This window comes from Streptomyces toxytricini (assembly GCF_014649915.1).
Lineage (GTDB): Bacteria > Actinomycetota > Actinomycetes > Streptomycetales > Streptomycetaceae > Streptomyces > Streptomyces toxytricini.
Map to the genome: position 1 here is coordinate 1 of NZ_BMTY01000010.1, position 53,299 is coordinate 53,299.

Annotated in this window: 57 protein-coding genes and 1 pseudogene (1 of these 58 cut by a window edge); 27 read left to right on the plus strand and 31 right to left on the minus strand. The window is 75.9% G+C overall.

Annotation, left to right across the window (positions count from 1 at the left end):
* Window positions 1–910 (minus strand): cytochrome c oxidase subunit I (locus tag IE170_RS14110; protein WP_444545709.1); only part of this gene is annotated, 910 nt, incomplete at its 3' end.
* A gap of 273 nt (window positions 911–1,183) precedes the next feature.
* On the opposite strand from IE170_RS14110, the gene IE170_RS14115 reads away from it, so the two are divergent.
* Both IE170_RS14115 and IE170_RS14120 read left to right on the plus strand, forming a co-directional pair.
* Entirely contained in the window at window positions 1,184–1,453 is a 270-nt protein-coding gene (locus tag IE170_RS14115) for a hypothetical protein (protein ID WP_189809709.1), read from the plus strand.
* Between the two features lie 26 nt (window positions 1,454–1,479).
* Window positions 1,480–1,896, plus strand: coding sequence for a hypothetical protein (locus IE170_RS14120; protein WP_189809710.1), 417 nt, complete (start codon window positions 1,480–1,482; stop codon window positions 1,894–1,896).
* Between the two features lie 66 nt (window positions 1,897–1,962).
* Here the strand turns inward: IE170_RS14120 and IE170_RS14125 are convergent, their stop codons facing one another.
* The gene (locus IE170_RS14125; protein WP_189809711.1) at window positions 1,963–2,229 is read right to left on the minus strand and encodes a protealysin inhibitor emfourin; all 267 of its coding nucleotides are present in this window, start codon (window positions 2,227–2,229) and stop codon (window positions 1,963–1,965) included.
* 176 nt (window positions 2,230–2,405) lie between these two features.
* Complete coding sequence (locus IE170_RS14130) at window positions 2,406–2,840, minus strand: ATP-binding protein (protein ID WP_189809712.1); 435 nt, start codon at window positions 2,838–2,840, stop codon at window positions 2,406–2,408.
* A gap of 249 nt (window positions 2,841–3,089) precedes the next feature.
* Here IE170_RS14130 and IE170_RS14135 point away from each other — a divergent pair, with 249 nt between their 5' ends.
* A complete protein-coding gene (locus IE170_RS14135; RefSeq protein ID WP_189809713.1) occupies window positions 3,090–4,700 on the plus strand; it encodes an ABC-F family ATP-binding cassette domain-containing protein in 1,611 nt (536 codons plus the stop codon).
* 101 nt (window positions 4,701–4,801) lie between these two features.
* On the opposite strand, the gene IE170_RS14140 is transcribed toward IE170_RS14135, so the two are convergent.
* Complete coding sequence (locus IE170_RS14140) at window positions 4,802–5,080, minus strand: GlsB/YeaQ/YmgE family stress response membrane protein (RefSeq protein ID WP_189809714.1); 279 nt, start codon at window positions 5,078–5,080, stop codon at window positions 4,802–4,804.
* A 179-nt stretch (window positions 5,081–5,259) separates the two neighbouring features.
* On the opposite strand from IE170_RS14140, the gene IE170_RS14145 reads away from it, so the two are divergent.
* A complete protein-coding gene (locus tag IE170_RS14145; RefSeq protein WP_189809715.1) occupies window positions 5,260–5,877 on the plus strand; it encodes a DJ-1/PfpI family protein in 618 nt (205 codons plus the stop codon).
* A 31-nt stretch (window positions 5,878–5,908) separates the two neighbouring features.
* Here IE170_RS14145 and IE170_RS14150 read toward each other — a convergent pair whose 3' ends face one another.
* From IE170_RS14150 to IE170_RS14160, 3 genes are all read right to left on the minus strand, one after another.
* Window positions 5,909–7,147 (minus strand): hypothetical protein, encoded by a 1,239-nt coding sequence (locus tag IE170_RS14150; protein ID WP_189809716.1) that lies wholly within the window; start codon window positions 7,145–7,147, stop codon window positions 5,909–5,911.
* A gap of 188 nt (window positions 7,148–7,335) precedes the next feature.
* Window positions 7,336–7,731 (minus strand): DUF2267 domain-containing protein, encoded by a 396-nt coding sequence (locus tag IE170_RS14155; protein ID WP_189809717.1) that lies wholly within the window; start codon window positions 7,729–7,731, stop codon window positions 7,336–7,338.
* A gap of 51 nt (window positions 7,732–7,782) precedes the next feature.
* Window positions 7,783–8,211: an Hsp20/alpha crystallin family protein gene (locus tag IE170_RS14160; RefSeq protein WP_189809718.1), complete on the minus strand. Its 429-nt coding sequence runs from the start codon at window positions 8,209–8,211 to the stop codon at window positions 7,783–7,785.
* Window positions 8,212–8,388: 177 nt separating this feature from the next.
* Between IE170_RS14160 and IE170_RS14165 the strand changes: the two genes are divergently transcribed.
* The 3 genes from IE170_RS14165 (at window position 8,389) to IE170_RS14175 (ending at window position 10,659) form a co-directional block, all read left to right on the plus strand.
* On the plus strand, window positions 8,389–9,057 hold the full coding sequence (locus IE170_RS14165; RefSeq protein WP_189809719.1) for a type III effector protein: 669 nt from the start codon (window positions 8,389–8,391) through the stop codon (window positions 9,055–9,057).
* Window positions 9,058–9,116: 59 nt separating this feature from the next.
* A complete protein-coding gene (locus tag IE170_RS14170; RefSeq protein ID WP_189809720.1) occupies window positions 9,117–9,485 on the plus strand; it encodes a hypothetical protein in 369 nt (122 codons plus the stop codon).
* 112 nt (window positions 9,486–9,597) lie between these two features.
* A complete protein-coding gene (locus tag IE170_RS14175) occupies window positions 9,598–10,659 on the plus strand; it encodes an RNA ligase family protein (RefSeq protein WP_189809721.1) in 1,062 nt (353 codons plus the stop codon).
* A gap of 207 nt (window positions 10,660–10,866) precedes the next feature.
* Here the strand turns inward: IE170_RS14175 and IE170_RS14180 are convergent, their stop codons facing one another.
* A complete protein-coding gene (locus IE170_RS14180) occupies window positions 10,867–11,361 on the minus strand; it encodes a lamin tail domain-containing protein (RefSeq protein ID WP_189809722.1) in 495 nt (164 codons plus the stop codon).
* Window positions 11,362–11,709: 348 nt separating this feature from the next.
* On the minus strand, window positions 11,710–12,792 hold the full coding sequence (locus IE170_RS14185; protein ID WP_189809723.1) for a lactonase family protein: 1,083 nt from the start codon (window positions 12,790–12,792) through the stop codon (window positions 11,710–11,712).
* A 179-nt stretch (window positions 12,793–12,971) separates the two neighbouring features.
* On the opposite strand from IE170_RS14185, the gene IE170_RS14190 reads away from it, so the two are divergent.
* The gene (locus tag IE170_RS14190; RefSeq protein WP_189809724.1) at window positions 12,972–13,847 is read left to right on the plus strand and encodes a helix-turn-helix domain-containing protein; all 876 of its coding nucleotides are present in this window, start codon (window positions 12,972–12,974) and stop codon (window positions 13,845–13,847) included.
* 99 nt (window positions 13,848–13,946) lie between these two features.
* A complete protein-coding gene (locus tag IE170_RS33175; RefSeq protein ID WP_263407003.1) occupies window positions 13,947–14,069 on the plus strand; it encodes a hypothetical protein in 123 nt (40 codons plus the stop codon).
* A 76-nt stretch (window positions 14,070–14,145) separates the two neighbouring features.
* On the opposite strand, the gene IE170_RS14195 is transcribed toward IE170_RS33175, so the two are convergent.
* The 3 genes from IE170_RS14195 to IE170_RS14205 form a co-directional block, all read right to left on the minus strand.
* Complete coding sequence (locus IE170_RS14195; RefSeq protein WP_223856424.1) at window positions 14,146–14,640, minus strand: phosphate-starvation-inducible PsiE family protein; 495 nt, start codon at window positions 14,638–14,640, stop codon at window positions 14,146–14,148.
* A gap of 54 nt (window positions 14,641–14,694) precedes the next feature.
* A complete protein-coding gene (locus tag IE170_RS14200) occupies window positions 14,695–15,147 on the minus strand; it encodes an iron chaperone (protein ID WP_189809725.1) in 453 nt (150 codons plus the stop codon).
* A gap of 79 nt (window positions 15,148–15,226) precedes the next feature.
* Complete coding sequence (locus tag IE170_RS14205; protein ID WP_189809726.1) at window positions 15,227–15,586, minus strand: VOC family protein; 360 nt, start codon at window positions 15,584–15,586, stop codon at window positions 15,227–15,229.
* A gap of 187 nt (window positions 15,587–15,773) precedes the next feature.
* Between IE170_RS14205 and IE170_RS14210 the strand changes: the two genes are divergently transcribed.
* The 3 genes from IE170_RS14210 to IE170_RS14220 all read left to right on the plus strand — a co-directional run bounded on the left by IE170_RS14210 (window position 15,774) and on the right by IE170_RS14220 (window position 20,532).
* The gene (locus IE170_RS14210; protein ID WP_189809727.1) at window positions 15,774–18,650 is read left to right on the plus strand and encodes an ATP-binding protein; all 2,877 of its coding nucleotides are present in this window, start codon (window positions 15,774–15,776) and stop codon (window positions 18,648–18,650) included.
* 71 nt (window positions 18,651–18,721) lie between these two features.
* Window positions 18,722–19,453, plus strand: coding sequence for a sporulation protein (locus IE170_RS14215; RefSeq protein WP_189809728.1), 732 nt, complete (start codon window positions 18,722–18,724; stop codon window positions 19,451–19,453).
* 131 nt (window positions 19,454–19,584) lie between these two features.
* On the plus strand, window positions 19,585–20,532 hold the full coding sequence (locus IE170_RS14220) for an NmrA/HSCARG family protein (protein WP_189809729.1): 948 nt from the start codon (window positions 19,585–19,587) through the stop codon (window positions 20,530–20,532).
* A 20-nt stretch (window positions 20,533–20,552) separates the two neighbouring features.
* On the opposite strand, the gene IE170_RS14225 is transcribed toward IE170_RS14220, so the two are convergent.
* The gene (locus IE170_RS14225) at window positions 20,553–20,927 is read right to left on the minus strand and encodes a lipocalin-like domain-containing protein (RefSeq protein WP_189809730.1); all 375 of its coding nucleotides are present in this window, start codon (window positions 20,925–20,927) and stop codon (window positions 20,553–20,555) included.
* 200 nt (window positions 20,928–21,127) lie between these two features.
* On the opposite strand from IE170_RS14225, the gene IE170_RS14230 reads away from it, so the two are divergent.
* From IE170_RS14230 to IE170_RS14245, 4 genes are all read left to right on the plus strand, one after another.
* The gene (locus IE170_RS14230) at window positions 21,128–21,976 is read left to right on the plus strand and encodes a heavy metal-binding domain-containing protein (RefSeq protein WP_189809731.1); all 849 of its coding nucleotides are present in this window, start codon (window positions 21,128–21,130) and stop codon (window positions 21,974–21,976) included.
* A complete protein-coding gene (locus IE170_RS14235; protein ID WP_189809732.1) occupies window positions 21,973–22,836 on the plus strand; it encodes a heavy metal-binding domain-containing protein in 864 nt (287 codons plus the stop codon). The genes IE170_RS14230 and IE170_RS14235 overlap by 4 nt, the downstream gene beginning before the upstream one ends.
* Window positions 22,829–23,221, plus strand: coding sequence for a hypothetical protein (locus tag IE170_RS14240; RefSeq protein WP_189809733.1), 393 nt, complete (start codon window positions 22,829–22,831; stop codon window positions 23,219–23,221). Before IE170_RS14235 ends, IE170_RS14240 begins: the two co-directional genes overlap by 8 nt.
* 142 nt (window positions 23,222–23,363) lie before the next feature.
* Window positions 23,364–24,581: an FAD-dependent oxidoreductase gene (locus IE170_RS14245; protein ID WP_189809734.1), complete on the plus strand. Its 1,218-nt coding sequence runs from the start codon at window positions 23,364–23,366 to the stop codon at window positions 24,579–24,581.
* A 16-nt stretch (window positions 24,582–24,597) separates the two neighbouring features.
* Here IE170_RS14245 and IE170_RS14250 read toward each other — a convergent pair whose 3' ends face one another.
* Window positions 24,598–24,966, minus strand: a complete 369-nt coding sequence (locus IE170_RS14250; protein WP_189809735.1) for a DUF6233 domain-containing protein — start codon at window positions 24,964–24,966, stop codon at window positions 24,598–24,600.
* A 221-nt stretch (window positions 24,967–25,187) separates the two neighbouring features.
* Here IE170_RS14250 and IE170_RS14255 point away from each other — a divergent pair, with 221 nt between their 5' ends.
* A complete protein-coding gene (locus IE170_RS14255; RefSeq protein ID WP_189809736.1) occupies window positions 25,188–25,832 on the plus strand; it encodes a dihydrofolate reductase family protein in 645 nt (214 codons plus the stop codon).
* Between the two features lie 45 nt (window positions 25,833–25,877).
* On the opposite strand, the gene IE170_RS14260 is transcribed toward IE170_RS14255, so the two are convergent.
* From IE170_RS14260 to IE170_RS14275, 4 genes are all read right to left on the minus strand, one after another.
* Window positions 25,878–26,609: a hypothetical protein gene (locus IE170_RS14260; RefSeq protein WP_189809737.1), complete on the minus strand. Its 732-nt coding sequence runs from the start codon at window positions 26,607–26,609 to the stop codon at window positions 25,878–25,880.
* 123 nt (window positions 26,610–26,732) lie between these two features.
* Window positions 26,733–28,334: a mucoidy inhibitor MuiA family protein gene (locus IE170_RS14265; RefSeq protein ID WP_189809738.1), complete on the minus strand. Its 1,602-nt coding sequence runs from the start codon at window positions 28,332–28,334 to the stop codon at window positions 26,733–26,735.
* Window positions 28,335–28,342: 8 nt separating this feature from the next.
* Window positions 28,343–30,418 carry a DUF4139 domain-containing protein gene (locus tag IE170_RS14270; protein ID WP_189809739.1) on the minus strand — a complete coding sequence of 692 codons (2,076 nt, stop codon included), beginning with the start codon at window positions 30,416–30,418 and terminating at the stop codon, window positions 28,343–28,345.
* 77 nt (window positions 30,419–30,495) lie between these two features.
* The gene (locus IE170_RS14275) at window positions 30,496–30,852 is read right to left on the minus strand and encodes a hypothetical protein (RefSeq protein ID WP_189809740.1); all 357 of its coding nucleotides are present in this window, start codon (window positions 30,850–30,852) and stop codon (window positions 30,496–30,498) included.
* Window positions 30,853–31,194: 342 nt separating this feature from the next.
* Here IE170_RS14275 and IE170_RS14280 point away from each other — a divergent pair, with 342 nt between their 5' ends.
* Both IE170_RS14280 and IE170_RS14285 read left to right on the plus strand, forming a co-directional pair.
* Window positions 31,195–31,752 carry an RNA polymerase sigma factor gene (locus IE170_RS14280; RefSeq protein WP_189809741.1) on the plus strand — a complete coding sequence of 186 codons (558 nt, stop codon included), beginning with the start codon at window positions 31,195–31,197 and terminating at the stop codon, window positions 31,750–31,752.
* Entirely contained in the window at window positions 31,749–32,036 is a 288-nt protein-coding gene (locus IE170_RS14285) for a hypothetical protein (RefSeq protein ID WP_189809742.1), read from the plus strand. Before IE170_RS14280 ends, IE170_RS14285 begins: the two co-directional genes overlap by 4 nt.
* Before the next feature lie 56 nt (window positions 32,037–32,092).
* On the opposite strand, the gene IE170_RS14290 is transcribed toward IE170_RS14285, so the two are convergent.
* A complete protein-coding gene (locus IE170_RS14290; RefSeq protein WP_308428390.1) occupies window positions 32,093–32,473 on the minus strand; it encodes a cupin domain-containing protein in 381 nt (126 codons plus the stop codon).
* A gap of 128 nt (window positions 32,474–32,601) precedes the next feature.
* On the opposite strand from IE170_RS14290, the gene IE170_RS14295 reads away from it, so the two are divergent.
* Window positions 32,602–33,450, plus strand: coding sequence for a class I SAM-dependent methyltransferase (locus tag IE170_RS14295; RefSeq protein WP_229884725.1), 849 nt, complete (start codon window positions 32,602–32,604; stop codon window positions 33,448–33,450).
* Window positions 33,451–33,621: 171 nt separating this feature from the next.
* Here the strand turns inward: IE170_RS14295 and IE170_RS14300 are convergent, their stop codons facing one another.
* Window positions 33,622–33,972 carry an STAS domain-containing protein gene (locus IE170_RS14300; protein WP_189809743.1) on the minus strand — a complete coding sequence of 117 codons (351 nt, stop codon included), beginning with the start codon at window positions 33,970–33,972 and terminating at the stop codon, window positions 33,622–33,624.
* Between the two features lie 121 nt (window positions 33,973–34,093).
* Window positions 34,094–34,792: a YoaK family protein gene (locus IE170_RS14305; protein WP_229884727.1), complete on the minus strand. Its 699-nt coding sequence runs from the start codon at window positions 34,790–34,792 to the stop codon at window positions 34,094–34,096.
* A gap of 308 nt (window positions 34,793–35,100) precedes the next feature.
* On the opposite strand from IE170_RS14305, the gene IE170_RS14310 reads away from it, so the two are divergent.
* Entirely contained in the window at window positions 35,101–36,390 is a 1,290-nt protein-coding gene (locus IE170_RS14310) for a ClC family H(+)/Cl(-) exchange transporter (RefSeq protein ID WP_189809744.1), read from the plus strand.
* A gap of 80 nt (window positions 36,391–36,470) precedes the next feature.
* A complete protein-coding gene (locus IE170_RS14315) occupies window positions 36,471–37,028 on the plus strand; it encodes a DinB family protein (protein WP_189809745.1) in 558 nt (185 codons plus the stop codon).
* Window positions 37,029–37,070: 42 nt separating this feature from the next.
* On the opposite strand, the gene IE170_RS14320 is transcribed toward IE170_RS14315, so the two are convergent.
* Both IE170_RS14320 and IE170_RS14325 read right to left on the minus strand, forming a co-directional pair.
* Window positions 37,071–38,720, minus strand: a complete 1,650-nt coding sequence (locus tag IE170_RS14320) for a fibronectin type III domain-containing protein (protein ID WP_189809746.1) — start codon at window positions 38,718–38,720, stop codon at window positions 37,071–37,073.
* 192 nt (window positions 38,721–38,912) lie between these two features.
* Window positions 38,913–39,530 (minus strand): TetR/AcrR family transcriptional regulator, encoded by a 618-nt coding sequence (locus IE170_RS14325; protein ID WP_189809747.1) that lies wholly within the window; start codon window positions 39,528–39,530, stop codon window positions 38,913–38,915.
* Between the two features lie 136 nt (window positions 39,531–39,666).
* Here IE170_RS14325 and IE170_RS14330 point away from each other — a divergent pair, with 136 nt between their 5' ends.
* Both IE170_RS14330 and IE170_RS14335 read left to right on the plus strand, forming a co-directional pair.
* Window positions 39,667–40,458 (plus strand): SDR family NAD(P)-dependent oxidoreductase, encoded by a 792-nt coding sequence (locus tag IE170_RS14330; RefSeq protein ID WP_189809748.1) that lies wholly within the window; start codon window positions 39,667–39,669, stop codon window positions 40,456–40,458.
* A 67-nt stretch (window positions 40,459–40,525) separates the two neighbouring features.
* A complete protein-coding gene (locus IE170_RS14335; protein ID WP_189809749.1) occupies window positions 40,526–43,000 on the plus strand; it encodes a CehA/McbA family metallohydrolase in 2,475 nt (824 codons plus the stop codon).
* A 38-nt stretch (window positions 43,001–43,038) separates the two neighbouring features.
* On the opposite strand, the pseudogene IE170_RS14340 reads toward IE170_RS14335, so the two are convergent.
* The 4 genes and pseudogenes from IE170_RS14340 to IE170_RS14355 form a co-directional block, all read right to left on the minus strand.
* Window positions 43,039–43,517, minus strand: a pseudogene (locus IE170_RS14340) (TetR family transcriptional regulator); the annotation flags it as partial.
* A 175-nt stretch (window positions 43,518–43,692) separates the two neighbouring features.
* Window positions 43,693–43,908: a hypothetical protein gene (locus IE170_RS14345; RefSeq protein ID WP_125547364.1), complete on the minus strand. Its 216-nt coding sequence runs from the start codon at window positions 43,906–43,908 to the stop codon at window positions 43,693–43,695.
* A gap of 137 nt (window positions 43,909–44,045) precedes the next feature.
* A complete protein-coding gene (locus IE170_RS14350) occupies window positions 44,046–44,624 on the minus strand; it encodes an NUDIX domain-containing protein (protein WP_223856422.1) in 579 nt (192 codons plus the stop codon).
* Window positions 44,625–44,679: 55 nt separating this feature from the next.
* Window positions 44,680–45,519, minus strand: a complete 840-nt coding sequence (locus IE170_RS14355; RefSeq protein WP_189809750.1) for an SMI1/KNR4 family protein — start codon at window positions 45,517–45,519, stop codon at window positions 44,680–44,682.
* 137 nt (window positions 45,520–45,656) lie between these two features.
* Here IE170_RS14355 and IE170_RS14360 point away from each other — a divergent pair, with 137 nt between their 5' ends.
* Window positions 45,657–46,709: an aldo/keto reductase gene (locus IE170_RS14360; protein ID WP_189809751.1), complete on the plus strand. Its 1,053-nt coding sequence runs from the start codon at window positions 45,657–45,659 to the stop codon at window positions 46,707–46,709.
* 31 nt (window positions 46,710–46,740) lie between these two features.
* Here the strand turns inward: IE170_RS14360 and IE170_RS14365 are convergent, their stop codons facing one another.
* Entirely contained in the window at window positions 46,741–47,664 is a 924-nt protein-coding gene (locus IE170_RS14365) for an SDR family oxidoreductase (protein WP_189809752.1), read from the minus strand.
* Window positions 47,665–47,831: 167 nt separating this feature from the next.
* On the opposite strand from IE170_RS14365, the gene IE170_RS14370 reads away from it, so the two are divergent.
* Both IE170_RS14370 and IE170_RS14375 read left to right on the plus strand, forming a co-directional pair.
* On the plus strand, window positions 47,832–48,632 hold the full coding sequence (locus IE170_RS14370) for a hypothetical protein (protein ID WP_189809753.1): 801 nt from the start codon (window positions 47,832–47,834) through the stop codon (window positions 48,630–48,632).
* Window positions 48,633–48,670: 38 nt separating this feature from the next.
* A complete protein-coding gene (locus tag IE170_RS14375; RefSeq protein WP_189809754.1) occupies window positions 48,671–49,330 on the plus strand; it encodes an SMI1/KNR4 family protein in 660 nt (219 codons plus the stop codon).
* On the opposite strand, the gene IE170_RS14380 is transcribed toward IE170_RS14375, so the two are convergent.
* The 3 genes from IE170_RS14380 to IE170_RS14390 form a co-directional block, all read right to left on the minus strand.
* Entirely contained in the window at window positions 49,317–50,627 is a 1,311-nt protein-coding gene (locus IE170_RS14380; RefSeq protein WP_189809755.1) for a vWA domain-containing protein, read from the minus strand. The two genes, IE170_RS14375 and IE170_RS14380, sit on opposite strands and share 14 nt — an antisense overlap.
* Entirely contained in the window at window positions 50,624–51,874 is a 1,251-nt protein-coding gene (locus IE170_RS14385) for an AAA family ATPase (protein WP_189809756.1), read from the minus strand. The genes IE170_RS14380 and IE170_RS14385 overlap by 4 nt, the downstream gene beginning before the upstream one ends.
* Window positions 51,875–51,984: 110 nt before the next feature.
* Window positions 51,985–53,299: the 3' portion of a hypothetical protein gene (locus IE170_RS14390; protein WP_223856421.1), read on the minus strand. It continues 86 nt past the right edge of the window; the window shows 1,315 of its 1,401 coding nt (coding positions 87–1,401); its start codon lies beyond the right edge, outside the window — the gene reads right to left on this strand; its stop codon occupies window positions 51,985–51,987.

Consider the following 53,299-nt stretch of genomic DNA (forward strand, 5'->3'; position numbering starts at 1 on the left):
TCGACAGCCCGGCGATCGCGATCGTGGCCCCGATCAGCCCGATGTAGCCGAACACCGGCTTGCGCGAGAAGACCGGCAGGATCTCGGTGATGATCCCGAAGAACGGCAGCGCGATGATGTAGACCTCGGGGTGCCCGAAGAACCAGAACAGGTGCTGCCACAGCAGCGGCCCGCCGTTGGCCGGGTCGTAGACGTGGCTGCCGAACTTGCGGTCCGACTCCAGCACCAGCAGCGCCGCCGCCAGCACCGGGAACGCGAACAGCACCAGCACCGACGTCAGCAGGATGTTCCAGGTGAAGATCGGCATCCGGAACATCGTCATCCCCGGCCCGCGCAGGCAGATGATCGTGGTGACGAAGTTGACGGCACCGAGGATCGTCCCGAACCCCGACAGCACCAGCCCCATGATCCACATGTCGCCGCCGATGTACGGGCTCCGCTCGGCCCCGCTCAGCGGCGTGTACGCCGTCCAGCCGAAGTCCGCCGTCCCCTGCGGGGTGAACAGGCTCGCGACGACGATGATCCCGCCGAACAGGAAGAACCAGAACGACAGCATGTTCAGCCGCGGGAACGCCACGTCCGGAGCACCGATCTGCAGCGGCATGATCGCGTTGGCGAAACCGGCGAACGTCGGCGTCGCGAAGAACAGCAGCATCACCGTCCCGTGCAGTGTGAACGCCTGGTTGTACTGCTCCGCGGAGACGATCTGCAGGCCCGGCCGGGCCAGCTCCGCCCGCATCAGCAGGGCCAGCACACCGCCCACCAGGAAGAAGAGGAACGAGGCGATCAGGTACAGGTGCCCGATCTTCTTGTGGTCGGTGGTGGACAGCCACTCCACCATCACCTGCCCCCGCGACCGGCCCGGTACCGGTACGGGCGCGACGGGCTCGGTGGCAGCCGATGCAGACAACCCGGTGCTCCTCACTTTGGCGGACGGTCCTTGCGCCCGGCGGCGGCGCGCGGCCCGGCCGGGCGTCCTCCACCGTCGCAGGACGGGCCCCCTGCGGGCGGCCACCACGCGGGGCTGCGGCCGGTACGCGCCGCGTTTGGGGGATGCCGCCCGCCGCCGGGCCGCCGGGCGATACCGTGGCGGCGGCAAGCCGTCGGTGTCCCCTGGAGCCTGAGTGATGAGCGACATGCCGGTCCGCGCCGACCGCACCCCCCGGCCCCGGGCCGGCGCCTGATGGCCGCGCCGCGCGGACGCCGCGCCCGCATCGCCTTCTCGGACGCCGCGGCCAAGCAGCTGGAGGACATCACCAGCGAGGCCGAGCTCCACGCCCTGGACCGCGCGTTGGTCGTCATCTCCGTCGACCCCGACATCGGCGAGCCGCTCCCCGGCAGCGGCCCCGGCCCCCGCCTGCTCCGGTACACCGACGACGTCGAACCCGTCCGCGTCCTGTACTTCGTCACCGCCCTGCGCACCGTGGTGGTCGTCGCGTACATCGAGGTGTGACACCGCGCGGGACGGCGGGTGACAGAATGCCCGTCACGGCCCACGAAAGCCCCGCGCCCGGCCCGGCAGTACCCGCCCGGCGCCTCCAGGCCGCCGCCGGCGCCCCGTGGCGCCCCACGGGGTCAGGCGTCTTCCCGCACGCGGCGCTGGTCGACGGGACCTGGTGGGTCCTGCGGCTCAACGATTTTCCCGACCACCCGCTCCACACCCTCTTCGCCGACGGCCGGCGCATCGCCGACCTGGACGACGACCTCCCGCTGCCGGGAGGGCGGCAAGCCGGGGGCGACACGGCCCCCGCCCTCACCGCCGCCGAACGAGCCACGGTCCTCGACCTCATGGCCGGACTCGGCCCGTACGGTGCCGAGCACGGCACCCCCTGCACCGACGACTGGTGCACCTGCGAGATCCTCACCGACGCCTACGTGCGCCGCGAGGCCGGCTGAACGGCCCCCGGCCCTGGAGCGGCCTGAGCCGGAGACGGCCGGGGCCGGCCAGGACCGCGGCGCTCGTCAGGCGCCCTCGCCCAGGACGGTGCCGATGAGCTGCCGCTGGTCCTCCGTCAGGTACGGATCGCGCAGCTCCACTGCCCGCCCGCCGGCCTCCAGCACGTACGCGAAACCGTCGGGCACGGCCGGCCCGTCCGGAGGGCAGCCGCCGCGCAGCGCCCTCGCGGCCAGCGCCTCCAGAGCGGAGCCGTCGGTGCGGCACTCGGTGTCCAGGGAGCCGCTGCGCTCCCTGCCGGTGAAGCCGCCCGTACGCGTCACCGTGATCAGCATGGGTTCCTCCTCTTCGGCGCCGCCCTCGCCGCCGGGCCGGCAGGCTCCGGCAGGGGCGGCGCACCATTGTCCGGCCGGAGCAGGGACACCGTCCCGCATGCCCCCGAATTCGGCCCGCCGACGCCCCGCCGGGCCGGCACGCCGAAGACGGCCGAAAACCGCCTGCGCCGGAGCCCTCAGGAGCCGCCGCCGTGCGGCCCCGGCCTGCCGCGCGAGCCGAAGCACGCGGTCACGGCCTTGCCGCCGTGGACGGCGTGCACGTCGCAGGAGTCGGCCACCGCGCTCACGATCCCGAGCCCGCGCCCCGAGGTGGCCCCGAGGTCGGCGTCGGCGGGGCGCATCCGCGGCATGCGCGGGTCGTCGTCCGCGACACTGACGTGCAGGCAGCTGCCGTCCCAGGTCAGCACCAGCCGCGCCGAACCACCGGCGTAGCGGTGGGAGTTGGTCACCAGCTCGGACACCGTCAGCAGCACCGAGTACGTCGCCTCCCGCCTCGTGTCCTCGTCCCACGGCACCGACTCCAGATGCTCCGCCGTCCATTCCCGGGCCGCCCGTACCCCGCGCGACACCGGGAAGGAGCGGGCCCAACCCACGGCCCTGACCGTCACCATCCCCACCTCCGCTTCATCTCCGCAACGCGCCGTGCGGCGCGCCGTCCTGTCGGTGTGTCACTGCGCGGGTACCCAGCCGCGGCGCGCGCACCCGCCCGGGGGCCGAACACCCCGGTTCGCGAGACGAAGCGTCTTGCGTCGGCGCCCCGCGTCTCGTAAGGTCGTACACGTCACCGAGACGAGACGGTTCGTCTTGCTCCTGACGCGCAGTGCCGTGCCCCCCTGCCGCCCACCCCGGGAGTCCCGCCCTTGTTCCGTGTCCAACTCTCCGACGTCACCAAGCGCTACGACGACCGGATCGTCCTCGACCGCGTCTCCCTCTCCGTCCGCCCCGGCGAGCGCATCGGCGTCGTCGGCGACAACGGCTCCGGGAAGTCCACCCTCCTGAAGCTGCTCGCCGGTCTCGAAGCCCCCGACAACGGCAGCGTCACCGTCGAGTCCCCCGGCGGTGCTGGCCACCTCGCCCAAACCCTCGACCTGCCGGGCACCGCGACCGTCGGCGCGGCGATCGACCTCGCCCTGGCCGACGTGCGCCGGCTGGAGGAGGCCATCCGCGCGGCCGAGGCCGCCCTGCACCGCACCGGCGATCTGGAGGGCTACGCGGCCCTGCTCGCCGCCTATGAGGCGCGGGGCGGCGCCCACGCCGACCGCCGCGTCGACAGCGTGCTGCGGCGGCTCGGCGAGCGCGAGCCCCTCGACCGCGCCCGGCCCCTCGGCACCCTCTCCGGAGGCCGGCGCTCCCGCCTCGCCCTCGCCGCCACCCTTGCCGCCGACCCCGAGCTGCTCCTCCTCGACGAGCCCACCAACGACCTCGACGACGAGGCCGTCGGCTGGCTGGAGGAACGGCTCCTCGCCCACCGGGGAACGGTCGTCGCCGTCACCCACGACCGCGCCTTCCTCGACCGGGTCACCACCGCCGTCGTCGAGGTCGCCCAGGAGACCCGGACCGTGCGCCGGTACGGCAACGGCTACGGCGGCTACCTGGCGGGCCGGGCCGCCGACCGGGCACGCCGGGAGCGGGAGTACGGGGAGTGGCGGGCCGAGACCGCCCGCCGCGCGGCCCTCGCCGACAGCGGCATCGACCGGCTCGCCGCGATCCCGCGCAAGGCGCCGGCCGCCTTCAGCGGGGCGGGGGCCTTCCGGGCCCGGTCCCGCGCGCACGGTGCGATGGGCCGCATCCGGGCCGCCCGCGAACAGCTGCGGCGGCTCGCCGAACACCCGGTCCCGAAGCCGCCGGAGCCGCTGCGGTTCGCCGCCCGGATCGAAGGTCGCGCGGCGGCCGTCGAGCTGGCCGGCGTACGGGTCGAGGGGCGCCTCCGGCTGGACGCCCTGCGCCTGAAGCCCGGCGAGCGGCTCCTGGTCACCGGGCCGAACGGCGCCGGCAAGACCACCTTGCTGCGGCTCCTCGCCGGCGGGCTCACCCCGGACGCAGGAGCGGTGCGCGCCCCAGCGCGGGTCGGCATGCTCGCCCAGGACACCGTACTGCCCGACGATCCGCGCACCCTTGCCGCCGCCTTCGGCACGGGCCGGGAGGAGGAGCTCCTGGCACTGGGCCTGTTCGCCGAGGCCGACCTGCGCACCCCGGTCCGGTGCCTGTCGACCGGGCAGCGCCGCAAGCTGGAGCTCGCCCGCCTGGTGACCGCGCCGGCGGACCTGCTCCTGCTCGACGAGCCGACCAACCACCTGGCACCAGGCCTGGTGGAGGAGATCGAGGCCGCGCTCGCGCAGTACGAGGGCACCCTCGTCGTCGTCAGCCACGACCGCCGGCTGCGGGCGGGCTTCGCCGGCCGGCGCCTGGAGCTCGACCCGTGGCCCGGCGCCGCCGCCCCTGCGGCCGCCCGCGCCGCCGCGGCCCGGTGACCCGCAGGCGGACGGCGAACGGCCCCTTGCCCCCGGACGGGGAAGGAGCCGTTCGCCGATGTGCTGCGCCGGTCCGCCATGACGGGGCGGATCAGGTCAGGTCACGTGTGCCGGTGGGCGCGTCGACCTCCGGTGGCCAGCCGGTAGAGGGCCAGCAGGATGACGGAGCCGATGACGGCGGCGATCCAGGTGGAGAGGTCGAAGAACCCGTCGATCGAGTCGACCCCGAAGATGACCTTGCCGAGCCACCCGCCGAGCAGGCCGCCGGCGATGCCGATGAGTGTGGTGATGATGAGGCCGCCGGGGTCCTTGCCCGGCATGAGCGCCTTGGCGATGAGGCCCGCGAGCAGGCCGATCAGTATCCACGCGATGATGCCCATGACGCGTCTCCTACCTCCTGGTGTAAGGCTTGTGTGACTCCCGTTTTGACGCTCTGGGACTTTTCAAACGTGTCCTTCTGCGACTTCCTTGCCGACAGGCCACTCGCCGTCCATTGGCCCTCCCGCGGGTCCGGCGCGCCGGGAACACTCGGAGATCCACTCGACACGGAGGAGTCGCCATGCAGGTGGCCGTGGTCACGTTCGACGGGTTCAACGAGCTGGACAGCTTCATCGCGTCCGCGCTGCTGAACCGGTGCCGCAAGGACGGCCTGGAGGCCTTCATCACCACGCCGGCACCCGTGGTCACCTCGATGAACGGCGTGCCGGTGACCGGGCAGCGCCCCCTGGAGTTCGCGGCGGAGGCCGACGTCGTGCTCGTCGGAAGCGGGATCAGGACGCGCGACGTCGTCGCCGACGACCGGCTCGTGTCCCTGCTGACGCTCGACCCCTCCCGGCAGCTGGTCGGGGCGCAGTGCTCGGGCGCCCTGGTGCTGGCCCGGCTCGGCCTGCTGGACGGCGTGCCGGCGTGCACGGACCGGACGAGCCGCCCGTTCGTGGAGGACTTCGGGGTCACCGTGCTGGACGAGCCCTTCCACGCCGAGGGGAACGTCGCCACGGCGGGAGGCTGCCTCTCCTCCCAGTACCTCGCCACATGGGTGATCACCCGGACGCTCGGCGAGGACGCCGCCCGCGCCGTCCTCGACTACGTCGCCCCGGTCGGGGAGAACCGCGAGACGGTCGAACGCGCCCTCCGGGCGGTCCGGACGGGTGAGCGGGCGGCCGCCGCACGGCCCTGACCCGGACCCGGGCCGGCCGTGCAACCTGCCGTCACACGAGGACACCCGCGAAGAACATGGCCCCCAGCAGCGCGTACTGGGCGGCGCACGCCGCCAGCAGCAGGGCCTGGGCCCAGCGGGGAAGGTGCCTGACGAGGAGGAGCCCGACGAACATCTGGGCGTGGTTGCGGTACCACGACATCTCCGCACCGGCGAAGAAGGGCGTCCAGAAGACGGCGAGCGTCAGGACCAGGGCGGCCCATTCGGCGGTGTCCAGCCGCCGGTGCCGCACGAGCCGTACGGCGGCTGCCGCGAGCACGAGCAGGACGAACGCCGCGTTCAGCCACAGCTGGCCCCGGTGGGCGGAGAGCCCGTGTTCCACGAGCCAGGGGAGGGGCCCGTCCGGGCGGTACCAGTCGGCGAACGGGAAGTCGTAGGCGTTCCGGATCTCCTCGAAGGGCAGGCGCAGGCCGCCCTGACCGTAGCTGGACGCCTGGAGGGCCTCGTACGCGTCCCAGCGGCCCGTCCCCTGCCACATCAGCCACTTGGCCCACAGCACTCCGCAGGCGGCGAGGGCCGCTGAGCCGGCGGCCTTGGCGCACCGCACCGGACGGCTGTCCCCTGGCCAGGCGAAGAAGGCGCTGAGCAGCAGCATCCCGACGGCGGCCGCGCCGACGAGGTGGCAGGCCGCCGCGGCGAAGCCGCCCGCGGCGGCCGCGGGCCAGGAGCCGCGCTTGACCCCGGCGACGCAGACGAGCAGCGCCAGCGTGCCGGCGGCGAGCGGGAAGAGGGCGTGGAAGTAGATCCCGCCGGGGAAGACCGCCCCGATGGCGAGGGTCAGCCCGCCGGCCGGGCCGGGCCGGTCTCCGAGGAGCCGCCACAGCATGACGAACATGCCGAGCAGGCACGCCTCGGTGAGGACGGCGGCGGCGGCCTCGTACGGGAGCCCCGTGGCGGACACGGCCCTCACGGCCATGGGGTAGCCGGGGAACCAGGCGACGTTGCCGCACAGGACGTCGGGGAAATCCGGATACCGCTCCCGGCACGGGAACAACTCGTAGCCGGCCCGCGCGATGGAGAGGTAGTGATCGGCGTCCCAGCGGCGCCGGGCTGCCGTGGACCAATAGGAGATCCGGGAGCCGTCGTTGGCCGAGGACAGGGCGGCGACCAGCCAGGCGGCCAGGTTCGCGGCGATCCACGCGGCGACCGGCGGCAGCAGCCGGCGGACCCGGCCCGGGAGTGAGGCGTGCGGCCGCCCCGCGGAGTCGGCAGCGGCGGAGGAGGCGGCCACGCCGGTCACCGGCGGGACGCCGGCAGGGCGCGGCGGGCTGCACTGGCCGTCGGCGGGGGAGCGGCGGACACGGCCATGTGCCCAGCATGCCCGCCGCCGCTGCCGCCCGCGGCCAGGAGCGGCAGGGCGAACGGGTGACGCGCCTGCCCGGCGGCGGGCGGCTGAGGCGGGCGGGGGCCCGGCCCGGGTCAGGCTTCCTGCGGACGGCCGAACAGCAGGTCGTAGCCCGGCGGCAGTTGCAGCAGGACCCGCCGCAGCACCTCGTCGTCGAGGGTGTCGGCGACGACGCTGAGGACCGCGCTGACGTCCCAGCGGGCCGTCGCCTCCGTCGCCCCCTCGATCCAGGCCGCGGTGGCCCGTACGAACCGCTGAGGGTCGAGGGGTTCGGCGGCCCGCAGCGGGTTGAGCAGGATCAGGGCGTAGGCCTCGGGCAGGCCGGCGGCGACCCGGGCCCGGTCCTCGCCCACCAGGTGCGCGCCGAGCAGCGCGAGGACCACCCGCGCCGCCCGGTCGGCCTCGTCGCGGCTGCCGTACTCGCCGCGCTCACGGACGTGTTCGATGAAGGCGTCCCATCGCAGGGTCATCGCCGGCTCCTCCCGGCCCGGGGGTGTGGGCGGCCCGCAGGCCGCCCGCCGTCAGCTGCTGATCTGCTTGCGGGAGCCGTCGCCGATGGCGATCCGGCGCGGCTTGGCGCGCTCGGCGATCGGGATGCGGAGCGTCAGCACGCCCGCGTCGTAGTCGGCCTCGATGCGCTCGGTGTCGAGGGTGTCGGCCAGTACGACCTGCCGGGAGAACACCCCGAGGGGACGCTCGGACAGCTCCACCTGGGCCTGGTCCGACTTGGCCGCGGGCCTGCGCTCGGCGCGGACCGTCAGCATGTTCCGCTCGACGTCGATGTCGACGGCCTCCTTCGCCACGCCCGGGATGTCGAAGGCGATCACGTACGTGTCGCCGTCCCGGTAGGCGTCCATCGGCATGGCGGACGGCCTGGACCACGTCCCCGGGCCGAGGAGCTGCTGGGCGAGGCGGTCCATCTCACGGAAGGGATCGGTGCGCATCAGCATGGGAGAACACCTCCGGTCGTCTCGGCTGCGGTGCCAGTGCGCTTCGAACACCTCCGTTGTAACATGTCGTCCAAGCGATGACAAGTAGGCATGTAACCCTGTGGATGACGTGCCGGGTGCCGGGGTAGTCTCTCCGCCACCGGTGCGCGTACCGGTCCCCCCATCCTGGAGGTATCCGTGACCACACCCCAGCAGCCCGCCGGGCCGCCCGGCTCCCCGGCCTCCTTCCCGGCCGCCGCGGCCGCCCTCGACGCGATCGGCAAGGCCGTCCAGGACGCCCACGGCCAGGAGGCGGACGGTCCCCGCGACACCGACTCCGCCCTCGCCGCCCTGCTGCTCCTGCGCGAGGTCCGCGAACAGCTCGCCTCGTGGGAGAGCGGACTCATCGAGACGGCCCGCGCCGCCGGCGCGAGCTGGGCCGACCTGGCCGGCCCCCTCGGCGTCGCCAGCCGGCAGGCAGCCGAGCGCCGCTACCTGCGGCTGCGCCCCGGAGCCGCAGGCACCACCGGCGAACAGCGCGTCCAGGCCACCCGCGACTCCCGCGCGGCGCAGCGCAGCGTCAACACCTGGGCCCGGCAGAACGCGGGGGACCTCCGCCAGCTCGCCGGCCAGGTCAGCGCGCTCACCGGTCTCGACAGGCCGGGCAGCGCCTCGATCGGCCGGGTCCGCAGTGCGCTCGCCGGCGACGACGCCGCCGACCTGCTCGGCCCGCTCAGCGCGGCCGCACCGCACGTACGGGCGGGGAACCCCGAGCTCGCCGACCGCATCGACGCAGTGAACCGGCACACCGACCGCGTCCGCCGGGCCAGCGACCGCCGCCGCCAGGGCCCGGACGGCGGCGAGTAGCCCCGGGCTTCCGGCGCGCGCCCACGGCCCATCCGCGGGGGCGCCGGTACGATCCGGGGATGGAACGTGCGGAAATCCTGAAGCGGGTCATCGCCATCCTGACGGAGGTGCAGGAGATCCGGCACGCGGTGGAGGCAGGCGAGGACCCCGAGATCCCCGAGGCGGAGTCACAGGTCGTCACGGAGCTCCTCAACGAGATGCTCCCCTCGATCCGCGTCCCCGCCGACGCCGCCCCGAAGGAGGTCGTCCGCCTGGTCGCGGGCTCGCTCGGACCGGCCCTGCAGAGCATGGTCGCCGGCTTCAGCCTCGCCTTCACCAGCCTGGCCATGGCCCACGACAACGGCCGCACGGACCTCACCTCCACGGACGTCCTGCGCACCCTGGCCCTGGAAGTCGAACGCGGCACCTACGACGACGGCACCCCCTGACCCCCGCCGTGCCCCGAGCGCCCTGGGCGCCCGCGGGAAAAAGCAGGCGGCCGGGGGCGGTTACGGCCGCTACGATCAGGCCCCCACCCGAACGGACGCCACGGAGGCCGCGATGGACCGGGCCGCCCCTCGAACGCCCCCGGCGGACGCCCGAGGCCGGGACGCCGCATGGTCGCCCTACCCCAAGATCCCCTCCCGGGCCCGGCCCGTCGGCACGGCGCGCGCGGCCCGCGAGTGGGTGGCGCAGGAGAAGGTCCACGGCGCGAACTTCGCCGTGCACTGCGACGGGACGGGAGCCCGCCCGGCCAAGCGCCGCGAACTCCTCGCGGAGGGCGGCCTGGACGACTTCTTCGGCGTCGCCCGGATCTGGCCCGCCCTCGCCGTCGCCGCCGACCGGTGCGCGGCCGCCCTGCGCCGCCACTGCGGAGCAGACCCCTCGGCCCCGGTCACCCTGTACGGGGAACTCGCCGGCGGACGCTACCCGCATCCCGACGTCCCGCCCGCCCCCGGCACGGAGCCCGTCCAGACCGGCGTCTGGTACGCGCCGGGACTGCTCTGGCTGCCGTTCGACGCTGCCGTCCGGACCGGCGACGGCACCTGCTGGGCGGGCGAGCGCGCCCTGCGGGAGGCCGTGACGGTCGCGGGCCTGCACTGCGCCCCGCTCCTCGCACGCGGCACCCTGGCCCGCGTCCAGGAGGCGCCTCCGGTGTTCGAGACCAGGGTGCCGGCGCTTCTCGGCCTGCCCGCGCTGCCCGGCAACCTCGCGGAGGGGCTCGTCGTCAAGCCGGCCGGCGACTGGTGGGAGTCGGGACCGGATGCAGCCGCGCGCCCGGTGGTCAAGGCGAAGCACCCGGCCTTCGCCGAGGACGGGCGCTACGACGGCTCGCGCCCCTACACCGCGCCGCCCGAAGGCGCCGCCGGAGTGCCAGGCTGGCTCCTCTCCCAGGCGGCCGCGCTCCTCCCCCCTGCACGGGCCGCGGCCGCCGTCGGCAAACTCGGCCCGCGCACACCGGCCGAGGAGGCCGCCGCGGAGATCGCCCGGGACGCCGCCCTGGACCTCGCCGACTCCGTAGGCGGCCTCGACGGCGCCCTGGCCGCGGCCCTGGAGCGGGCGCTGCACCCCGGAGCGCTCGCGCTCGCCCGCTTCGACGCGGCCGACCGCCGCCGGACCTGACCGGACCCGGCCCCGGGGCCCACCGGCTCGGAGCCGGTGGGCGGCGCGCACCCGCTTCAGGCGGAGCGGGCGGCCCGTGCGGCCTTGGGCATGGCCATGGGCCGGCGGGCCGCCGGGCGCGGGGGAGCCGTCGCGCCTCGCCGGGCACGCCCCGCCCACGAGGGGGCGGGGCAGCCCGTGGGGGCGGGGTGGCCGGACGGGCTGTGGTCAGCGGCGGTGGTTCTCGCGGCCGCCCCACGACTGGGTGTCGACGATGTTCCCGCGGGCGTCGCGCAGCGTGGCGGTGTCGCGCTCGTCCCAGATCTGGCGGCGGCTGTCCTGGTAGACGTCGGTGCGCGTGTCGCGGCCGTGGCCGGTGTGGACCCGGACGCTGGAACGTCCGTCGAGGCGGAGGCGGTCGAAGCGGTAGCGGTTGCCCTCGCGGTCGGTGAGGGTGAACCCGCGCAGCTCCACGGCCTGCCGGCCGTTGTTCCGCACCTCGACCCACTCACGGTTGAGGTCGTTCACGGTGCGGCCGCCGCCGCGGGTGCGGGTGCGGCTCTCGTGCTGCACGTCGCCGATGGCGAGGGCGGAGTGGCGGGCCGCACGGCGGTCGCGCCGGTCGTCGTCGTGGGCGGCGGCCGGCAGCGCGGTCGCGCCGACCAGGGAGCCGGCGGCGAGGACGGCGGCGAGCAGACGGCGGGCGGGGAGGGAAGCAGACATGGGGGTGACTCCTTCGAAAGGCGAGCCCGCACCGGACGCCGACGCGCCGGACGGACTCCGTGCGGTTCCCGGCATCGTGCCGAGGCGCCACACTCTGGCCTCCGCGCACCGCCGAACGCCGCATCTCGGGCGCGTGTTTCCCCATGCGGACATTTCCGTAACACTCCCGTGTAACGGACAAGAGTCAACGGCGTTTGACGGTCATGGCGGTGCGGCCCCGCGACGGCCCGCGCGCCGCTTGGCCTCCGGGTTCGGCGGCCGGATGCCCGGCCGCGCGGCGGCGTACGCCGAACGGGCGGACCGCCTCGTAACAGCCCGCCCTCGCCGGCGGCGGCTGCCGAACCGGTGTCAGGCGAAGACGACGCAGGCGGCTGCCGGGACCTCCGCCTGCCCCGACCGGCTCAGCCGCCCGGTCTTCGGGTCGGCCTCGAACCACGTGACGTCCCCCGACCACTCGTTGGAGACGTAGACGCGCCGCCCGGACGGATCGGCCGCCAGGTCCCGCGGCCAACTCCCGCCGCACGGCACGGTCTGCACGTGCCGGGGCTCCCCGGCGTCCCCGGACAGCGCGAACGTGTGCAGCACGTTGCTGCCGCGGACCGCCACCCGCAGGAACCGCCCGTCACCCGACACCAGGCCCACCGAGGGGTACTCGCGTTCGCCCGCAGCCTCCGACGAGCGCAGCGGCACCGCGCCGGCGGGATCGAGCCTGCCGGCCGCCGCGTCCCAGCGGCAGACCGTCAGCAGGGGCTCCAGTTCGTGCACGACGTACGCGGTGCCCCCGCCGGGGCCGAACGCGAGGTGGCGGGGCCCGCTTCCGGCGGGCAGGGCCGTCTCCGCGTGCAGGCGCAGCGTCCCCGTCGCCGGGTCGAGGGCGCAGACGCGTACGGAGTCGGTGCCGAGGTCGACGCTGAGGACCCACCGGCCCGACGGGTCGGCCAGCACCTGGTGGGCGTGCGGCCCGGTCTGCCGGTCCGGGTCGGGGCCCGAGCCCTCGTGCGCGAGGACGTACGGGTCGCCGGCGGGGCTGCCGTCGGCGCCGAGTCGAAGGCTGCTCACGCTGCCGGAGGCGTAGTGCGCGGTCAGCAGCCGGCCGCCGGCCAGGCCGAGGTGGGTGGGTCCGCGCCCGCCGACCGGTGCCGGCCGGCCGAGCGGGACGAGCCCGCCGGCCGCGGTCCGGTACGCCGCGACGACGCCCTCGCCGGCGTCGCTGTCGCTCACCGCGTACAGGAACCGCCCCCCGCCGCCGAGCGCCAGGCAGGCCGGGTTCACGATCCCGTTCGCGGCGGCGAGGGGGGTCAGTGCCCCCGTGTCGGGGTCCACCGCGGCGGTCGTGATGCCGTCGCCGCCGCCCGTCGTGAAGGACCCGATGTAGGCGCGCCGTCCGCGCGGTCCGCCGCCGTGGTCCGTGGTGCTCGCGCCGCCGTCCACCGAAGTGTCCTTCCCGCCGCCTGTGGGAGTCGGAAAGGACGATAACAGGACAATAGGGGTGTCCGGATCTTTCGTCGGCCCTCCGGCGCGTCTGGAATCCTGAACCAGACCGGGGGCTCGGGCCGGGGCCGTGCCGACCGGACGGGGGCGGGGCCTCGGCGGGCAGAGGGAGGGCGTGCATGCCGGTGAACGGGGAGACGAGGGCGGACGGCCGCGGAGTACGGATGACCCGCATGGGCGGCCGATGGCGGGTGACCCGGCCGTGGCCGGCCCACCTGAGGCCCTTCCTGCACAGTTACGCCGGCTACTGGGAGGCGGCGGCCACGCCCTACCGGGTGCGGCTCGTGCCGACCGGCCGCGCCGTGGTGCTGATCAACCTCGGCGAGCCGTTCGCCCAGGTGCGGCGGCTCGCGGACGGCACGGGCCTCACCGGCCAGGCCACCGGCGCGCTGGTGGTGGGCCTGGAGGACGGGCCCCGAGTCTGCGACCACCCCGGCGGGCAGGAGGCGATCCGCCTGGAGCTGACCCCGCTCGGCGCCTACCGGCTGTTCGCCCTGCCCATGGGGGAGCTGACCAACAGGGCCGTCGGACTCGGCGATGTCCTCGGGCCGGCGGCACGGCTGCTGGTGGACCGGATGGCCGCAACCCCCAGCTGGACCACCCGGTTCGACCTGCTGGACGCCGCCCTGACCGCGCGGCTCGACAGCGGCCCGGTGCCCGCCCCCGAGGTCGTCCAGGCGTGGCGGCTGCTGCGCGACAGCGGCGGCACGGTCCCGATCGGCCGGATCGCCGCCGACGTCGGCTGGAGCCAAGGGCACCTGGTCCGCCGCTTCACCCAGCAGGTCGGCCTCACGCCGAAGGCGTCCGCGCGGGTGCTGCGCTTCCAGCGGGCCGTACGGCTGCTCACCGGCGAGCACGCCACCCCCGCCGACGTCACCGCCGCCTGCGGCTACTACGACCAGGCCCACCTGAACCGCGAGTTCCGCGCCCTGGCCGACACCACCCCAGGCCGGCTGGCCGCGGCCCGGCTCGCGGAGGGGGCGCTCACCCTCTGAGGCGAGGTCAAATTCGTCCAAGCCAGGCCGTCCCCGCCGCCGCTAGTGTCCCCTCCATCGCCGAACGGGCACCCGGCCCGCGGAACGAGGGAGTGGTCGATGGAAGAGCTGCTGCGCATCCTCGTCGCCGGTGCGCTCACGGGCGCGCTGGTCGGAGCGGCCGGCGCCCTCGGACGCCGCAGCCGCAGGCGCCGCGAGGGCGGCGGCACGGAACGCCGCTGACGGCCCCGGGGGCCGGCGCCGGGTCCGCCACGGGGGAGCGGACCCGGCCCCGGCCCCCCCTGTCCGCCCGGCGCCGTCAGCCCTTGGGCAGATCCGCGTCCGTGCGCTCCGACTCCGTCAGGGCGCGGTGCCAGACGTACAGCGCCACCGCCATGACGAGGATCAGGACCGTCAGGACGAGCAGCTCGACGCCCTGGACCTGCCAGGTGAAGGACTTCTCCGCCTCGGCGGTCACGATGAGCACCTTGCGCACCCCGGCGATCATCCCGACCACGAGGAACGGCTCGGCGTTCAGCGTCCGGTTCAGGATCGTCAGGCGGACCGTGTGCAGCAGCTCGGCGACGATGAACAGGACGAGGCTGCTGTCCAGCGCCGACAGCACGATGGCCTGCTCGTCGTACGGCCCGCGGATCGCCGCGACGGCATCGCCGACCACCCCCACCGCCAGCAGGCCGGCCAGGAGGATCAGGAACGCCGCCACGACGAGGTGGATGCCGTCCTCCGCCGCGCTCAGGACGCGCTGCACCCGCGAGTCCCCGCCGTCCTTCCGGGCCGCTGTCATGCAGCGCATGCCAGGTCGTCTCCTTCGGATCCTGCCTGACCCGCGCCGCCCGCCGCGTGCGGGTCAGCCGACCGCCCGCCGCACGAGGGCGGCGATCCGCTCCTCCACCTCCTCCGTCACCTCGGTGAGGGCGAAGCCGGCCGCCCACATGGGGCCGTCGTCCAGGGCGGCCAGGTCGCTGAAGCCGAGGGTGGCGTAGCGCGCCTTGAACTTCTCGGCGCTCTGGAAGAAGCAGACGACCTTGCCGTCCCGGGCGTACGCGGGCATGCCGTACCACAGCTTCGGGGCGAGCTGCGGGGCGTGTGCCCGGACGACGGCGTGGACGCGCTCGGCCATCACCCGGTCCGACTCCTGCATGTCGGCGATCTTCGCGAGGACGTCGCGCTCGGCGGCCGCGGCCTTCTCCGCGGCCGAGCCGCGGCGGGCGGCCTTCTTCATCTCCTGCGCGTGGTCCCGCATCGCGGCCCGCTCCTCGGCGGTGAAACCGGCGTACGTGCTGTTCTCGGTGGTGCTCATGGGATACGGCTCCCGGGGTCTCGGTGGGTCTGGGCGGTCTTGGCTGGTGCGGTGTGCGGTGTGCGGTGTGCGGTGGGGCTCAGCGGTCCTGGAGGAGGCCGACGAGGTTGCCGTCGGGGTCGATCACGGTGGCCGTCAGGCGGCCGCCGCCGACGTCGCCGACCGGGTCCTTCACGGTCGCGCCGGCCGCGGCCAACTCGGCGAGCTTCGCCTCGATGTCGGCCACGTGCCAGTAGGCGAGCGGCGCGGTCAGACCCTGCGGCCCGCCGGCCGGCAGCAGCCCGAGGTGCTGCCCGCCGGCCTCGAAGCCGACGTAGTAGGGGGCGTCGACCTGCGGCGGGACGCCCAACAGGGCCGTGTAGACCGCCTTGGCCTGCCCGAGGTCGGAGACTGGGACCAGCACGGTGCGGAAGCCCTGGTGGTCGGAAGCGGTCGTCACGGCAACTCCTCGGTTCGCGGGGTCGGATGGGCCCGGTCCGTGCGTCCGGCGGGCCCGTTCTCGCTGTGCCCCCAGCTTCCCCCGGCAGGCGTACGGACCGCCTCCGTGCTCACCACGGAAAGCACCACGGAGACACCACGGCCCGCGCACCCGCCGGGACTTCGGAAGATCATCGGATAATAGTGCGGTGACCACTCCAGCCATCTCGTCCCGCGAAGCCGAAGTCCTCGACCTGCTCGGGGAGCACCTCAGCAACGCGGAGATCGCCGCCCGGCTGTTCATCTCCGTACGCACGGTCGAGTCGCACGTCTCCTCGCTGCTGCGGAAGCTGGAGCTCCCCGACCGCCGCGCGCTCTCCCGCCGCTCGCCCGGCGGTACGGCGCCCCGCCCGGCAGCGGCCGCGCTTCCCGTCCCGCTGACGGCGTTCGTCGGCAGGGCGCGGGAGCAGGCGGAGCTCGCCGAGGCCGTCACGGCCGGCCGGCTGGTCACCGCGGTCGGCCCGGGCGGCATCGGCAAGACGCGCCTCGCCCTGGCGGTCGCGGCCCGGGCGGCCGCCGACTTCCCGGACGGCGTGTGCTTCGCCGACCTCGTCCCGGTCACCGACCCCGGGCGGGTGGCCGCCGCCGTCGCCGCCGCCACCGGTGTCGGCGAGCAGCCGGGCCGCAGCCTCGACGAGGTCCTCCCGGCCGCGCTCGCGGACCGCCGGACGCTGCTCGTCCTGGACAACTGCGAGCAAGTACGCGAAGGAGTCGCCCCGTTCCTGGAACGGCTGCTCACCGCCTGCCCCGGGCTCCACGTCCTGGCGACGAGCCGAGCCCGGCTCATGGTCCCCTTCGAACGGGTCTTCCCCGTCCCGCCGCTGTCCCGCGTCGGCGGCGGCCGGTCGGAGGCGGCCGCCCTGTTCCTGGAGCGGGCGGCGGCGGTCGGCCGGGCCCCGGCTCCCGCGGAGCACGACCACGTGGTGGCCCTCTGCGAGCGCCTCGACGGCATGGCCCTGGCGATCGAACTGGCCGCGGCGCGCTGGTCCACCCTCGGCCTCGACGGCCTCACGGCCGGCCTCTCCGACCAGCTGCGCATCCTCGCCGGCGGGCCCCGCGCCGACGGCCGGCACCGTTCCGTTCGCGCCGTCCTCGACTGGAGCCACGACCTGCTCGCACCGGAGGACCGGGCCCTGCTGCGCCGGGTGTCCGCGTTCGTCGTCCCGTTCACGGCCCGGGCCGCAGCCGAGGTGGCGGGCTTCGCCCCGCTGGATCCGGCGGCCGTCGCCGACGGGCTCGGCAGGCTCGCCGAACAGAGCCTGCTCACCGTGACCGCCTCCCCGGGCGGAACCCGCTACCACGCCCTGGAGACCATCCGCCAGTACGGCACCGAGCGGCTCGCCGACGCCGGGGAGCTCGGCGGCGTACGCCGACGCCACCTCGCCTGGTGCCTGGACGCCGCGGCCGCCCTCGCCCACGACGCGGCGGACGCCGGCGGCTTCCCCCGCGGCTCGCGCGGCGCCGACCCCGGCGGACCACAGGGCGGCGCGGCGTGGCGGGTCCGCTTCGACTCCGTCGCCGACGACCTCAGGGCAGCCCTCGCCTGGGCCGCCGGCCTGCCCGAGCACCGCGCCGACGCCCACCGCCTCGCGTGCGCCCTCGCCGCCTCGGCCTTCGCCCGCAACCTGCTCGGCGAGGCCCAGCAGCGCCACGAGCAGGCGGCCGGACTCGCCGCGGACGCCGCGGACGCGGCCGCCGCCCTGCGGCAGGCGGCCGGAGTCGCCGGCTGCCGCCGGCTGGGCGACGACATGTACCGGCTGCACCGGGCCGCCGGCGAGGCGGCCCGCCGCGCGGGCGACCCCGCCGCGGCCGCCCGCGACCTGGCCACCGCCGCAACGGTCGCCTACCGCTTCTCCAGCACGTTCGAGGAGATCCCGACCGCCGCGCAGGCCCGGGCCCTGCTCGACGAAGCCCGCACGCCGACCGCCGCCGCCTGCGGGGACCCTGCCGCCGAAGCGGCCGTGGCCCTCGCCGAAGCGGCCGTGGTCGCCGACGCCTTCGGCGCCGTCCAGGGGGACGCCGACAACAGCCCGGCCGACACCGTCGCCGCCGCCGGGCGCGCCGTCAACCTGGCCCTCCGCGCGGGCGACACCGTCGCCCGGTCCGCCGCGCTCGACGCACTGTCCGGCGCGCAGAGCTGGGCAGGCGACTCCTTCGCCGCCGCGGCCGCCGCCCGGCAGCGCCTGGACCTCCTGGACCGGGCCGGCGCCGCCACGCCGGCCGCCACGCACGAACTCGTCGACGCCCTCGCGATGGCCGCCGCCACCGCCGTCGGCACCGGCGAACTGCCGCAGGCCCGCGCGTGGGGCGAGCGCCTCGCCGGCCGGCCCCTCCTGGCCGAGGTCGGCGACCACGCCACCTCCTGGCTGCTCGTCGCCGACGCGCTGGCCGGCCGGGCCGACGACGTCCTCGCCACCAGCCCCCGCTTCCTCGCCGCCTGGGAACGGACCGGCCGGCAGCGCTCCTTCTCCCTCGGCCCGGCCGCCGCAGCCGTCGCCATGGTCCACGGACTGCGCGAAGACCGCGGCGCCCGCGCCGCATGGCTCGCGATCGCCGACCGGGCCGGCGCCGAGGACGACCACCGGCACGGCCACGGAGCCGTCTTCGACAGCATCGTCCTGCTGCACCGCGGCGACCCGGCCGCCGCCCTCGAACGGACCGCGCCCGAACCCGAAGCCGTGTGGAAATGGGTCTGCTGGGTCTGGCTGCACTGGTACGCGGCCCTCCGGGCCGAAGCCGCGGTCCTCGCCGGACACCCCGCCGCCGCGGCCCGCATCACCGCCGCCCGGGACCTCGTCGCCGGCAACCCCGTCGCGACCGCCCTCACGGACCGCGCCCAGGCCCTCCTGGACGGCGACCGGCAGGGGCTGCTCGCCACCGCCGACGCCTTCACCACCGCCGGCTGCCCCTACCAGGCGGCCCGCACCCTGCTGCTCGCCGGCGGCCGCCACGCCACCGCAGGCGCCGCCGCGCTCGACGCCCTCGGTCTGCGGACCGGCCCCGCCGGCTGCACCACGGCGCACTGACCCCCCGGCCGGCCGCCGCACGCCGACGGCTACGGTGGGCGGCACACGACACACGAGGGGGAGGAGCCGCCATGGCATTCCGCAAGCTGCTCAGCGCGCTGGGAGTGGGCGCGCCCGAGGTCGAGACCGAACTGGACCGCACGAAGTACCTCCCGGGTGAGGAGGTCACGGGCACCATCACCCTGCGCGGCGGCGCCGCGGACGCGGAGATCGAGCGGCTGACCGCGGAGCTGGTGGTCCGCTTCGAAAGCCACATCACCGAGTCCGCCTACCTGGACACCGTCGCCCGGCGCGAGCTGCCCGGACCCTTCACCCTCCGGGCCGACGAGGTCCGGACCGAGCGGCTCGCCCTGCCCCTCCCGCTCGCCGCGCCGCTCACCCACGCCGGCGGCCGCCCCCTCAAGGGCGCCTACTGCGCGATCCGCACCGAACTCGCCGTCGACAAGGCCGTCGACCGCAGCGACCTGGACGAGATGGAGGTCCACGCCCTGCCGTCGCAGGCCGCCGTCCTTCGCGCCTTCGAGGAACTCGGGTTCCGCTTCGACGAGGCCGAGGTCAAGCCCGGCACCGCCCTCGGCTCCCGCCAGGACGTGGACTGGTGGCAGGAGATCGAGCTGTCCGCCCCGCCCGGGTACGGGCTCGACACCGTCGAGCTGCTCCTCGCCGTCCTCCCGGACGAGATCGACGTACGCCCCGGGACGACCGTCGCGCCGCTCACGCTGCGGCACGAGGAGACCGCCGACCACGCCGCCCTGGCCGCCCGCCTGGAGGCCCACCTGCGCAGCGTCTTCCCGCCGCGCTGACACACCGCCCGCCCGCGGCCGTCACCGGAACGGACCACACGGCGGCGTGTGCGCCGGGGCTGCGGGGCCGCCCGACCGTAGGTTCGCTTCCAGGTTCCGAGGGTGGCTGCGGCAGGGAAGAGGTGCTGGCGATGGACGGCAGGCGGACCATCACCGTGTTCGGCGCGACGGGGCAGCAGGGCGGGTCCCTGGCCCGGGCCGTCCTGGCCGACGGGGACGGCGTCTTCGCCGTCCGCGCCGTGACCCGCAACCCCGACTCCGACCGCGCCCGGGAGCTGGAACGGCTCGGCGCCGAGGTCGTCCGCGCCGACCTCGACGACGAAGCCAGCCTGCGGTCCGCCCTCGAAGGCGCCTACGGGGCCTTCATGGTGACCAACTTCTGGGAGGACATGAACGCGGCCCACGAGAAGGAACAGGCCCAGGCCCTCTCCCGGGCGGCCGGGCACGTCGGGATCCAGCACGCGGTCTGGTCCACGCTGGAGGACACCCGCGAGTGCATCCCGCTCGGCGACGGCCGAATGCCGACGCTGCAGGGCTCGTACAACGTCCCGCACTTCGACGCCAAGGCGGAGGCGGACCACTTCTTCACCGACGACGGCGTCCCCACCACCTTCCTGCGGACCACGTTCTACTGGGACAACCTGCTGTCGATGTTCGCCCCGCAGCGCGGCGAGGACGGCGCCTTCGAGCTCATCTACCCCATGGGCGACAGCCGCCTCTCCGGCATCGCCGTCGAGGACATCGGCAAGACCGCCCTGGCCGTCTTCAAGGGCGGCACCGACTTCATCGCCGCCACGGTCAGCATCGCCGGCGAGCACCTGACGGTCGCCGAGATGGCCGCCGCGATGACCGACGTGCTCGGGCAGCCCTTCCGCTACCGGCCCCTCACCCCCGACGCCTTCCGGGCACTCGGCTTCCCCGGCGCCGACGAGGCGGGCAACATGTTCCAGTACTACGCCGACTGCGAGCACGCCTTCACCGCCGCCCGCGACCTGGCCGCCGTCCGCGCCCTCCACCCCGGACTGCAGGACTTCCGTACCTGGCTGACCGCGCACCGCGAGCAGTTCGACCTGTCCTGACCCGCGGTCGGCCGGCCCGGTCAGCCGGTGCGGCGCCAGGTCAGGGACAGGGCCAGGCCGTGGCCCGCGTCGAGGGGTTCGAGCACCAGGCGGTCCGGGTCGGGGAGGGTCGCGCGGCGGCGCAGCTCCCGGCCCCGGGAGAACGGCCAGGTGCCCACCTCGACGCGGTGCACGGCCTCGTCGCCCTCTGTCCGGAACCGCCCCGTGTACGCGAAGGTCCGGCCCAGCCGTACGGGGCGTACGAGGTGCATCTCCATCACCGTCGAGACGGTGCCGTCGGCGGTGTAGACGATGACGCCGCTCGCGGAGGCCGGGACCGGCCGGGACCGCCAGAGAACGGCCGCACCGGTCATCTCCCAGAACCCCACGAGCGCGCCCGGAGGCAATCCCGCCATGTGTCCGCCCTCGCGCGTGCCGCCGCCGCGTCGCGCGTGCGGCGGCGCGGTGTCCTCGTCCCGCCGATTTTGGGGTGGCCCGCCCCGCAGGTGCGCGCAGGCGCGCGTGTCGACGGCCCGCCGGTCCCTCCGATGGCATAATCTGCCTATCTGGGGGCGTGATCCGAACCGCGGATCCGAGTGATCGACGGCGGGGGCCGATGACCGACCGGGGGAGTGCCGGTTCGACGGCCGGCACATGGGATTCCGCGCTGTCCGTCGAGGAGTTCGCGGCAATCGGCGGCGTCGGCTTCGAGCCGGTCGGGCAGGTCCTCGGCACGGCCGTCTTCGAGATGGGCTACTCGGGAGTCTGGGGCTGCCCCGGCAGTTGGACCGCCTCCGGCGGCAACAACACCGTCCCGGCGTCGAGATGGACCCCCTCCCTGTCCCTGCTGGCGCGGAAGCTGTACGCGGCGCGGAGGACGGCCCTGTCCCGCGCGGTTGCCGAATGCAGTGCGCTCGGCGGCGACGGGATCGTCGGCGTGGACCTCCGCGTCACCGAATTCCCCGCAGGCGGAACGGAGTTCACCGTGCGCGGCACGGCCGTCCGGGCGCGTTCCCGCAGCCGGCCGCGTACGCCGTTCACCGCGCACGTCGGTGGCCAGGACTTCGCCAGGCTCCTGGAGGCCGGGTGGGTCCCCGTCGGGCTTGCCGTCGGTGTCGGCCTCGCGATCCGGCACGACGACTGGCGCACCGGCCTCCGGGTCCCCCTCGCCCTGCGCAACCAGGAGGTCGACGGCTACACGCAGCTGATCGGCCACGTGCGCCGCGAGGCCCGCACGCAGCTCGCCCTCGAAGCCGGGAGGCACGGCGCCCAAGGAGTCGTCGTGGACGACACGCGGCTGCGGGTGGAGGAGAGCGAGTGCCCCGCGTTCGAGGGGACCCGCGACCTCACCGCCGAGGCCGTCTTCGTCGGCACCTCCCTCGCCCGGTTCGGCCGCCCGGGACGGCCCGCCGGCACCAGACCACCACTGACCATCACGAGACTGGAGCGCGAGGCCGCCAGATGACGGGACGAACGGGGCAGGACGTGTTCGGCGGAGCAGCCGGGCCGACAGCACAGGACGTGGCCGAGGACGCGATGCACCGGCTCGCACGGCTCGAACCGGGCGAGAAGCGCCCGCTCTTCACCTCGGACCTGACGGTGAACGAGTTCCTGCTGGTGCGCGAGGCCGGCTTCCGCCCACTCGGCCTCGTCCTCGGCTCGTCCGTCTACCACGTCGGCATCCAGATCGGCCGGTGGTCGAAGAACCAGGAGCTGACCAAGCTGTCCCAGGCCATGTACGAGGCGCGCGACCTGGCCATGAGCCGCATGGAGGCCGAGGCGAGCGCCCTCGGCGCGGACGGCATCGTGGGCGTGCGGCTGGACATCGAATCGAAGGAATTCGGCTCGGACGTCGTCGAGTTCACCGCGGTCGGCACGGCCGTCAAGGCGGACGGCGCCGACCCGGGACCCGCCGGGACCTGGCTCAACAACAAGGGCAAGCCCTTCACCTCGGACCTGTCCGGCCAGGAGTTCTGGACGCTGATCCGGGCCGGCTACGCCCCCCTCGACCTTGTCATGGGCTCGTGCGTCTACCACGTGGCCCACCAGCGCTTCAGCCAGGTGCTCGGCAACGCGGGCCGCAACGTCGAGATCGAGCCGTTCACCCAGGCGCTCTACGACGCACGCGAACTGGCCATGAGCCGCATGCGCGCCGAAGGCGAAGCCCTGGAGGCCGAAGGGATCGTGGCCGTGCGGCTGCAGCAGCACACCCACGGCTGGGGCGGCCACACCACCGAGTTCTTCGCCGTCGGGACGGCCGTACGCCCGCTGCGCGACGACCACGCCATCGACCGGCCGGCCCTGGTGGTGAGCCTCGATGGCTGAGCCGGACGTGGAACTGCTGGCCGCGGCCCTGCGGAGGGACAGCGCCGACCTCGACCTGTACGCCCAGGTGCTGACGGCGAACCTCGCGGCCTCCCTGCCGGCCGGCACCGTACGCGTCCGCCGCAGGCGCTCCCTGGCGCAGCGCGTCGCCGGGCACGAGGGTTCCGTCGAGGAACTCGACATCGCCCTCGGGGAGCAGCGGCTCGCCCTGCGGACGGAACGCGGCCGGGTCGTCGCGGAGGCCCTGCACGAGGTCCGGGGCGTCGTCCTGTCCCGGCGTCGGGTGGGACTGGACGAATGGGTCGACGCCCTGGCCCGTTCCCTGGCCCGGGCCGCGGTCTCCGACGCCCGCGCCCGCGAGGCGCTGGAGCGCTTCCTGGGCTGACCCACCGCCGGGCCGCCCCGCCGAAACCGGCCCCGGGCGCGGCCGCGTCCCCCATGGCGAAGCCGTCCGGCACGCCCCGGACGCGAGCCGCGTACAGCCGGCTCGGGCAGCGGCCCCGTCCCCGAGACCCGAAGGATGTCCCATGCCGAAACGTCACGCCGTGGTGGTCGGAGCCGGAATCGGCGGTCTCACCGCGGCCATCGCCCTGCACCGCCGCGGCTGGGACGTCACCGTCTGCGAACGCGCCCCCGAGCCGCCCGCCACCGGTGCGGGCATAGGCCTCGCCCCCAACGCGCTGCGCGCCCTCGACGCGATCGGAGTCGACGCGGCCCGCGCGGCCGGCAGCGCGATACCCGACACGATGGGCGTGCGCCGCCCCGACGGCCGCCGGCTGACCGGGGCCGGCACCGCGGAGATGGCGGCCCGCTACGGCACCGCCCCGATCGCCGTCCCCCGCCCGGCCTTCACGGCAGCCCTGGCCGCCGCCCTCCCGCCCCGCGCCCTCCGGTACGGGGCCGACGTGACCACCGTGGACGACGCGGAGGGCCGACGCCCCACCGTCCGCACGGCCGAAGGCTCGGAACTCCCCGCCGATCTCGTCGTCGCCGCCGACGGCATCCGCAGCGCCCTGCGCCGCACGTACTTCCCCGGGCACCCCGGGCTGCACCACCTGGGCGAGACGGCCTGGCGGACCATCGTGGACGCCCCGGACCTCGGCATCCGGGCCATGAGCGAGACCTGGGGGCGCGGCGAGCGCTTCGGCATCACCCCGCTGGCCGACGGCCGCTTCTACCTGTACGCCACCGCGCTCGCCCCCGCCGGCGCCCGGTCGGACGACGCCCGCGCGGAACTCCTGGACCGCTTCGGCTCCTGGCACGATCCGATCCCCGCCCTCCTGGAGCGGGTGCGGCGCCTCGACCCGGCCGACGTCCTGCAGAACGACCTCCACGACCTGGCCGCCCCGCTGCCGCGCCTGCACCACGGCCGGATCGCCTGGGTCGGCGACGCCGCCCACGCCATGGCGCCCAACCTCGGGCAGGGCGGCTGCCAGGCCATCGAGGACGCGGTGGTCCTCGCCCACCTCCTCCCCGCGGGCGACGCGCCGGGCCCGGCCCCGGATGCGGCCGGCGCGGTCCCGGCCGCCCTCGCCGCGTACACCGCGGCCCGGCGCGACCGCACCGACGCCGTACGCCGCAGGGCCCGCCGGGTCGGCCGCCTGGGCGCCCTCCGCCACCCCCTCGCCGCGGCGGCCCGCGACACCGCGGTCCGCGCCGTCCCGGACCGCCTGGCCCTGCGGGGCATGGACGACCTCTTCAACGGCTTCCGCCTCCCGGGCCGGCATCCGGCGGAACAACGCTAGGCCGGCCATCGCCCCCTCAGGGCTCGCCGGCGCCGAGGAGCCTGCCCGCGTCGCATACGCCGCAGGGCTCGACCTGCGGGTGGCGCAGGGCGTCGACGGCCTGGGCGCGGGTCGCCGGACGGGTCCGGCCCGAAACCAGGGTGCAGTCGCCGGTGTGGATCAGCATGGGGGCGTTGGAGGCGCCGATCCCGTACTGGATCTGCCACTCGACGACCGGGGCCGGCACGGGCCGGCCCGCGGCGGCCTCCGCGATGCGTGCAGCCGTCTCGATCTCGCCGATCCGCTCCCGGACGAGCTCCAGCAGCAGCTCGCACCAGCGCTCCAGGGTCTTCAGCCGGTCCAGATCCGGCGGGAGCAGCCACCCGGTGTCCCGCCCGCCGGCCACCGTCACACCCCCCGCCGGGGCGCGGCGCACGGCGCGGCGGCGCAGACGGCCGAGGGGCCGGCACCGGGCTCGGCAGGCGGCAGGGCGTAGGCACTCACCCCTCAATCGTAAACCTGTTCGAATCCGGTGGGCGATCCGCCTCCGGCGCGCCGATGAATCCGGGGCAGCCGACCGGTCTATCCCTGGGACGGACACACTCCCTCGCACCCCTGGAGCACGCCATGGGACTCATCCACATCGCGATGTTCGCGACCCTCGACCTCGTCGGCCAGGCGCCCGGCGGCCCCGACGAAGACCCGGACGGCTTCCCGTTCGGCGGCTGGCAGGCACCCCTGCTGGACGAGGACACCGGCATGCAGATCGGCGCCGCGTACGAGGGCACGGACGCCCTCCTGCTCGGCCGGCGGACGTACGACATCTTCGCCGCCTACTGGCCCCACCAGAAGGGCGGCGAGGACGGCGAGATCGCCGAGCTCTTCAACCGGGTCCCCAAGTACGTGGCCTCCCGCGGCACCCCCGACCTGTCCTGGGCCGGCTCCACGCAGCTCGGCCCGGACCTGGCCGCCGCCGTGCGCGAGGTCCGCGACCGCCACGAGCACGTGAAGGTCGTCGGAAGCCTGGACCTCGTCCAGACCCTCCTGCGCGAGAAGCTCTTCGACCGCCTCGACCTCTGGGTGCACCCGATCGTGCTCGGCGTGGGCAAGAAGGTGTTCGCCGAGGGCGCGGTACCGACCAACGTCGCGCTGCTCGCGCCCCCGGCGGCCGGCCCTTCGGGCACCGTGTACCTGCGCTACGGGCTGGCGGAGGGCATCCCCGCCACGGGCGACATGAGCGCACCCGACCGCGGCCTGGGACCCGACGCCTGAAGCCGCCGCCCGGCTGCGCATGCCGCGCCGCGGGGTGCGCAGCCGCTACTCCGACGGGCCCCAGGCCGTCGTCAGGCCCTCCAGCCACGCGGGCGGCAGCTCCGCCGCGTCCCACTCCTCCCGCAGCGCCGCCGGATCCGTCAGCAGGCGCTCCAGCACGGCGACGCTGGCTGGGGAGTGCAGCAGCGAGTAGCGGCCGTGGATGGCGATCGGGCTGCCCGGGCCGTACTGCGCGTACATCCGCTCCAGCCGCGCCCGGTGCTCCGCGGCGAACGCGGTCAGCCGACCCGCGTACCCGGTCCGCTGCCGCGTGCTCATGGTGCCGAGGACGGCCGTCAGGACCGGCTCGGAGACGTCCGGGTCGAGGTCGGACTCCGCGGCGAACGACAGGTACAGCGGCAGCACGGCCACCTTCGCCCGCTCCAGCTCCATGCGCCCGGCGGGCGGGCGCGCCTCCAGGGGGTCCCCGGGCGCGTCGGCGCCGACGGCGTCGCGCAGCATCCGCTCGGCGATCCCGCCGAGGGCGCCGGTGACGGTGCGGGCGCCGTCGAGCCAGCCGGACGCGTAGGGCTCGCCCTTCGCCGCCGGGGCGTCCTCCGCGCGCCCCGCGACCTCCGCGGCCGCGACGGCGACCGCCCCGGCCGAGACGAGCCCGATCAGCTCCTCGGCGTCGCCGGGCTGGATACCGGCCCGGCCGAGGAGCCGGACGAGCGTCGTCTTCGCGTTCAGGACGCTGACCGCGTCCAGGTGCAGTGGCCCTTCCCCGGCGGGGTTCATCGGATCCTCCTCGGTCATAGGGGGCGCCGGAGCGAGCTTATGCGGCGGACCGGCGCATTCCGGCACGGGAGGGCGCCGGGCTCCCGGCGGCGCGGATCCGCGCCGCACGGGGTGCCCGTACGGTCAGAGGCCGGCGACCTTCGCGCCCGCGGTGACCTCGTACGCCAGGGTGATGCTGCGGCGGCCGCCCGGCGGGAGGGCGATGTCCCAGCGGGCGATGCCGTCGGCGTCGACCGCGTCCGGCACCGGGGAGCAGGCCTCCTTGCGCAGGCGCACCTCCACCGCCGCGATCTCCGAGACCGGGATCCGCTCGCGGACGGCCACCGTCCGCTCGCCCTGCTCGCCGGGGGCCGAGAACCGGGACAGGTGCAGCCGCACCGTGCGGGTGACCACCGTCCGCTGCATGATCCCGCCGGTCTCACGGGACTCCTCGGACTGCCGCACCACCCGCAGGTCGTCGCAGCTGCCGAAGGCGAGTTCGGCGGCGGCGCCGGGCGCAGTGAAATCCAGGGTGCCACGGCCGCTGAATCCGCTTCCGCGGACCAGGTCCACCGGCCCGGCGAGCAGGGCGTGCCCGGACCGGTTCGCGAACCGGACCACCTGCGTCACCAGCGGCGACAGCTCGGGCGCGGCAGCGTACTCGGCGGCCGCATCCGCGGTGAAGGACGACAGCGGCACCCGGTGGGCGCGCCCGTCCGACGGCACGGAGACCGGAGCGGGGGCCGCCAGCACGCGCGTCTCGCCGCCGTCGTCCACGCCCGGCAGGCCCATCACCGGCGCCGGGCCGAGCTCCGCGATCTCCTCCTCGCGCAGTTCGACGTCGACCGTTCGGCGTTCGGCGGCGGTGCGCTCGGTGAGCGCCAGCCGGTCCTCGCCGAGCCGTGGCGGCTCGGTGGCCAGCGCCGACCGGGCCGTCGACAGGGTCAGGCGCACGCCCGACCAGTCCTCCCCGGTGCGCTGCCACACCATGGCGTCGCTCTCCAGCGTCAGCGAGCCGCCGTCGAGCACGGCCCGGTAGACGGGCCGCCACAGCGCGCAGGCCGTGAGGTGGCCGAGCCGCAGCCGGGCCGGCCCGGCCGCCGACGTCCGGACGGTCAGCTCGATGTGGGCCACCAGTTCGGCCGGCCGCCCCTCGGCGGCGGCCAGGCCCCGCCGGGTGTCCGCCAGTTCGGTGTCGAGGGCGGACAGCCGGGCCTGCACGGTGCGCAGCTGCTCGCCGAACGCGTCGCGTTCGGCGTCGAGCCGGTCCAGTTCGCGCGCCCAGCGGTCCGGGTCGCTTTCGCCGGCGCCGGCGCCTTCGCGGATCTCCCGCAGAAGGCGGTCGGCGAGCCTGCCGAGCAGGCCGAGGCGGACGTGCAGCCGGTCCCGCTCGTGCTGCCGGGAGACCTGTTCCGCTTCGAGTGCGTGCAGGTGCTGCCGCAGCGCCGAGTCGCCGGCGGACGGCAGCGGCCCGCGGGGCGTCCACGTACGGACGATCCGCGCGTCCAGGACGGTGGCCGGCAGGTCGGCGTCCAGCTCGGCGTGGAGGGTGCGGTCGACCGCCAGCGCGCTGACCGGCCCGAAGCGCAGGCGCTGCACCCCGGCTTCGAGGTCGAGGACGGCGGTGCGCTCGATGTGGGCCCGGTCCTCCAGGCAGGTGACGGCGGTGACCGGAAGGGCGATCGGCTCCCCGGCCGCGGCGGGGGAGGCGGTGGGCGACGTGGCGCGGGGCGTGTCGTGTGGCATGGCGTGTGTCAGCTCCTGCGGTTGCCGCCGACGAGGGCCTTGGCGGCCGGGATGCGGATCTCGAAGCGGCCGTCGAGCGCGGTGGCGCCGCCGGCGGGCAGCTCCACCCGCCAGATACGGGTGCCCGGGGCGTGGTCCTCCGGTCCGGCGCCGGCCTCGGGGGCCGTCCAGTCGGCCCGCTCCTCGATCCGGACGTCCGCGTCGGAGGTGACCGGCACCCGCTCGCGGACCTCGACGGTGACGGGCCGGGACAGCCGGTTCGCAAGCTCCACGTGGACGCGGTGGTCCAGCACGGTCGTGCCGCCGCGCAGCCCTGCCGTCGACTCGTGCAGGTGCGTGCGCCGCGTGACGCGGACGCCCTCGGCGGGGCCGAGCCCGAGGCGGGAGACGGCGCCCGGCGCGAGCGTGGGCAGCGCGGCGGTCAGCAGGAACTCGTCGTCGACGGTGACCTCCACCGGCCCCGCCAGCAGCGCCTGGCCGGTGGCGTTGGAGAGCACCAGCGTCGCGTACACGGTCTGCTCGACCGACGGCACGCAGAGGTACTCGGTGCGCAGCCCCAGCGGGACCTCGCCGACGGTGACGGTGTGCCAGGTGCCGTCGGAGGGGACGTCGGCACGGGCGGCGGCGTCGAAGCGGTGGTCGAACGAGCCGGCCGACTCGCGGGGCCGTACGGCGTGCCCGGGCAGCGGCAGCGCGGCCACCGCCTCGGCGCGCCGGCGCTGCTCGGCGCCCGCCGGGTCCGAGGGGGCGCCGGGGAACAGGCGGCCCCGGCGGGCGGCCTGGTCGTCGGGGCCGGCGAGGACGAGGGCGGAGTAGTCGAGTTCGGCGCCGCTCGGCCGCGGCGGGCCGACCGGCGCGGGCGGCGCGGCGGCGGCCGGCGACGGCGCGGCGGGTGCGCCCGGCGGCGGACCGCCCGGGGCCGCCGGAACTCCGGTGCGCGCCCGCCGGGCGGCCGGCCGCGGCGTGGCCTGCGGCGCGAACTCGGGGGCGCCGCCGCCGAATCCGGGCGGAGCGGGCGCGGCGAGGGCCGCCGGGGCGGGCATCGCGGGCGGCGGCGCCCCGTACGGCTGCGGCATCGGGGGCGGCGGCAGCGGCGGTACGGGAGCAGGCGGGGCCACGGGCCCGGTGGCCGGCGGGGCCGGGCGGGGGCCCGCGGCCGCGTACCCGGTGAACAGGTCGGCGAGGCCGGCCGGCGGCTCGCGCCAGCCGGACGGGGCGGGCGGGGGCTGGCGGCGCCCGATCCGGACCGAGTGGAGCCGCGGCAGGTCGGTGCGGCGCCGCAGGTCCGAGGTGGCCAGGGCGATCCGTACGCCGTTCCAGTCCTCGCCGGTGCGCTGGGTGACCGAGGCGCGCAGCACCAGCCGGCCCGTGTCGTCGCCCTGCCGGTGGGCGAGGCGGTACGCGGGCACCCATACCGCGCCCGGAACGCCGTACTCCACCTCCAGTTCCACGTCGGCGTCGGCTTCGTCCCCGGCCGCACCGGTGCGGGCCAGGGTGAGGACCGCGGAGACGGTGGTGTCCACGTGCGCCTGCGGCGCGTCGCCGGAAGCGCGGGCGAGCCGGTCCTCGGCGACGGCCAGCTCGTGCCCGGCGCGCAGCAGTTCCCCCTCCAGCTCCGCCAGCCGCGTCTGGAGCGCGGCCAGCCGCCCGTCCACGAAGCCGGCGAGCTCCAGCCACGCCTCGACGGGCGTCTGCCGCTGCCCGTCCTCGCGCCGGCGGGCCCGCGGCGGCGCCGGATGCAGGCCGGAGACCTCCCCGATCAGCGTCAGCTGCCGGTCCCGGCGGGCCTGCACGGCCGCATGACGGTCGCGCAGCCGCTCGACCTGGCCCCGCAGTTCGTGCGGAGTGCGCGGGTCGGCCGGCTCGGCCTCGACCTCCACGCGCGCCTCCACGACGCGTACGTGCGGCGCGCCGAGGACGCGGGCCCGCAGCGAGCCGGGATCCAGCGAGCGGGGCAGCCCCGTCACCCGCAGCCGCCCGTCCGGCGGCACGGTGCCGCGGGCGAGCCGCCGGCACAGTGCGCCCTGTGCGTACACCACGACGGAATCCAGCGTCGATTCCCACCGTGCGGTCCGAGCCGTCATGCGTCCTGCCCCCCGACGTGCGTCCGTGCTGAGCGAAGCGTACCCACCTGCCGATCCGGCCCCTCCGGCGGTGCCGCTCACCTGCCGCCCGTGAAGGCACCGGCCGGTACGGACAGCTCGTGGCCGGTGGCGAAGCGGATGCGCAGCTCCGACTCCGTCCAGGCCGCGGACCGGATGCCCTCCCTGCCCATGTCGGTTTGGACGGGGAGCCAGTGCCCGTACGGGGCGTCGGCCCCCCTGCCGATCACCATCCGGTACGAGACGTCACCGGACAGGTCGCTGACCTGCTCCATCCTCAGGAAGTACGGAGAGCCGTCGTAGGGCAGCGACGCGGGGGAGGCGCTGCGGTACACCACTTCGGTCCGCGGCCACGACGCGGCCGTCAGCACGGCGATGCTCAGCACGACGCCGGCCGCGACGCCCGACAACAGCATGCCGATGCCGCGTCGGCGGCTGCCGCCCGCGCCGCCGGCGGCCCGGCCGGGGGTGAACGAACTGCTGATGGCGTCCCTCCGAGTACCGTGCCGCTCCGGCCCGTCCGGCGGGAGTCGGCTCTGCCGGAGAGGACGCAGAACAGGGCCGATCGGTTGTCACCGGCGGTCTCGGGCCGCGGGGGTGAATCCTTTCCGGCGGACGGCTCCTCTTGTACACGTGCCGACAGCCGTCGGGACCGGGAAGCCGGAGGAAGAACATGATCGTGGGAATTGCAGTGGCCGTCGGAGCGGTGCTCGTGTGCACGTGCGTGTACGCGGTCTCGCGCAAGCGGGGGCGGACGCGTGGCTGAGTACGCATGGCCCGCCGAGCAGTTGGTCGCGGCCGCCCGGCGCGGCGACGTCGACTCGCTCACCGCGCTCGTGTCGGGAGCGCACCCGAACGTGCAGCGGTTCGCCCGCTCCCTGTGCGCCACACCCGAGGACGCGCAGGACGCCGCCCAGGAAGCGCTGATCATCCTGTACCGGAAGATCGGGACGCTCCGTGCGTCCGGCGCCCTCGCGTCGTGGATGTTCCGCATCGTCCGCAACGAGTGCATGCGGCGCGCCCGGACGATCGGACGGGGCACCGCACCGCTGCGGGACGAGGCCCGGCCCTCCGCAGAGGAGGAGGCCCTCCAACGGCTGGAGGCGGGCCGGGTGGCGGCGGCGATCGCCGCGCTTCCCGCGGACCAGCGGCAGGTGCTGATCATGCGGGACGTGCAGGGCCTGAGCGGGCGGACGGTCGCCGACGCGCTCGGGATCGGCACGGCGGCGATGAAGTCGCGGCTGCACCGGGCCCGGGCCGCGGTCCGCAGCGGCCTCGGTGACGTGGACGGCGTACGGGCGGGAGGCGGACGGTGACGACGGCGACGAAGGAGAAGGGCGGCGGGCCCGACTACGCGAGCGCGTCCCTGCCCCGGCACCTGGCCCGCGGCGCGGTCGGCTTCGGCTCCCTGATCGGCGGGACGGCCCTGGCTTTCACTGTCGGCCCGGTCGCCCTGCTGCTCCTGCCGGTGGGGCTGGTGGCGCTCAGGGGGTGCCCGATGTGCTGGACGATCGGCCTCGTCCAGACCGTCTCGCGGGGACGCCTCCGGCGCTCCTGCGAGGACGGCCGCTGCACCCTCACCGTCGCGGACCGGCCATGACGGCGCCGGCGCGGCGTCCCACGGGGATCGGGGCGCCGCGCCGGCAGACCGCGGCCTCAGGACCGGGACGTGATGTGGTCGAGGACGGCGGTGAACTCCGCCGTCGGGGAGAAGTCCACGTACTCGCAGTCCTCCAGGGCTACGGGGGCGTGCCCGGGCGGCCAGTAGAACGCCTGCCCCGCCTCGTACACCGCCTCGCCGTCCTTCGTCACCATCTTCAGGCGGCCCTTGAGCATGTAGCCCCAGTGGGGGCAGGGGCACAGGTCATCGGGCATGCCCTGCAGCGCCGGGCGCAGGTCCGCCCCTGCGGGCAGCCGTACGAAGGCGACGGAGAGGTCGCCGCCGGCCGGCTGCGTGCGGAGTTCGACGCCGTCGCCTTCCACCGCCACCGGTGTGTCGCCCTGTGTGATCGCCGTCATGGCTGCCTCGCTTCCCATGGCCGCAGACGTGTCCTTCCTTCCAGCGTGGCCGCGGCGGACGGGGCACGCCAGGCGGGCGTTCGCCGGCGGCCGGTGCGCGGTGTACCGGGTGCCGCCGGGGCGGGGGCGGGGGATGCTGGTTGCGGGTGGTCAGGGACCGGACCGCCCCGTCTCCGGACGGTGCCGTACGGGAGCGGGTGGTGCCCGTGTGGGGTGACGGCGAGGCGTACGAGCCGTACATCGGCCGGTGGAGCCGGCGCGTGGCGGAGGAGTTCGTCCGCCGGCTGGACGTGCCGGCCGGGGCGGCGTGGTGGGACGTCGGCTGCGGCACGGGCGCCGTCACCCGCGCCGTCGTGGAGGCGGCGGACCCCGGCCGGGTCGTGGGCGCGGACCCGTCGGAAAGCTATCTGCGGTACGCGCGGCGGGCCATCGGCGACCCGAGGGCCGGATTCGTGCGCGCCGACGCCCGCCGGCTGCCCGCGCCCGACGGGGCGGCGGGCGCCGCGGTCAGCGGACTGGTCCTCAACTTCGTGCCCGAACCGGCCCGTGCGGCCGCCGAGATGCTCCGGGTGCTGCGCCCCGGCGGCCTGGCCGCCGTGTACGTGTGGGACTACACACAGGGCGGGATGGGGCTCCTGCGGCACTTCTGGGAGGCCGCGGCAGAGGTCGACGCGGATGCCGCACGGCTGGATGAGGGCGCCCGCTTCCCGCTGTGCGCACCCGAACCGCTGCGGCTGCTGCTGCGCGGCTCCGGGCTGGCCGACGTCACCGTCGGCGAGATCGTGGTCCCGACCCGCTTCCGGGACTTCGCGGACTACTGGGAGCCGTTCCGGGGTGGCCAGGGACCGGCGCCCGCGTATCTGGCCTCCCTGCCGGAGGCGCGGCGCGAGCTCCTGCGGGAGCGGCTGAGGGCGTCCCTGCCCGCCGCGGCCGACGGGTCGATCACCCTGTCCGCCCGGGCGTGGACGGCCGGGGGCAGGCGCCCGTCCCGGTGAGGCTCACCCGAACGGGGCGGCGGGGACGGCGGCGGCGTGCCGCACGCGGGCCTCCCGTGCGAGGAACGCGGCGCCCGACGCGGCTGCGGCGGCTCTTGCAGCGGCCATACCGCCTGAGTGTTCGAGCGCGTCCAACAAGGGTGTGGCGGCAGGCCGCCACACCGCGGCAGCTCAGTCGGCGGCGGTCGATCCGAACGAGAACAGCTCGAGGGACCCGGTCAGTTCCAGCAGCCGCAGCATCTGATGGCTGGGCGCCGCGAGTCGCAGGACGTGCCCGTCGGCGCGGGCCTTCTCCCTGGCCGCCAGCAGGACGGTGAGACCCGCGGAGTCGCAGAAGGAGGAATGGCGGAGGTCGACCACGACGTCCGCGCGGTCCGCCGCCCGGGAGATGGCCCTGTCGAGCGCGGTGCGGAGCTCCGAGGCGTGGTCGAGGTCCATCTCGCCGCTCACGCGCACTACACACCGTGCCCCGGCCGGGGGCGGGGCCGCGTGGACCGTTGTGCGCTCCTCGTCGACGGCCATGGCGCACCTCCTCGTCCGCAGAGCACCTGCCCCGCGAACCGCCCACCATGCCGCGCACACGCCCGCGCATGCGCCTGGTTTGCCGGAGCCCCGCAGCCCCGCAGCCCCGCAGCCGCCCCGCTCACGTGTGCAGGTGCGGTCCCGGGACGTACGCCGCCGCGACCACCAGCAGCGTGCCCGCCGTCAGAAGCAGGAGCCCCGACACCGGCCGGTCGGCGTGGATCCACAGCGCGCCGGCCAGACCGCCCGCGAACATCGCGCCCACGGAGGCGGCCCGGCGCGCGGTCGCCGCCGTGCCCCGGGCGAGGAAGGAGTCGCGGCCCAGCGGGGACCCGGCGAGCAGGGCGGTCATGGCGCGGGTGACCAGCGTCGTCGGCAGGTCGGGGACCTGGAGGCGCAGGCTCGTCACATTGCGGATGCCCATGGCGGCCGACAGCAGGCCCACCGCCGCGAGGTGCCGGCCCGTGGGCGCCCGGTGCACCGCCGCCACCCCCCACACGGCGACGGCGGCCGCTCCGACGAGGACGGCCTCCGCGACGAGCGAGAGGACGAACCAGCGGTGCCGGTCGGCCTCCAGCCGGGTCTCCAGCCGGGCGCCGGCCACGGCCCCCGCGACGAACGCGCCCAGCGACGTCGCGGGCGCCACCACCGACAGGCCGCCCTCGCCGGCCAGGCCGAAGGCGAAGAAGAGGACGTTCCCCGTCTGCATGGCGGTGAACACCGGCCCCAGCGCGAGCAGGCTCGCCGCCTCGACCAGCCCCGTCGTCAGGGTGAGCACCACCATGAACGGGGCCAGCACTGACGTGGTCTTCGGCTCCACAGCCCCTCCCGGGTCCCCGGGCCCGAGACGCGGCCCGACGCCACCAGTCTCCGCCGCCGCACCCGGCCGCGCGGCGCCGCAACGCCGTCGCCGCGGGCGTCGTCCGGTCGGGGCCCATCGTGCCGCGCCGCGGCGCGCTTGCGTACGACGGCCGCGGGGAGCGGTCCACGCTCGGACGGACGGACGGACGCAAGACGTACGGCGGGCGGGGCGGCCGCGAGGCGGACCGCGGACGGCCGCCCCCAGGCTCGGCACGGAGGTCGGCACATGGCGGGTCCCCACCCCAGCCCCCCGGGCGGGGCGCCGCGGTGACGGCGCACCGGCTCCCCGGCGCCTGCCGCGCCCCCCTCGTGGCGGCCCTGGCCGGCTGCCTGGTGGGCCTGGTCGGCGGGGCGTTCCGGTGGTGCCTGCAGCGGGCCGACGCGCTGCGCGGCCGCCTGCTGGAGACCGCCGCCGGACTCGGCGGCCCCGGGTGGCTGGTCCCCGTCGCCCTCGCCGCGGCGGGAGCCGCCCTCGCCTGCGCCATCGCCCGGCGCGTCCCCCACGCGGCGGGCAGCGGCATCCAGCACGTCGAGGCCGTCTGGCGCGGGGAGAGCGAGGCGCGCACGCCGTGGCTGCTGCTCCCCGCCAAGTTCGTCGGCGGTGTCGTCGCGATCGGCTCCGGGCTCGTCCTCGGACGGGAGGGTCCCGCGGTGCACATGGGTGCCACGATCGGAGCCGAGGCGGGCCGGCGCACCGGCCTGGGTCCCGACGACACCCGGCTGCTGCACACCTCGCTCGCCGGCGCGGGCCTCGCCGTGGCGTTCGCCGCGCCCCTCGGCGGGCTGCTGTTCGTCTGCGAGGAGGTCACCCGGTCCGTGCGGCCGCGGCTCGTGCTGATGACCCTGATCGGCACGGCCACCGCCGCCGCCGTCTCCGCGCTGGTCGTCGGCGGCGCGCCGGTCTTCCCCTTCCCCGACGCGCCCGCCCCGCCGCTGTGGCTGCTGCCCGTCTTCCTGCTGTTCGGCGCCACCGCCGGGCTGCTCGGGGCCGCGTACGGGGGGCTCGTCATCGGCAGCCTGACCCTGGCCGACCGGCTCGCCACCCGGATGCCCGCCGTCGCCCGCGCGACCCTGATCGGCGCCGCGGTCGGACTGCTGATGGCGTTCGACCCGCTGCTCGCCGGCGGCGGCGACCCGCTCGGCGAACGGCTCCTGGCCGGCTGGAGCCCGGCCGTCGGCGTCCTCGCCGCCTACCTGGCCGTGCGTTTCGCCGCCGGACCGCTCAGCTACGCCGCCGGCACGCCCGGCGGGCTGTTCGCCCCGCTCCTGGCCGTCGGCGCGCTGTGGGGCGCCCTCGCGCACGCCGCCGCGGGGCCGCTGCTGCCCGGCCAGGCGGCCGGGCCCGGGGCCTTCGCCGTGGTCGGGATGGCCGCCCTGTTCGCCGCCGTCGTACGGGCGCCCGCCACGGGCATCGTCCTGGTCGTGGAGATGACCGGTGCCACCTCGCTGATCCTGCCGCTGCTGGCCGCGTGCTTCGCCGCGACGCTCACCGCGGACCGGCTGGGCAGCGAACCGGTCTACGACCGCCTGCGGCGGCGCATGCGGGAGCACCCGTGACCGCACAGCTCCCTGACCGCACAGCTCCCTGACCGCGCAACTCCCTGGCGCCGACGGCCCCGACGGGTGATCATGCGCTCATGACCGGACAACCCGAGCGGTGGACCCAGGCGACCGTGTACCCCGACATGTGGGCCGATCCCGCCGAGGACCCCCGCAACAACGAGTCCAGCGCGGACGGCGAACTCGCCACGCTCCTGGACTTCCTGGCGAACTACCGCATCACCCTGCGCATGAAGTGCGAGGGCCTCGACCCCGGGCAGCTCGCCCGGCGCTCGGTGCCGCCCTCGACGATGTCCCTGCTCGGCCTCGTACGGCACCTCGCCGAGGTCGAGCGCGACTGGCGGAACTGGATCACCGACGGGGAGCCGCTGCCCCGGCTGTACGGCGCCAAGGACGCGGACTTCGACGGCGCCGTCGCCGAACAGTCCGTGGTCGACGCGGCGTACGCCGATCTCGCCCGCGAGCAGGCCGCGACCGACGCCGAACTGGCCCGCCACGCCGACCTCGGCAAGCGGGTCGGCCGCGAGCGGATCGCGGTGCGGGAGCTGATGGTGCACAGGATCGAAGAGTACGCCCGCCACTGCGGCCACGCCGACCTGCTGCGCGAATGCGTCGACGGAAGGGTCGGCCAGTAGCCGCGGCGTGAACGCGACCGCCCCTCAACGGTCCCGTCGCCGTCAGAGGCGCTCGGGGCGTACGCACGCCCAGGCGTGGGACACGGCGGTACTGCCGTCCGCCCGCAGCGCCTCGAACGCGTAGTGGTGCGTGGTGCCCACGGCGGCCGTCGCGTCGGTGTGGCTGCGCGTCGAGGCCGGCAGCAGCCCCGTGTGCAGCGGTTCGTAGGCCCCTGCCGCCGGGTTCCACCGGCTGATCCGGTAGCCGGTGATCTGGTCGCACAGGGCGGTTTCGCGGCAGGTCCAGGAGACGCGGGGCCGGTCCTCGCCGAGGACCTCGGTGCTCCAGGTCAGGCCGAGGGCCGCCTGCCCGAACATCGGGACCGCGACGGACGGCCTCAGGTCCGACATGCGCGCCGTGACCGTGGGGGCCTTCGGGTCCGTGGGCGACAGCCGGTTGCCCCACCGGTCCTTGGCGACCACGGTGTACACGTATTCGTCGCCTTCCGGGCTGCCGGGGCACAGCAGCGCCAGCGGTTCCGACGGCCCGTCGCCGCAGGTGTCCAGCCAGTGGACGGTGCCGTCCGCCCGGCGCTCGCCCCGCAGGCCGGAGTACGAGGCGATGTCGTCGTCTGCCGGGGCGGCCCAGCGGAGCACCATGCCGTCGTTGCGCGGCGTCGCCGTGAGGGCGGACACCGGGCCGGGCGCCACCTGGTCGCCGCTGCGCACGGTGAGCGGCGCGGACAGCGCCGACTCGCGGCCGGCCGCGTTCACTGCCGTGACGGCGTAGGTGTGGAGGGTGCCCGCCGCCATCCCCTGGTCGGTGCACTTGCCCAGGAGCCGGTCGCTCCCGTCGATGGTGAGGCTGACACAGGTCACGGGGGTGAGCGAGGCGGGATCGAGGGTCCTGCCCGGCGAGCGGTAGACGCGGAAGTGGCCGCCGTTGGCCAGGTCGGTGGTGAAGGACCAGGGCATCTCCCAGTACAGGTGCGTCTGGTGGGCTTCGACGTAGGAGGTGAGCGCGGTGGGTGCCGGGGGCGTGGCCCGGTCGACGGTGGTGACCGCGGCTTCGGTGCCGGGGTCCGACAACCGGCCCGTCGTGCTGACCGCGCGGACGTGGTAGGCGACCCGGTCGCCGGTGGCCGGCGGGGTGTCGGTGAAGGTGGTGGCGGTGAGCGGCGCGGGGCCGCCGACCGCGGTCCAGGGGCCGCTGCCGACCCGCCGGTAGAGCCGGTGGCCGGCGAGGTCGGCGTCCTTGCCCGCCGTCCAGCGCAGGGTCGCCTCAGCGGTCGCCGCGTCGTAGGCGGCGGACAGGCCCGTCGGGGGTGCGGGGCGCAGCGAGGAGGCGAACGGGCTGGTCCAGCGGGGGGTGGCACGCAGGGCCTGCGGGGCGGAGGGGGAGGCTGTCGAAGCGGCCGAGGCGAGGGAAACGGAGCTCGGCGCGGCACCGGCATCCGCGGCGCTGGTGGCGGCGGGGCTGAGGGCGGCGCCGACCGGACCGGTCCGGCGCGGGTCGCTGCCTGCCGTCTGCGGGGCGGACGGCGCGGCGACGGCGTCTGACGCGGTGGAGGCGGACGACAGCTCCGCGTCGGGGGCCGTGGTGCCGGTGGCGGCGGGCGCGGGGCCGCCCGCGGTGGCGGGAGTGGTGGCCAGGACGCCGGCGGCGACGACGGCGGTCGTCGCCAGGGCGGTCAGCTGCTTGCGGGCAGTCATGGCGGGCGGGCGCCTTTCCGAACCGGGCGGCACGAGGCGACCGCAGGGAGGTTGAGTGGTGGAGGACGCTGCGGGTGGGGCCGGTGTTCCGCCGAAGCGGAGTCTTCCGATCGGTTCGCCCTGCAGCACAGAGCCTTCAGTGGTTGCACAAGGCTTCTTCCGGCCATCCCCGTATCGGGCCTTCGGGCCGCCTCAGCACGAACGGGATGCGGACCGGGGGCGCCCGGCCGCGTCGCACCCGGTGCCGCCGGCTGCCGTGCCCGTCAGGAGCAGGAGGGTGTCGACGAGGTCCTCCGCCGGTGAGCCCGTGGCCAGTCTCCGCAGCTGCTGCCCGAAGACCAGGGCCACCACCGCGCCGGCCAGGCGCTCGGGGTCCGGGAGGCCGAGCCGCTGGAGGATCCCGCGGGCGAGCGAGTCGTACGCGGCGAAGCACTCCGCGGCGGCCGCCCGGAGCCGCTCGTCGCGCCCCGCCTGGATGTACAGCTCGAACGGCGCGATGTGCCTGCTGTCGAAGGCGGTTCCGCCGGCCACCGTCTCCACCATCTCGGCCGCGCCCGCGAGGTCCAGGCCGTCCGCGCGGGCGCAGTTCTCGGCCAGCTCGGTGAAGTGCTGCGTCTCCTGGGCGACGAAGTGCAGCAGGCTCTCCCGCAGCAGTTCGTGCTGGGTCGTGAAGTGGTAGGTGACCGAGCCCAGCGACACCTGCGCCTCCTTCGCGATCCGCCGGTTGCTCAACGCGGCGATGCCCTCCGCGCCGATGATCCGAAGGACGGCGTCGATGATGCGCTGGCGGGTGTCGGCTGCCTTCTCCATGCGCGCCATGGTCGCATCCGGCGGAAACCGCCCCGCGGGGCGGGGGCACCGATCCATGCGATGGCATGGACACGTCCGGCCGGACTGCCCTATGGTCCCGTTCGTTCGAACGAACAAGGAGAGAGGGCGACCACGGATGCGATTCGACGGATCGACGGTTCTGCTGACCGGAGCCACCGGCGGCCTGGGAACGGAGCTCGCCGGAGCACTCGCCGGCAAGGGCGCCTCCCTCGTGCTCACCGGCCGCAGGAAGGACGCGCTGCACGCCGTCGCCGACCGGTTCGGAGCCCGCGCCGTCGTCGCCGACCTCGCGGACCCCGCCGACGTGGAGCGCCTCGCCGGGGAGTGCGGCGACGTCGACGTCCTCGTCGCGAACGCCGCCCTCCCCTCCAGCGGCGACGTCCTCGACTACACCCCGGCCCAGGTCGAACGCGCCCTCGCCGTGAACCTGCACGCGCCGATCCTCCTCGCCCGGCTCCTCGCGCCGCGCATGGTCCGGGCCCGCCGCGGCCACCTCGCGTTCGTCGGCTCCATCTCCGGCAAGGCGGCCACCAGGTCCTCCGCGCTCTACAACGCGACGAAGTTCGGCCTGCGGGGCTTCGCCCTCGCCCTCCGACAGGACCTGCACGGCACGGGGGTCGGCGTGTCCCTCGTCCAGCCGGGATTCGTCCGCGACGCCGGCATGTTCGCCGCGACGGGCGCCAAGCCGCCGGCCGGGATGCGCACGGTCTCCCCGGCGCAGGTCTCCGCCGGCCTCGTCCGCGCCGTCGAGCGGAACCTGTGCGAAGTCAACGTGGCGCCCGCCGAGTTGAAGCTGCTGAGCGCGATAGCCGGGCAGTTCCCCGCGTTCGCCGAAAGGGTGCAGGGCCGCATGGGTGTCGAGCGCACCCTCACCGACATCGTGACCGCCCAGCGCGACACCCGCTGACCCCGCCCGCACCCGCCGGATCCGCTCCACCCCTCCCACCCCCACCGGAGAACGGAAAGGCGACCCGATGGACGGCAGCTCCCCGCACCCGGCAGCACACCGCGACCCCGGCCCCGGGCCGGGCCGCCGGGACCTCCTGCGCCTCGGCACCCTCCTGGCCGCCGGCGGCATCGCCGCCGCGGTTCCCGCGGCCCCCGCCCGGGCCGACACCGCCACCGGCGGCGGGGAGGTGACCACCACCTACCGCGGGCACTCGCCGTACGGCTTCGACCAGTGGGCGTCCGTCGACTTCGACGTCCCCGACGGCGTCCGGCGCATCTCCGTGGCCGCCGCCTTCGATCCCGCGGACGGCGTCCTCGACCTCGGCATGTTCGGGCCGACCGGGTTCCGCGGCTGGTCGGGCGGGGCCCGCCGCGAGTTCACCCTCTCCGGCTCCGACGCCACCCCCGGCTACCTCCCCGGCCCCATCGGGGCCGGCCGCTGGTCCGTCGCCCTGGGGCCGATCGTCAACGACCCGGCGGGCATGCCGTGGCAGATCAGCGTCACCCTGCACCACGGACCGCCGCTGCCCGAAGTCCCCTACGACGCCCTGCCCGCGGCGGTACCGGGGCGCGGCCCCGGCTGGTACCGGGGCGACCTCCACCTGCACACCGTCCACTCCGACGGCGGGCGCACCACCGACGAGCTGGTGGCGGCCGCCCGCGCCGCCGGCATGCACTTCATCGCCACCTCGGACCACAACACCAGCTCCACCGGCCTCTCCTGGCGCGGCAACGTCCCCGCCGACCTGCTCGTCCTGAACGCCGAGGAGGTCACGACCCGGCACGGCCACTGGCTGGCCGTCGGCCTGCCGCAGGGGGAGTGGGTGGACTGGCACTACGGGCCCGCCGACGCCGGGGTGTTCGACCGGCACGTCCGGCAGGTGCGCGGCCTCGGCGGCCTGGCCGTCGCCGCCCACCCGATGACGCCGGCACCCGGCTCGTTCTGGGAGTTCGGGCTGGGCCGCGTCGACGCCCTGGAGATCTGGAACGGCCCCTGGACGCTGGACGACGCGGCGAACATCGCCGTCTGGCACGGCATGCTGTGCCTGGGCCAACGCATCGCCGGCCTGGGCAACAGCGACGCCCACGGCCCCGCCGACGCCGTCGGCGAGCCCCACAACGTCGTCCACGCGGCCGGGCTGTCCCGGCCGGAGATCCTGGACGCCCTGCGCCGGGGCCGGTCGTACGCCGCCGAGAACGCGGGCGTGACGGTGAACTTCACGGCCGCGGCACACGGGGCGACGGCCGGCCCGGGGGAGGAGCTGCCGCTCGCCCTCTTCGAAGCCGTCGACGTCACGGCGGAGGTGTCGGGCGCCCCCGACGCGGTGATCACCCTCCACACCGAGTGGGGCGTCATGGCGGTGGCGCGGACCGGCGGCGACGGAAGGGGCCGGCTGCACTGGCGCGGCTGGGGCCGCGGCTCCCTCTTCGCGCGCGCCGAGGTGCGGCGCCTGAAACCCGCCTCCACCACCCTCGACCAGCTCGTCGCCGTCACCAACCCCATCTGGTTCCACGCGGCGGGCCTCGCGCCCCACGACGCCGGGCAGCGAACCCTCGTCGCGGCGGTACGGGCCGCGGACGGCTCCTGGGGGCGGCACACGGCCCTCCCCGGCCTGCGGGGCGCACCGGCGTTCGCCGGAGTCGGGGCCTGTGTCGCCGGCCTGCCGGACGGGACCGTCCTGACGCTGGGCCTCGGTACCGACGGCGGCCTGTGGCTGACGACCGTCAAGCCGGAGGGCGCCCCCGGCCCCTGGCGCCGGCTGCCCGGACCGCAGGGGCGGGAGGGCGGCGCCTTCCTGGACGCGGCCGTCGCCGGGTTCCCCGACGGCAGCGGCGAGATCGTGGCCGTCGCCGCGGACGGCACCCTCCACCACCAGCGCGTCTCCGCCGAAGGGGCTGCCCCGGGCGGGTTCCGGCCCGTGCCCGGCGAAGCCTCCGCCGGGGGGCGGGCCGACGGCCGCCGGGGCGCTGTGCGGGCGGCGGTCGCCGCCCTGCCCGACGGGTCGGCGCAGGTCGTCGCGTACGGCACCGACGGTGCCCTCCACCACCGCATCTGCGGCACCGACGGCACGTGGACGGGGTGGACGCGGCTCACCGGCCGGGAGGGAGCACCCGCATTCTCCGGGCAGGCCCTCGCGATCGCCGGGCTGCCGGACGGATCCGCCCAGGTGCTGGCCGTCGGGCTCGACGGGACGGTGCACCACCGGGTGCGCCGCCCCGACGGCACGTGGACCGGCTTCCGGCCGCTGCCCGGCGCGGCCGCCCCGGCCGCGGCGGCCGTCGCCGTCGGCATCGCGGGCCTGCCCGACGGGTCGGCGCAGGTCGCCGCCGTCGGCAGCGACGGGCAGGCCCGGCACTGTACGAGGAGGCCCGACGGCTCGTGGACCGCCTGGGCCCGGATCCCCGGCCCGGACGGCCGCGGTACCTTGCGGGCCGGCCGGATCGCCGTCGCACCGCTGCCCGACGGAACGGTCCGCCTGGCGGCCGTCGCCACCGGGTGAGCGGTCGCCCGCAGGGGCGTTCCCTCAGCGGGCCGCCGGGTGAGGAGGGAGGCCACGAGGCGGCGGGCGCGGGCCGTGTCCAGGCCGTCCGGGCGGACGCGGTCGACGACCGTTTCCGTGTCGGGTACCCGCTCCCCGCGGCCGGCCGCCCGGTCGAGGATGACGCCGACGTGCTCGGCGGCGTAGGCCGGGCACTGGCCGGCGTCGCCGTCGTCCGGGTCGCCGAGCAGCGCGTCGGGGACGTGGGCGCGGCCGACGGGGGAGGACATCTCGTCGAGGAACTGCTCGGCCCAGGCGGTCAGGTAGGCGGCCGGCGTGCCGTGGTCGCCCGGGGCGGTGTCAGGCCCCTGAGGCGCTCCACCGCCACGTCCGACAGCAGCTCCTGCAGGCCGCCCCAGCGGCGGCAGACCGTCGACGGGGTTGTGCCGGCGCGCTGGGCGATCAGCAGGACCGTGAGGGCGTCCCGGCCCACTTCGGCGGTGAGTTCGCGCCCCGCGGCGTGCACGTGCGTCGACATCGGCCCCGAGCGCGTCGAAGCCACCCGCGCGCCCTCCCGGCCTCACTCGCCGACACCGACACCCTGCTGCTCGGCACGCACTTCGCGCCGCCCTCCGCCTGGCGCGTCGTCCGCCACGGCGAGGCCTACCGCCTCACCCCGCCCGGCCGGCCGGTGACGCCGGGGCCGACGCCGGTCAAGGGCGCTCCCGGGTCTCCTCGACGACCGGCACGACCGCCGAGACACGCCGCCGCCGCAGGACGCTCGCGTACACCGCCAGACCCAGAATGCCGACGCCCATCATGAGCAAGCCGACGACGTCCAGGTTCACGCCCTCCATCTTCCAGTCGCTGGCGAAGGTGAGGATCGCCCCCACCAGGATCAGTGCGATGCAGCCGCCTATGCCGCGCATGGGGTGCTCCTCCGCTTTCAGGGCCCGGCACACCGGCCGCCGCGGCGACCCGCAGGAACGAAACGCTGTGCCGAACGGACTTCACAACCACGCTCCTGCCCCCGAAGGGCCCCCCGATGCAGGCCAATCCGCACGACTCATCCCGCGACGCCGCTCCGCACCCGCCCGGCGTACCGGCGCACCCGCGCCACGTCCTCGGGAAACCAACCGGTCCATCCCCGCCGCAGCGAAGCCCACGCCACCTCCTGCCCGCCCTCGGCAACGAGCGGCACCGCCCCGTCCACGACCGCCGCATACGACAGGCCCAGACACGCCGGCGCGCCCGCACGGTAGGAACGGACAGTGGCCGCAGCAGGTTCCGGCAGCAGCCGTGCCCGCACGCCGGTCTCCTCGAACAGCTCGCGCCGCGCCGCCTCCCTCGGCGTCTCCCCGGGTTCCACGCGCCCGCCCGGCGGCACCCGGCCACGCCACCGGTGGCGGACCAGCAGGACGCGCCTGAGGGTGTGGTCGAAGACCCACACCTCCGCCGCGAGGGGTAGCGCGAACCCGGGGCCGGGGGACTCCGCCACCGCGTCTGCCCCGTCGAAGACCGAGGCCGCCGCCCTGACGTCGGCCACCACGGCCTTGGCGACCCGCCGGCCGAGCAGCCCGCACAAGGCGGCGCCGGCCCGGGGCCGCTCCGCGGACGGCATTGCGTGGAGGCGATCACCGCTCATGAGCGCCAGCCTGCCGCACGGGTGTGACAGCGCCGACCGGAACACCGGCCGGCGCTCATGCCGGTTCCAGGTCTTCGGCCGTGGAGGCGTTCCACGTCGCTGCGGGCATCCCGCCCGCGTCCGTCAGGGCCAGTACCTCGCATCCCATCAGCCGTACCGCGAGCATCAGTTCGTCCTCTGCACGCGCCGCGTCCTCCGGGGGGTAGGCGACCCGGATCTGATGCGGCTCGCTCATGTCGTAGGTGAGCTGCCAGTCGGTGTCCACGCTCGTGAAGTGGTCCTGGCCGGTGCGGCCGTCCTCGGCTCGCCAGGAACCGCGGTCCACGGTCGGAGCGAGGGCCGCTCGGAGCGTGCGGAGCCGCTCGGCATGGGGAGGGGGCCCCTGCGAGAGGGCCAGGCACCGGTGGAGGCAGTGCCGGGCTGCCGTGAACCACGGAGTGAGGTCCGGTTCCGGGGGTCCGAGCAGGCGGGATCCGAGGGAGCCCCCGACCCACCGCTCGACGAAACCGGCCGCGCCCGCACCGAAGGTTTCGTACGCGCCGTCGTGGCTCCACAGCACGACAGGCCAGTGCCGGGAGTCGCCAGTGGTCTCCCAGCACAGCCGGTCCGCATCGATGGTCGTCCCCCAGACCAGCAGGCCGCGCGGGTCCCGGTACAGCAGGTACGGGTGGTGCCGTTCTGCGGAGAACGGGGTGTGCAGGCACAAGTGGTCGCAGAAGTCGCCGCGCCCGTACGTCTCGACGAGTGCCCGGTAGTCGGCGGGCAGCCGCACCCCGAGGGAGTGCCCGACCGCACCCCGGTCCCCGTGGGCGCCCACCGGCTCGGCAGGCGGCGGCACCAGCCGGCGCGGTGAAACGGGGATGCGGTGGTGCGCGCGTCGCGTCGAACGGGGCATGGGGTCAGAGTAGTTGCGGGCTCGGAGCCATCACCGTCATCAACGGACGTGCTGTCGGCGGCCCTTGCCGTCGAGTGCGCTCCAAGTCCTAGACTGGCGCCGCCCCCACCCACCCCCATCTGCGACGGAGCATGCGCATGCGCTACCGCGTCCTCGGCAAGACCGGCATCGAGGTCAGCACCCACTGCCTCGGCACGATGATGTTCGGGGGCGTCGGCAACCCCGACCACGAAGACGCCGCCCGCATCATCCACACCGCCCTCGACGCCGGCATCAACTTCGTCGACACCGCCGACATGTACTCGGCCGGCGAGAGCGAGGAGATCGTCGGCAAGGCCCTCAAGGGAAGACGCGACGACGTCGTCCTCGCCACGAAAGTGCACTTCCCGCTCGGCGAGGGCCGCAACCGCAGCGGGAATTCCCGCCGTTGGATCCTCAAGGCCGTCGAGGACAGCCTGCGGCGCCTGGACACCGACTGGATCGACCTCTACCAGGTGCACCGCCCCGACCACACCACCGACATCGAGGAGACGCTGTCCGTCCTCGGCGACCTGGTGACTGCCGGCAAGATCCGGGCGTTCGGCTGCTCCACGTTCCCCGCGGAGGACCTCGTCGAGGCGCACCACGTCGCCGAGCGGCGCGGGCTGATGCGGATGCGCACGGAGCAGCCCCCGTACTCGATCCTTGCGCGCGGCGTCGAGCGGTCCGTGCTGCCGACCGCGCAGCGCCTCGGCATGGGCGTCCTGACGTGGTCGCCGCTCGCGTCGGGGTTCCTCTCCGGCGCCGTCCGGCAGGGCCGGCCCGTGGACCTCACCACCGGCCGCGCCGCGCGCACCCCGCACCGCTTCGACCCCGCCCTCCCGGGGAATGCCGCCAAGTTCGCGGCGGTCGAGGAACTCGTCGGCCTCGCCGGGGAGGTCGGCTGCACGCTCCCGGAGCTGGCCGTCGCGTTCCCGCTCGTCCACCCGGCCGTCACCTCGGTGATCATCGGCCCGCGCACCATGGAACAGCTGACCTCCCTGCTCAAGGGGGCCGACCTGCTGCTCGACGACGCGGCCCTCGACCGCATCGACGCAATCGTGGCGCCCGGCACCGACCTCTACCGCGCCGACGGCGTCTGGCAGCCGCTGTCGCTCACCGACGCCGCCGCGCGCAGGCGCCCGCCCGCGGACCGCCCGGCAGCCGCCTGACGCCTCCCCCCGCATCCGTTTCCGATCCGGGTCAGGCGTCCCGGTGCTCCGGGGGCCGGTGGGCATGCCAGTCGGCGAGGCCGCCGGCGCCCAGCACGCCGACATCGGCGGCCAGTTCGGCGCGCGTACGGGTGCGGAGCTCGCGGCGGGCGATGCGGGCGACCACCGCCGGGAAGAGCGGCCGCAGCGGCTGGCACCACCGCAGCCAGGGCGGCGCGTACACGGACCGGGAGCGGTGGGCGATCCCCGCGGCCAGCCAGGTCGCGACCTGCTCGGGCGGGTGGACGCGGCGGGCGAAGCCCGGCTGGTGGCGGCGCAGCGCCCGCAGGACGGGGTGGTCGTCGATGCCGCTGACCATGTCGGTGCCGGTCCAGTGGACGTAGGCGATGCCGACGGCCACCCCGTCCGGCTCGACCTCGCCGCGCAGCGCCAGCGCGAACGACTCCACGCCCGCCTTGGAGGCGCAGTAGGCGCTCATCATGGGCGCCGAGCCCAGTGCGGCGGTGGAGGCCACCTGGAGGAAGTAGCCGCGCGTGCGGGTCAGGTGCGGCAGGAACGCGCGGGCGGTGTTGGCGGATCCGGTGAGGTTGACGTCGATGACGCGCTGCCACAGGTCGGCGGCGGTGTCGGCGAACGGGCCGCCGACGGCGATGCCCGCGTTGGCGGCGACCACGCTGGCCGGGCCGAGGCGCTCCTCCACGTACCGGGCGGCGGAGCGGAGGGCCGCGTCGTCGGTGACGTCCGCCTCGAAGCAGACGCTCCGGTGCGGCAGGGTCGCGGCCGTGGCCCGCAGGGACGCCTCCTCGCGGCCCAGCAGGGCCACGTGCATCCCGGACTCCGACAGGTTCCGCGCCAGCGCCGCCCCGATCCCGCGCGCGGCACCGGTGACGACGGCGACCCGTCCGCTCAGCGGCGAGTCGGCGCCGTGCCGGCCGCCGGAGAGGGTTTCGCGCATTCCGTCCTCATTCCTCCGCGGGGGGATCCGACGGACGCCGATCGTCCCCCTCGGCCGCCCGACACCCCGGCACGACACGCCCCGGGTCACCCCCGGCCGCCCGAACCGCCCCCCGTTCCGCCGGCCGGGCCGTGCCGGCCCCGGATGGCGCCTGGGACGATGGGCGGATGACCGAGGAACCGAACCCGCTGTCCCGCCTGTGGCCGCTCGCGCCGTCCGGGCCCGCCGACTGGCTGTCGAAGCTGTGCGGCGACGGAGTGACCGGGTTCATGCCTCCGGCGATGCCCGACGCGGTGTGGGTGCTCAACGCCATGTACGAGCACGAGCAGGGGCCGACCGAGGTGTCGTACGACGAGTACCACCGGGCCCGCCGCGCCGAAGGGAGCAGCCGAACGCACCGCATCGGAGGCACCGACCTCGGCGCCGTCGGCATCGTCACGGGGGGAGACCTGGGTCGCGCTGGGCACCCCGGCCCCGGTTGGCGGCGGCTGCGCTGGGCCGAGCTCGCCCGGCGGACCGGCGACCCGATGGTGCCCGACGGGCTGCTGCCGTCCTACCGCTGCTTCCCCTCCGCCAAGAAGAACGGCAGTTGGCCCCTCGGCATCGTCCCGCCGACCGAGGGAAGCCTGGACCGGGAGACCTGGAGCCGGCTGGTCGCCGTCCTCGTCGCGCACAGCGCCGCAGGTCCGGAAACCCGCTGCCTGGCCTACTACAACCCGCTGATGTTCCGAGCCGTCGACTTCGACGACCTCCACGTGCGCGCGGGCCGGCTCGGCGACGCGGAAGCCCTGTACGACCTGTCCGAGGCGGACTTCAGCCCGTCCAACCTCTGGGCGGAGGACCGCTCCTGGCTGCTGTGCACCGACTACGACCTGTGGGGCACCAAGGTCGCCGGTCCCCCCGCCCTCGTCGAAGCCCTGCTGAACGACCCGGACATCGAAGCGGTCCGCCTGCCGTGGGCGCACTGACGGCGAGCCGCTCGGCACAGTGCCCCTATGGTGGCCGAATGGACCACCCCACCACACCGCCACCGCCGCTGACCGAGGCCGAGGCGGCCGACGCCGAGCGCTGTCTCGGTGTGCGCTTGCCCGCCGAGTGCCGCGCCCACCTGGTCGGTGTCAGCGCCGGAGCCGGTGAGGGTACGGCCCGGCTGCTGCGGACGGCGGACGGCTGGTGGTGGAGCGGCAACGAGCACCGGCGCCGGGACCTGCTGCGCCTGCCCTTCCCGCACCCCGACTCGTACACCGCCGCGGAGGCCGCATTGGACGGCCGCGAGCCCCGGTGGGAGGACCACCCCGACGGGCCGCCGGCTGCGGAGGCGTGGAACGCCTGGGACGCCGAGTACGAGGAGTTCCAGGACCGGAAGACAGCCGGGGCCGTCGTCCTGCGTGAGCACGGCTGCGGCTACGCCACGCTGCTCGCGCTGTCCGGCCCGCTGGCCGGCACGGTGTGGTGGGACGGGCGTGCGAGCTCCGACCTGATCGTTCCGCTCTGCGCGGGCGGCGCGGGCGCGACGCGCCCGGCCACCTTCAACGAGTGGCTTGCGCACGGCTCCTGGGCCCTGCTTCCGGACGCGGCGCGCCCCGGTTCGGGGGCGGTGGACCGGCGGGGCCTTGGCCGGGGTGTCGGGGCGGCTCCGCCGCAGGGTGCGGTCAGCCGAGGGTGACCACTCGGGCCCACTGCGGCGGCTCGTCCGGCCGGTAGTCGGGGTCGTCCTCGTACGGGCTGCCGGGTGGGGCCGGGCGGGGGAAGAGGCCCACCACCGTCCGGCACGGCGGGGGGTCCGACGGCCAGGGGGTCTGGCCGTCGGTGAGGACCACGACGACGTCGGGCCGCGGGCGGGACCGCAGGGCCTGCCGGAAGCCCCGGCGGAGGTCCGTGCCCCCGCCGCCGACCAGCGGGATCCCCTCGGCCCGGCACAGCGGCCCCACGACCCGGGCCGCGGCGTCGCAGGACAGTACGGTCACCAGGTCCCGGCGGCCGCCCACGGCCCGGCAGATCGCGGCCACTTCGAGGAGCGCACTGCCGAGTTCGGCGTCGCTCACCGAGCCCGACGTGTCGATGACGACGGCGACCTGCGGCGGCCGGCGCCGCAGGCTGGGCAGGACCGTGCCCCGCAGTGCGGACGACCGCCGCGAGGGGCGGCCGTGGCTGTAGTCCTCGCCGGCGCCGGCGCCGGAGACGGCCGAGCGGATCGCCGCCCCCAGCAGGTCCCGCCAGGGCTGCGGCGGATGGAACGCCTCCTCTGCCCACCGCTGCCACTGCCGCGGGGCGTCGCCCGGCCTGCCCTTGATGCCCTGCGCCACGCGGAAGCGGACCGCGTCGCGTTCCTGCGCGCTGAGCCCGTTCGCCCCGTCCGGGCCGAGGTCCCACTCCCGGTCCAGCCCGTCGGCGCCGCTGCCGCAGTCCAGCCAGGACAGGTGCCCGGAGTGCGGTCCGAGCCGGAACTGCCGGAGGTAGTCCTCCATCAGCTGCCCCTCCGGCAGCTGCAGCGTCTCCGGCAGGACGGCGCCCTCCGGGGTGACCAGCCCGTCGCCGAAGGCGTCGTCGTTGATCTCGCAGTCGGCGGCGATGTTCATGCGCAGCCGCTCGGCACGGCCGGTGAGCCCCTGCTGCCGTGCCACCCGGTCGCTGCGCCCGTGGTGGTCCCGCAGCAGGTGCGACACCTCGTGCACCCACACGGCGGCGAGCTCCTCCACCGGGGTGCGGTCCACGAAGCCGGGGGAGACGTAGCACCGCCAGTGCCGGTCGACGGCCATGGTGGGCACCTGCCGCGACGCGACGGCGTGCAGGGCGTACAGGGCCGTCGCCAGGTACGGCCGGGCCCGCGCCGCCTGGAGCCGGGCGGCGTACAGCTTGTCCAAGTCCAAGTCTGAGTCCGAGTCCGAGTGCGAATCCGAGTCCGACGCCGAGCCCGTCTCCGGATACGGCCGCGCCTGCGGTGTCGACGGCCCGCGCGTCATCGGGCGGCCTTCGCGCCGAGAGCGGTCCGCGCTGCCGCCCGGTCGGCGCGGCGCGAGAGGGCCACCACCCCTGCGAGCTCCTCGATCGCCTCGGGGACGTCCCACGCGTCGCGGCGCAGCGAGGCGAGCGTCGTCGCGGGAACCACCACCAGGTCGGGGGCGCCCGATTCGACCGCCCGCACCAGGAGTGTCCAGGCGGCGTCCCAGCGGGACTTGTCGGGGCGGCTCCGCACGGCGGCGACGACGGAATCGAGCACGGCCTGGCGCAGGTCCCCCCGCTCGGGCAGGACGGCCGCCTCGGGATCCGCCAGCATGTCCTCGGGGTCCGGCAGGTCCATCCGGTCCAGGCCCGCCAGCAGCTCCAGCCCCGGCCCGTCCCCGACCGCGCCCCTCACCAGCAGGGACAGGACGTCCCGGGAGGATCCCGCCGCGGTGGCGAACGCGATCAGACGCAGCGTCATCTCCCAGCTCCGCGGGGACGGCCAGGCCCCTCCGCGGCGGGTCTCGCTGCTCGGCAGCCGGTGCACGAGCGCGGGCCGGCCGGCGAGCAGCCCGCACACCGCCCGGCGGGCGAGGTCCACGGCGTCCGCGAGCCGTGCCGGGTCGAGCTGCGGCAGTGTCGCCCGCGGCCAGGTCCCGCCGAGGCCCCGTACGACGACGTCGTGGTCGTGCACCCAGTGCACGTGGACGAAACGGTTCGCCAACGGCGGGCTCAGCTCCCAGCCGTCGGCCGCCGACGCTCGCGGGTTTGCCGCGGCCACGATGCGGACGCCGTCCGGCAGCCGGAGGGAGCCGATGCGCCGCTCCAGTACGAGGCGCAGCAGGGCGGCCTGCACGGCCGGCGGCGCGGTCGACAGCTCGTCCAGGAACAGCAGCCCGCGGCCGGCCCGCACCAGGCGTACGGCCCAGTCCGGCGGGGCCATCGGCACGCCCTGCACGGCGGGGTCGTCGCCGATGACGGGCAGGCCCGAGAAGTCCGACGGCTCGTGGACGCTCGCGATCACCGTGGTGAGCGGAAGGTCCAGGTTCTCGGCGAGCTGCGTGAGGGCCGCGGTCTTGCCGATGCCCGGTTCGCCCCACAGGAGGACGGGCAGGTCGGCGGCCACGGCCAGGGTCAGCGCCTCCAGCTGTACGTCGGGGCGCGGTTCGGTGGTGTGGTGGCGGAGCAGCGCCAGCAGGTCGGAGGCGACGTCGAGCTGCGCGGGGGCGGCAGCGGACGGGGCGGGCGCGGACGGGGTGGAAGGCATGGTGATCACCGTGGGTGTGTGTGAGTGGGAGCGCGCGCGTGCGCGCACGCGGAAGGAAAGGGAAGAACGGGTGGTGGTGCGGCGTACGGTCGCCGCCGCGGTCAGGGGATTCAGTAGAAGAGGACCGAGGAGCGCTGCCGGCCGCGGGAGGGCCGGACGCGCCGCGTCGGCTGTTCGACGCCGCCCCCGGCGGGACCGCGGCCGGGGCCGGGCCCGACGAGCCCGGCCCGGAACAGCCCGTACGTGATGCGCTGCCGGGCCGCCGACTCCAGTTCGTCCCGGAGCAGGCCGTCCCGCAGCACGGCCCCGGGCCCGAGCAGGGACTCGACGGCCTGCAAAGCCCCGGCGGTGTCGCCGTGCGCGAGGCGCTCGCGGATGCCGGGCAGCGACTCGGGCCGGCGGTGCGCCCGGTCGATGGCCCGCAGACAGGGCAGTGGAGTGCCGGTCAGGGCGACCAGCAGCTCCTCCCGCCGGAGTTCGTCCGCACCGTGGTCCAGTGCGGCCAGGACGCCGTCGACCAGCCCGATCCGGTGCCGTGCCCCCCGGCAGTCGACGTAGCGGGGCCCGTCGTCCGGTTCGGCATCCGCCGCCGGGCCGGACGGGACGTGGCCGGGCACGAGCGCGCCGGCGACGAGGGGGTGCAGCCGGTCGGGCCCGATCAGCCCGGCGCGCAGCAACTCCAGGTCGGGCGGCACCCAGGCCGCCGCGTCGGGCAGCACCGGCAGCAGGCGACCGCCCGCGGGCGGCGCCACCGGCCGGCCGGTGGCGGGGTCGATGACCAGGCGGTGCCGGCTGCCCAGGCGCACCTCGACGGGCCCGGGCTCCAGGCCGTCGGCTCGGAGCAGGAGCCGGGCCTCCTCGGGCCACAGGTCCGGTGCACAGCGGTACGCCGGGGCGGCGGAAGGCGACCGCCCCGGCGGCGGTGCCGGCGGGGGCGTGGTGCCCGGCGGCCGGTCGGCGCCCGAGCGGTGCCGGAGTTCGCCGGCCCTGCGCACGTCCCACAGGTGGCGGTGCAGGTCGAGCCGGAACCGCCGCGCGGGCCGCGGGTGCGGGTGGTCGCGGGCGGCGGGCGCGGCCTCGGGCCGGGAACGGTCCCAGAGCCCGAGGACGATCCGCTGGCCGGCGTCCGCCCAGGCCGGCGGTGTACGCACCACGAGGTACAGCGAGCCCGCGCCGTCGGGCCCGGTCCCGGCGTAGCGGGCCAGGGCCACGGTGAGGCCGGGGCGCAGCAGCCCGTCGGGGGCGGTCCGCGGCATGTGCCAGCGCAGCAGGTCGGGTGCCAGGTGGCGGAGGTCGGCCCGGAGGCGGGCCGCGCAGTCGCGGCCGTACGTCCGGGCCACGGAGGGCAGGTGAACGTCGACGTCCACGCCGGCGGCGGCACAGGCCCCCGCCCAGTCGCCGACGCAGCGGCGGGCGGTCGCGGTG

What these genes read in the sequence shown, in the direction of transcription:
- IE170_RS14115 (WP_189809709.1), top strand. Translation starts at nt 1,184, where the DNA reads ATGGCCGCGCCGCGCGGACGCCGCGCCCGCATCGCCTTCTCGGACGCC.
- IE170_RS14120 (WP_189809710.1), top strand. Translation starts at nt 1,480, where the DNA reads ATGCCCGTCACGGCCCACGAAAGCCCCGCGCCCGGCCCGGCAGTACCC.
- IE170_RS14125 (WP_189809711.1), bottom strand. Translation starts at nt 2,229, where the DNA reads ATGCTGATCACGGTGACGCGTACGGGCGGCTTCACCGGCAGGGAGCGC.
- IE170_RS14130 (WP_189809712.1), bottom strand. Translation starts at nt 2,840, where the DNA reads ATGGTGACGGTCAGGGCCGTGGGTTGGGCCCGCTCCTTCCCGGTGTCG.
- IE170_RS14140 (WP_189809714.1), bottom strand. Translation starts at nt 5,080, where the DNA reads ATGGGCATCATCGCGTGGATACTGATCGGCCTGCTCGCGGGCCTCATC.
- IE170_RS14145 (WP_189809715.1), top strand. Translation starts at nt 5,260, where the DNA reads ATGCAGGTGGCCGTGGTCACGTTCGACGGGTTCAACGAGCTGGACAGC.
- IE170_RS14155 (WP_189809717.1), bottom strand. Translation starts at nt 7,731, where the DNA reads ATGACCCTGCGATGGGACGCCTTCATCGAACACGTCCGTGAGCGCGGC.
- IE170_RS14160 (WP_189809718.1), bottom strand. Translation starts at nt 8,211, where the DNA reads ATGCTGATGCGCACCGATCCCTTCCGTGAGATGGACCGCCTCGCCCAG.
- IE170_RS14170 (WP_189809720.1), top strand. Translation starts at nt 9,117, where the DNA reads ATGGAACGTGCGGAAATCCTGAAGCGGGTCATCGCCATCCTGACGGAG.
- IE170_RS14175 (WP_189809721.1), top strand. Translation starts at nt 9,598, where the DNA reads ATGGACCGGGCCGCCCCTCGAACGCCCCCGGCGGACGCCCGAGGCCGG.
- IE170_RS14180 (WP_189809722.1), bottom strand. Translation starts at nt 11,361, where the DNA reads ATGTCTGCTTCCCTCCCCGCCCGCCGTCTGCTCGCCGCCGTCCTCGCC.
- IE170_RS14190 (WP_189809724.1), top strand. Translation starts at nt 12,972, where the DNA reads ATGCCGGTGAACGGGGAGACGAGGGCGGACGGCCGCGGAGTACGGATG.
- IE170_RS33175 (WP_263407003.1), top strand. Translation starts at nt 13,947, where the DNA reads ATGGAAGAGCTGCTGCGCATCCTCGTCGCCGGTGCGCTCACGGGCGCG.
- IE170_RS14195 (WP_223856424.1), bottom strand. Translation starts at nt 14,640, where the DNA reads ATGCGCTGCATGACAGCGGCCCGGAAGGACGGCGGGGACTCGCGGGTG.
- IE170_RS14200 (WP_189809725.1), bottom strand. Translation starts at nt 15,147, where the DNA reads ATGAGCACCACCGAGAACAGCACGTACGCCGGTTTCACCGCCGAGGAG.
- IE170_RS14215 (WP_189809728.1), top strand. Translation starts at nt 18,722, where the DNA reads ATGGCATTCCGCAAGCTGCTCAGCGCGCTGGGAGTGGGCGCGCCCGAG.
- IE170_RS14220 (WP_189809729.1), top strand. Translation starts at nt 19,585, where the DNA reads ATGGACGGCAGGCGGACCATCACCGTGTTCGGCGCGACGGGGCAGCAG.
- IE170_RS14225 (WP_189809730.1), bottom strand. Translation starts at nt 20,927, where the DNA reads ATGGCGGGATTGCCTCCGGGCGCGCTCGTGGGGTTCTGGGAGATGACC.
- IE170_RS14230 (WP_189809731.1), top strand. Translation starts at nt 21,128, where the DNA reads ATGACCGACCGGGGGAGTGCCGGTTCGACGGCCGGCACATGGGATTCC.
- IE170_RS14235 (WP_189809732.1), top strand. Translation starts at nt 21,973, where the DNA reads ATGACGGGACGAACGGGGCAGGACGTGTTCGGCGGAGCAGCCGGGCCG.
- IE170_RS14240 (WP_189809733.1), top strand. Translation starts at nt 22,829, where the DNA reads ATGGCTGAGCCGGACGTGGAACTGCTGGCCGCGGCCCTGCGGAGGGAC.
- IE170_RS14245 (WP_189809734.1), top strand. Translation starts at nt 23,364, where the DNA reads ATGCCGAAACGTCACGCCGTGGTGGTCGGAGCCGGAATCGGCGGTCTC.
- IE170_RS14255 (WP_189809736.1), top strand. Translation starts at nt 25,188, where the DNA reads ATGGGACTCATCCACATCGCGATGTTCGCGACCCTCGACCTCGTCGGC.
- IE170_RS14260 (WP_189809737.1), bottom strand. Translation starts at nt 26,609, where the DNA reads ATGAACCCCGCCGGGGAAGGGCCACTGCACCTGGACGCGGTCAGCGTC.
- IE170_RS14265 (WP_189809738.1), bottom strand. Translation starts at nt 28,334, where the DNA reads ATGCCACACGACACGCCCCGCGCCACGTCGCCCACCGCCTCCCCCGCC.
- IE170_RS14270 (WP_189809739.1), bottom strand. Translation starts at nt 30,418, where the DNA reads ATGACGGCTCGGACCGCACGGTGGGAATCGACGCTGGATTCCGTCGTG.
- IE170_RS14275 (WP_189809740.1), bottom strand. Translation starts at nt 30,852, where the DNA reads ATGCTGTTGTCGGGCGTCGCGGCCGGCGTCGTGCTGAGCATCGCCGTG.
- IE170_RS14290 (WP_308428390.1), bottom strand. Translation starts at nt 32,473, where the DNA reads ATGGGAAGCGAGGCAGCCATGACGGCGATCACACAGGGCGACACACCG.
- IE170_RS14300 (WP_189809743.1), bottom strand. Translation starts at nt 33,972, where the DNA reads ATGGCCGTCGACGAGGAGCGCACAACGGTCCACGCGGCCCCGCCCCCG.
- IE170_RS14315 (WP_189809745.1), top strand. Translation starts at nt 36,471, where the DNA reads ATGACCGGACAACCCGAGCGGTGGACCCAGGCGACCGTGTACCCCGAC.
- IE170_RS14320 (WP_189809746.1), bottom strand. Translation starts at nt 38,720, where the DNA reads ATGACTGCCCGCAAGCAGCTGACCGCCCTGGCGACGACCGCCGTCGTC.
- IE170_RS14325 (WP_189809747.1), bottom strand. Translation starts at nt 39,530, where the DNA reads ATGGAGAAGGCAGCCGACACCCGCCAGCGCATCATCGACGCCGTCCTT.
- IE170_RS14330 (WP_189809748.1), top strand. Translation starts at nt 39,667, where the DNA reads ATGCGATTCGACGGATCGACGGTTCTGCTGACCGGAGCCACCGGCGGC.
- IE170_RS14335 (WP_189809749.1), top strand. Translation starts at nt 40,526, where the DNA reads ATGGACGGCAGCTCCCCGCACCCGGCAGCACACCGCGACCCCGGCCCC.
- IE170_RS14345 (WP_125547364.1), bottom strand. Translation starts at nt 43,908, where the DNA reads ATGCGCGGCATAGGCGGCTGCATCGCACTGATCCTGGTGGGGGCGATC.
- IE170_RS14350 (WP_223856422.1), bottom strand. Translation starts at nt 44,624, where the DNA reads ATGAGCGGTGATCGCCTCCACGCAATGCCGTCCGCGGAGCGGCCCCGG.
- IE170_RS14355 (WP_189809750.1), bottom strand. Translation starts at nt 45,519, where the DNA reads ATGCCCCGTTCGACGCGACGCGCGCACCACCGCATCCCCGTTTCACCG.
- IE170_RS14360 (WP_189809751.1), top strand. Translation starts at nt 45,657, where the DNA reads ATGCGCTACCGCGTCCTCGGCAAGACCGGCATCGAGGTCAGCACCCAC.
- IE170_RS14365 (WP_189809752.1), bottom strand. Translation starts at nt 47,664, where the DNA reads ATGCGCGAAACCCTCTCCGGCGGCCGGCACGGCGCCGACTCGCCGCTG.
- IE170_RS14370 (WP_189809753.1), top strand. Translation starts at nt 47,832, where the DNA reads ATGACCGAGGAACCGAACCCGCTGTCCCGCCTGTGGCCGCTCGCGCCG.
- IE170_RS14375 (WP_189809754.1), top strand. Translation starts at nt 48,671, where the DNA reads ATGGACCACCCCACCACACCGCCACCGCCGCTGACCGAGGCCGAGGCG.
- IE170_RS14380 (WP_189809755.1), bottom strand. Translation starts at nt 50,627, where the DNA reads ATGACGCGCGGGCCGTCGACACCGCAGGCGCGGCCGTATCCGGAGACG.
- IE170_RS14385 (WP_189809756.1), bottom strand. Translation starts at nt 51,874, where the DNA reads ATGCCTTCCACCCCGTCCGCGCCCGCCCCGTCCGCTGCCGCCCCCGCG.